Source organism: Achromobacter sp. E1, assembly GCF_037039475.1.
In the GTDB taxonomy this organism is placed as follows: Bacteria; Pseudomonadota; Gammaproteobacteria; order Burkholderiales; family Burkholderiaceae_B; genus Achromobacter; species Achromobacter mucicolens.
Window position 1 is genome coordinate 1142263 of record NZ_CP146253.1, and the last position, 57671, is coordinate 1199933.

The 57671-nt window shown below is 64.1% G+C and carries 48 protein-coding genes and 1 tRNA gene (2 of these 49 only partly in view); 31 read left to right on the top strand and 18 right to left on the bottom strand.

Annotated elements, in window-relative coordinates; translation table 11 throughout:
• From V6V88_RS05235 to V6V88_RS05250, 4 genes are all read left to right on the top strand, one after another.
• Positions 1–1257: the 3' portion of a replication-associated recombination protein A gene (locus tag V6V88_RS05235; protein ID WP_062840409.1), read on the top strand. Its footprint begins 84 nt before the window's first position; 1257 of the gene's 1341 nt are visible here — the last part of the coding sequence; the start codon falls outside the window, past its left edge; its stop codon occupies positions 1255–1257.
• Between the two features lie 45 nt (positions 1258–1302).
• On the top strand, positions 1303–2649 hold the full coding sequence (gene serS, locus V6V88_RS05240; RefSeq protein ID WP_056321392.1) for a serine--tRNA ligase: 1347 nt from the start codon (positions 1303–1305) through the stop codon (positions 2647–2649).
• A 234-nt stretch (positions 2650–2883) separates the two neighbouring features.
• Positions 2884–3132, top strand: coding sequence for a hypothetical protein (locus tag V6V88_RS05245; protein ID WP_081100999.1), 249 nt, complete (start codon positions 2884–2886; stop codon positions 3130–3132).
• Complete coding sequence (locus tag V6V88_RS05250; protein WP_155721871.1) at positions 3119–3277, top strand: hypothetical protein; 159 nt, start codon at positions 3119–3121, stop codon at positions 3275–3277. Before V6V88_RS05245 ends, V6V88_RS05250 begins: the two co-directional genes overlap by 14 nt.
• An 85-nt stretch (positions 3278–3362) precedes the next feature.
• Here V6V88_RS05250 and V6V88_RS05255 read toward each other — a convergent pair whose 3' ends face one another.
• Together V6V88_RS05255 and V6V88_RS05260 are read right to left on the bottom strand one after the other, a co-directional pair.
• Complete coding sequence (locus tag V6V88_RS05255) at positions 3363–3689, bottom strand: virulence factor (RefSeq protein ID WP_056321394.1); 327 nt, start codon at positions 3687–3689, stop codon at positions 3363–3365.
• A 295-nt stretch (positions 3690–3984) separates the two neighbouring features.
• Positions 3985–4497: an ASCH domain-containing protein gene (locus V6V88_RS05260; RefSeq protein ID WP_062840410.1), complete on the bottom strand. Its 513-nt coding sequence runs from the start codon at positions 4495–4497 to the stop codon at positions 3985–3987.
• Positions 4498–4693: 196 nt separating this feature from the next.
• Here V6V88_RS05260 and V6V88_RS05265 point away from each other — a divergent pair, with 196 nt between their 5' ends.
• Together V6V88_RS05265 and V6V88_RS05270 are read left to right on the top strand one after the other, a co-directional pair.
• On the top strand, positions 4694–4891 hold the full coding sequence (locus V6V88_RS05265) for a hypothetical protein (RefSeq protein WP_056568607.1): 198 nt from the start codon (positions 4694–4696) through the stop codon (positions 4889–4891).
• Position 4892: 1 nt separating this feature from the next.
• Positions 4893–6083 carry an amidohydrolase family protein gene (locus tag V6V88_RS05270; RefSeq protein ID WP_062840411.1) on the top strand — a complete coding sequence of 397 codons (1191 nt, stop codon included), beginning with the start codon at positions 4893–4895 and terminating at the stop codon, positions 6081–6083.
• On the opposite strand, the gene V6V88_RS05275 is transcribed toward V6V88_RS05270, so the two are convergent.
• Entirely contained in the window at positions 6080–6982 is a 903-nt protein-coding gene (locus V6V88_RS05275) for a LysR family transcriptional regulator (protein WP_062840412.1), read from the bottom strand. The two genes, V6V88_RS05270 and V6V88_RS05275, sit on opposite strands and share 4 nt — an antisense overlap.
• 160 nt (positions 6983–7142) lie before the next feature.
• On the opposite strand from V6V88_RS05275, the gene V6V88_RS05280 reads away from it, so the two are divergent.
• Positions 7143–8270: a mandelate racemase/muconate lactonizing enzyme family protein gene (locus V6V88_RS05280; RefSeq protein ID WP_062840413.1), complete on the top strand. Its 1128-nt coding sequence runs from the start codon at positions 7143–7145 to the stop codon at positions 8268–8270.
• Positions 8271–8453: 183 nt separating this feature from the next.
• Complete coding sequence (locus V6V88_RS05285; protein WP_223574436.1) at positions 8454–9434, top strand: tripartite tricarboxylate transporter substrate binding protein; 981 nt, start codon at positions 8454–8456, stop codon at positions 9432–9434.
• Between the two features lie 166 nt (positions 9435–9600).
• On the opposite strand, the gene V6V88_RS05290 is transcribed toward V6V88_RS05285, so the two are convergent.
• Positions 9601–10455 carry an IclR family transcriptional regulator gene (locus V6V88_RS05290; RefSeq protein WP_338618214.1) on the bottom strand — a complete coding sequence of 285 codons (855 nt, stop codon included), beginning with the start codon at positions 10453–10455 and terminating at the stop codon, positions 9601–9603.
• A 161-nt stretch (positions 10456–10616) separates the two neighbouring features.
• Between V6V88_RS05290 and V6V88_RS05295 the strand changes: the two genes are divergently transcribed.
• The 4 genes from V6V88_RS05295 to V6V88_RS05310 all read left to right on the top strand — a co-directional run bounded on the left by V6V88_RS05295 (position 10617) and on the right by V6V88_RS05310 (position 16256).
• A complete protein-coding gene (locus V6V88_RS05295) occupies positions 10617–12269 on the top strand; it encodes an MFS transporter (protein WP_338618216.1) in 1653 nt (550 codons plus the stop codon).
• Positions 12270–12299: 30 nt separating this feature from the next.
• A complete protein-coding gene (locus V6V88_RS05300; RefSeq protein ID WP_280002222.1) occupies positions 12300–13262 on the top strand; it encodes a carbon-nitrogen hydrolase family protein in 963 nt (320 codons plus the stop codon).
• A 3-nt stretch (positions 13263–13265) separates the two neighbouring features.
• A complete protein-coding gene (locus V6V88_RS05305) occupies positions 13266–13883 on the top strand; it encodes a flavin reductase family protein (RefSeq protein WP_062840418.1) in 618 nt (205 codons plus the stop codon).
• A 756-nt stretch (positions 13884–14639) separates the two neighbouring features.
• Positions 14640–16256 (top strand): methyl-accepting chemotaxis protein, encoded by a 1617-nt coding sequence (locus tag V6V88_RS05310; protein ID WP_338618218.1) that lies wholly within the window; start codon positions 14640–14642, stop codon positions 16254–16256.
• Positions 16257–16315: 59 nt separating this feature from the next.
• Here the strand turns inward: V6V88_RS05310 and V6V88_RS05315 are convergent.
• A tRNA-Ser gene (locus V6V88_RS05315) sits at positions 16316–16406 on the bottom strand.
• A gap of 234 nt (positions 16407–16640) precedes the next feature.
• Here V6V88_RS05315 and V6V88_RS05320 point away from each other — a divergent pair.
• The 3 genes from V6V88_RS05320 (at position 16641) to yaaA (ending at position 19552) form a co-directional block, all read left to right on the top strand.
• Positions 16641–17858, top strand: a complete 1218-nt coding sequence (locus tag V6V88_RS05320; RefSeq protein WP_056321422.1) for a cation:proton antiporter — start codon at positions 16641–16643, stop codon at positions 17856–17858.
• A 121-nt stretch (positions 17859–17979) separates the two neighbouring features.
• On the top strand, positions 17980–18762 hold the full coding sequence (locus tag V6V88_RS05325; protein ID WP_279210359.1) for a 3-hydroxybutyrate dehydrogenase: 783 nt from the start codon (positions 17980–17982) through the stop codon (positions 18760–18762).
• Positions 18763–18778: 16 nt separating this feature from the next.
• Positions 18779–19552, top strand: a complete 774-nt coding sequence (yaaA, locus tag V6V88_RS05330; RefSeq protein WP_338618221.1) for a peroxide stress protein YaaA — start codon at positions 18779–18781, stop codon at positions 19550–19552.
• A 187-nt stretch (positions 19553–19739) separates the two neighbouring features.
• On the opposite strand, the gene V6V88_RS05335 is transcribed toward yaaA, so the two are convergent.
• Positions 19740–21965, bottom strand: coding sequence for an FUSC family membrane protein (locus tag V6V88_RS05335; protein ID WP_223574442.1), 2226 nt, complete (start codon positions 21963–21965; stop codon positions 19740–19742).
• 471 nt (positions 21966–22436) lie between these two features.
• Between V6V88_RS05335 and V6V88_RS05340 the strand changes: the two genes are divergently transcribed.
• From V6V88_RS05340 to pssA, 4 genes are all read left to right on the top strand, one after another.
• Positions 22437–24152 carry an acetolactate synthase 3 catalytic subunit gene (locus tag V6V88_RS05340; protein WP_056321431.1) on the top strand — a complete coding sequence of 572 codons (1716 nt, stop codon included), beginning with the start codon at positions 22437–22439 and terminating at the stop codon, positions 24150–24152.
• A 12-nt stretch (positions 24153–24164) separates the two neighbouring features.
• Positions 24165–24656, top strand: a complete 492-nt coding sequence (gene ilvN / locus V6V88_RS05345; protein WP_006223608.1) for an acetolactate synthase small subunit — start codon at positions 24165–24167, stop codon at positions 24654–24656.
• A 73-nt stretch (positions 24657–24729) separates the two neighbouring features.
• Positions 24730–25746, top strand: a complete 1017-nt coding sequence (gene ilvC / locus V6V88_RS05350; protein ID WP_056321433.1) for a ketol-acid reductoisomerase — start codon at positions 24730–24732, stop codon at positions 25744–25746.
• A gap of 199 nt (positions 25747–25945) precedes the next feature.
• A complete protein-coding gene (gene pssA, locus V6V88_RS05355) occupies positions 25946–26719 on the top strand; it encodes a CDP-diacylglycerol--serine O-phosphatidyltransferase (protein ID WP_062840424.1) in 774 nt (257 codons plus the stop codon).
• A gap of 96 nt (positions 26720–26815) precedes the next feature.
• On the opposite strand, the gene V6V88_RS05360 is transcribed toward pssA, so the two are convergent.
• Positions 26816–27334, bottom strand: a complete 519-nt coding sequence (locus V6V88_RS05360) for a hypothetical protein (protein WP_338618227.1) — start codon at positions 27332–27334, stop codon at positions 26816–26818.
• A gap of 315 nt (positions 27335–27649) precedes the next feature.
• On the opposite strand from V6V88_RS05360, the gene rpsO reads away from it, so the two are divergent.
• From rpsO to V6V88_RS05390, 6 genes are all read left to right on the top strand, one after another.
• Entirely contained in the window at positions 27650–27919 is a 270-nt protein-coding gene (rpsO, locus tag V6V88_RS05365; protein ID WP_006223612.1) for a 30S ribosomal protein S15, read from the top strand.
• A 90-nt stretch (positions 27920–28009) separates the two neighbouring features.
• Positions 28010–30172: a polyribonucleotide nucleotidyltransferase gene (pnp, locus tag V6V88_RS05370; protein WP_062840426.1), complete on the top strand. Its 2163-nt coding sequence runs from the start codon at positions 28010–28012 to the stop codon at positions 30170–30172.
• Between the two features lie 192 nt (positions 30173–30364).
• Positions 30365–31090 (top strand): hypothetical protein, encoded by a 726-nt coding sequence (locus tag V6V88_RS05375; protein WP_062840427.1) that lies wholly within the window; start codon positions 30365–30367, stop codon positions 31088–31090.
• Between the two features lie 13 nt (positions 31091–31103).
• The gene (locus V6V88_RS05380; protein WP_062840428.1) at positions 31104–32321 is read left to right on the top strand and encodes a threonine ammonia-lyase; all 1218 of its coding nucleotides are present in this window, start codon (positions 31104–31106) and stop codon (positions 32319–32321) included.
• 555 nt (positions 32322–32876) lie between these two features.
• Positions 32877–33299: a tripartite tricarboxylate transporter TctB family protein gene (locus V6V88_RS05385; protein ID WP_056321452.1), complete on the top strand. Its 423-nt coding sequence runs from the start codon at positions 32877–32879 to the stop codon at positions 33297–33299.
• 10 nt (positions 33300–33309) lie between these two features.
• Entirely contained in the window at positions 33310–34815 is a 1506-nt protein-coding gene (locus V6V88_RS05390; protein WP_056321454.1) for a tripartite tricarboxylate transporter permease, read from the top strand.
• A gap of 59 nt (positions 34816–34874) precedes the next feature.
• On the opposite strand, the gene V6V88_RS05395 is transcribed toward V6V88_RS05390, so the two are convergent.
• The 10 genes from V6V88_RS05395 to tssB form a co-directional block, all read right to left on the bottom strand.
• Entirely contained in the window at positions 34875–35417 is a 543-nt protein-coding gene (locus V6V88_RS05395) for a PIN domain-containing protein (protein WP_056321457.1), read from the bottom strand.
• Positions 35418–35596: 179 nt separating this feature from the next.
• Entirely contained in the window at positions 35597–36424 is an 828-nt protein-coding gene (gene icmH / locus V6V88_RS05400; protein WP_223574446.1) for a type IVB secretion system protein IcmH/DotU, read from the bottom strand.
• Position 36425: 1 nt separating this feature from the next.
• Positions 36426–37763, bottom strand: a complete 1338-nt coding sequence (tssK, locus tag V6V88_RS05405) for a type VI secretion system baseplate subunit TssK (RefSeq protein WP_062840430.1) — start codon at positions 37761–37763, stop codon at positions 36426–36428.
• Complete coding sequence (gene tssJ, locus V6V88_RS05410; protein WP_062840431.1) at positions 37760–38770, bottom strand: type VI secretion system lipoprotein TssJ; 1011 nt, start codon at positions 38768–38770, stop codon at positions 37760–37762. Before tssJ ends, tssK begins: the two co-directional genes overlap by 4 nt.
• Positions 38767–40095 (bottom strand): type VI secretion system-associated FHA domain protein TagH, encoded by a 1329-nt coding sequence (gene tagH, locus V6V88_RS05415; RefSeq protein ID WP_338618232.1) that lies wholly within the window; start codon positions 40093–40095, stop codon positions 38767–38769. The genes tssJ and tagH overlap by 4 nt, the downstream gene beginning before the upstream one ends.
• A 26-nt stretch (positions 40096–40121) precedes the next feature.
• Positions 40122–41141 (bottom strand): type VI secretion system baseplate subunit TssG, encoded by a 1020-nt coding sequence (gene tssG / locus V6V88_RS05420; protein ID WP_338618234.1) that lies wholly within the window; start codon positions 41139–41141, stop codon positions 40122–40124.
• Positions 41105–42871, bottom strand: coding sequence for a type VI secretion system baseplate subunit TssF (gene tssF / locus V6V88_RS05425; protein ID WP_338618235.1), 1767 nt, complete (start codon positions 42869–42871; stop codon positions 41105–41107). Before tssF ends, tssG begins: the two co-directional genes overlap by 37 nt.
• Before the next feature lie 26 nt (positions 42872–42897).
• On the bottom strand, positions 42898–43326 hold the full coding sequence (tssE, locus tag V6V88_RS05430) for a type VI secretion system baseplate subunit TssE (RefSeq protein WP_338618236.1): 429 nt from the start codon (positions 43324–43326) through the stop codon (positions 42898–42900).
• Between the two features lie 6 nt (positions 43327–43332).
• On the bottom strand, positions 43333–44805 hold the full coding sequence (gene tssC, locus V6V88_RS05435; RefSeq protein WP_056321476.1) for a type VI secretion system contractile sheath large subunit: 1473 nt from the start codon (positions 44803–44805) through the stop codon (positions 43333–43335).
• 46 nt (positions 44806–44851) lie between these two features.
• On the bottom strand, positions 44852–45358 hold the full coding sequence (gene tssB / locus V6V88_RS05440; RefSeq protein WP_062840436.1) for a type VI secretion system contractile sheath small subunit: 507 nt from the start codon (positions 45356–45358) through the stop codon (positions 44852–44854).
• A 314-nt stretch (positions 45359–45672) separates the two neighbouring features.
• Between tssB and tssH the strand changes: the two genes are divergently transcribed.
• The 5 genes from tssH to tssM are packed head-to-tail and all read left to right on the top strand — an operon-like array spanning position 45673 to position 55678.
• On the top strand, positions 45673–48249 hold the full coding sequence (tssH, locus tag V6V88_RS05445; RefSeq protein WP_338618239.1) for a type VI secretion system ATPase TssH: 2577 nt from the start codon (positions 45673–45675) through the stop codon (positions 48247–48249).
• Between the two features lie 9 nt (positions 48250–48258).
• On the top strand, positions 48259–49824 hold the full coding sequence (locus V6V88_RS05450) for a sigma 54-interacting transcriptional regulator (protein WP_338618240.1): 1566 nt from the start codon (positions 48259–48261) through the stop codon (positions 49822–49824).
• A complete protein-coding gene (gene vasI, locus V6V88_RS05455; RefSeq protein ID WP_338618241.1) occupies positions 49821–50510 on the top strand; it encodes a type VI secretion system-associated protein VasI in 690 nt (229 codons plus the stop codon). The genes V6V88_RS05450 and vasI overlap by 4 nt, the downstream gene beginning before the upstream one ends.
• Positions 50498–51952 carry a type VI secretion system protein TssA gene (gene tssA, locus V6V88_RS05460; protein WP_338618242.1) on the top strand — a complete coding sequence of 485 codons (1455 nt, stop codon included), beginning with the start codon at positions 50498–50500 and terminating at the stop codon, positions 51950–51952. The genes vasI and tssA overlap by 13 nt, the downstream gene beginning before the upstream one ends.
• A 24-nt stretch (positions 51953–51976) precedes the next feature.
• The gene (gene tssM / locus V6V88_RS05465) at positions 51977–55678 is read left to right on the top strand and encodes a type VI secretion system membrane subunit TssM (protein ID WP_338618243.1); all 3702 of its coding nucleotides are present in this window, start codon (positions 51977–51979) and stop codon (positions 55676–55678) included.
• Positions 55679–55686: 8 nt separating this feature from the next.
• On the opposite strand, the gene V6V88_RS05470 is transcribed toward tssM, so the two are convergent.
• On the bottom strand, positions 55687–56352 hold the full coding sequence (locus V6V88_RS05470; protein ID WP_280002250.1) for an SOS response-associated peptidase family protein: 666 nt from the start codon (positions 56350–56352) through the stop codon (positions 55687–55689).
• Between the two features lie 562 nt (positions 56353–56914).
• Between V6V88_RS05470 and V6V88_RS05475 the strand changes: the two genes are divergently transcribed.
• Positions 56915–57671 carry the 5' portion of a LysR family transcriptional regulator gene (locus V6V88_RS05475; RefSeq protein ID WP_062840442.1) on the top strand. 158 nt of this gene lie beyond the right edge of the window, so the window shows 757 of its 915 coding nt (coding positions 1–757); it begins with the start codon at positions 56915–56917; its stop codon lies off the right edge, out of view.

Consider the following 57671-nt stretch of genomic DNA (forward strand, 5'->3'; position numbering starts at 1 on the left):
GACGTGGTTGGCCAGTCGCATCTGCTGGGACCCGACAAGCCGCTGCGCGTCGCCTTCGACTCTGGCCGCCCGCATTCCATGATCTTCTGGGGGCCGCCCGGCGTGGGCAAGACCACGCTGGCGCGCCTGATGGCCGACGGCTTCGACGCGCAGTTCATCGCCATCTCGGCCGTGCTGGGCGGCGTGAAGGACATCCGCGACGCCGTGACGGTGGCGCAGGTCGCGCAAGGCCAGGGCCGGCGCACCATCCTCTTCGTCGACGAAGTCCACCGCTTCAACAAGGCGCAGCAGGACGCTTTCCTGCCGTATGTCGAAAGCGGGCTGTTCACGTTCATCGGCGCCACCACCGAAAACCCGTCGTTCGAGGTCAACTCGGCCTTGCTGTCGCGGGCGCGCGTGTATGTGCTGCAATCGTTGACGGCAGAAGAACTGCAACAGCTCGTTGACCGTGCGGTCGCGGCGCTCAATGAAGGACAGGAACCGGACGACACCATCCGCATCGAGCCCGACGCACGCGAGCAGTTGGCCGCGTGGGCCGACGGCGACGCGCGCCGCCTGATCAGCGCGGTGGAAGTCGTGGCCGAGTCGGCGCAGTCGGCCGGACGCGACACGGTGGACGCCGCCTGGCTGGAAATCTCGCTGTCGCAGAACCTGCGGCGCTTCGACAAGGGCGGCGACGCCTTCTACGACCAGATCAGCGCGCTGCACAAGTCGGTGCGCGGCTCGAACCCGGACGCGGCGCTGTACTGGTTCTGCCGCATGATCGACGGCGGCGCCGATCCCAAGTACCTGTCGCGCCGCCTGGTGCGCATGGCGGTGGAAGACATCGGCCTGGCCGACCCCCGCGCGACCGACCTGGCCGTGAACGGCGCCGACATCTACGAGCGCCTCGGTTCCCCCGAGGGCGAGCTCGCGCTGGCGCAGGCGGTTGTGTACATGGCGTGCGCCGCCAAGTCCAACGCCGTCTACAACGCCTACAACCAGGCGCGCAAGTTCGCGGCGGAACACGGCAGCGCGCCGGTGCCCATCCACCTGCGCAATGCGCCGACCAAGCTGATGAAACAGCTGGGTCATGGCAAGGCCTACCGCTACGCGCACGACGAGCCGCACGGCTACGCCGCGGGCGAGCAATATTTCCCTGACGGACTCAAGCCTTCCTTCTACCGGCCGACCGATCGTGGCCTGGAGGCTAAAATCCAGCAGAAGCTGGCATTCCTGCGCGAGCTGGACGCACAGGAACGCGCCAAGAACCGGTGACGGGCAATCCCCCGCCGCCTTTTTTGCAACCTCACCGACCTCACCATGCTAGACCCGATACTGCTGCGCAAAGACCTGCAAACCGTCGTAGACCGCCTGAAGACCCGCGGCGTCGCCTTCGACACGGAACGGTTCAACGACCTGGAGTCTCGCCGCAAGGCCGTCCAGACCGAAACCGAGTCCCTGCAAGCCCGCCGCAACGCGCTGGCCAAGCAGATCGGCCAATTGAAGGCCAAGGGCGAGGACGCCAGCGCCGTCATGGCGGAATCGCAGGCCGTGCCCGTGCGCCTGAAGCAGCTCGAGGAAGAGCTGGCCGCCCTGCAGCAGCCGCTCAATGACCTGCTCATGTCGGTGCCGAACCTGCCGCACGCCAGCGTGCCGCTGGGCGAGTCCGCCGACGACAACGTCGAAGTGCGCCGCTGGCTGCCCGGCCAGGCCGGCGCCGACGGCAACCCGCCCGCGCTGGGCTTTGAGCCGCGCGACCACGTCGCGCTGGGCGAACCGCTGGGCCTGGATTTCGACATGGCCGCCAAGCTGTCGGGCGCGCGCTTTTCGTTCATGCGCGGCCCCATCGCCCGCCTGCACCGTGCGCTGGCCCAGTTCATGCTCGACCTGCAGACCGGCACGCACGGCTACACCGAGTGCTACACCCCGTACATCGTCAACGCCTCGACGCTGTACGGCACCGGCCAGCTGCCCAAGTTCAAGGACGACATGTTTGCGGTCTCCAAGGGCGGCGGCGACGACGATCCCAAGGTCGACGACCAGGGCAAGCCGTATGTGCGCGAAGACCAGTACCTGATTTCCACCTCGGAAATCACGCTGACCAGCGTGGCCAGCGGCACGATCCAGGCCGCCGCCGACCTGCCGCTCAAGCTCACCGCCCACACGCCGTGCTTCCGCTCTGAAGCCGGCAGCGGCGGCCGCGACACCCGCGGCATGATCCGCCAGCACCAGTTCGACAAGGTCGAAATGGTGCAGATCACCCAGCCGGACCAGTCGTACGAGGCCCTGGAAGAAATGGTCGGGCACGCAGAGCGCGTGCTGCAATTGCTGAATCTGCCGTACCGCGTCGTGCTGCTGTGCACGGGCGACATGGGTTTCGGGTCGTCCAAGACGTATGACCTGGAAGTCTGGCTGCCGGCACAAAATACCTGGCGCGAGATTTCGTCGGTGTCCAACTGCGAAACCTTCCAGGCCCGCCGCATGCAGGCGCGTTTCCGCAATGCCCAGGGCAAGCCGGAATATGTCCACACCCTGAACGGCTCCGGCCTGGCGGTGGGCCGCGCGCTGGTCGCCGTGCTGGAAAACCACCAGCAGGAAGACGGCAGCGTGTTGATTCCGGAAGCGCTGCAGCCCTACATGGGCGGTATTACGGTACTAAAACCCTGATATTCGCGCGGCGTCCATCGGCCATTTGGCTGATAAAAAGACGGAGCCTGCGGGCTCCGTTTTTTTTTATCATTGCCGACATATTGCTGTCTTTTTGGAACGTTATCGTGCTCACGTGAGTGCTTGATTTTTGATGTGAGCAATTGTGTATTTGGCATAAAAGGGCCGGATAGTTACGGCACAATACACCGGCGTTCTACACGCTTCATTCACTTATATAACAAGGAGTTGTCCATGACTTCAAGAATGATTGGAGATTTTCGTGTGAGATGCTCTGTGGCAAAGGAAGACGAGCAGGGTTATCGGGTGCAAATATGGACTCGCCGAATCGGCGGAACCGCACCCGAAAAATGCTGGACGGTGCCGGGTCAGGCGCCGTTCACTGATTTGCACGAAGCAGAACAGGAAAGCCGTCATCTGTTCCAGGGCATTAATGGTGTGCGTTTTAACGGTGAACCGGAGTTTGCTCATGCGTCCGCATAATGGTTGGTGGCGGGCGTCCAGTGCGCCGCGCCGCTGGATCGATCTGGTCCAGGAATCGCCGCGTTGGGCCGATGACAAGGCCAAACCGGTTGCGCAACAACCGGCCTCGGTGGTTGCAAAGCCTGTGCAGGCGCCCGCCGCCTGACAGGTTGTCACGGGGCACCGGACATTGCCTCGACAAAAGAAAGGCCACTCGCAGGAGTGGCCTTTGCTTTTGGCGCGAGCGATTATCAATCGCGGTCGTGGCCGCGGCCCCGGTAATACCCGTGACCGTGTTTCGGGCCGTGATAGTGGCCGCGATCGTAGTAGCGTCCGCCACGGTAATACACCGGCGCCGGGTATACCACCGGCGGCGGGGGCGCGACGTACACCGGCGCCGGGCGGTAATACACCGGCGGCGGCGGCGCCACGTAGACCGGCTGCGGAGCCACATAGACCGGTGCCGGGTAGACGATTCCAGGAACGCCGATTGAGATGCCGACGTCCACGCGTGCCAAGGCGACACTGGAGATCATCAGCCCCGCGGCGCCAACACCTGCAATAAGCCATTTTTTCATCTTGCACCTGCCCGCTGCGAGACGCAGCAAAGTTGAGTATTCGTTGGCGCTATTTTCGGCGGTTTGCGCCAGCTATACGTAAGCATCCCGGCCGCAATCGCGACAATCCGCAACCGCCCCCGTTTTCATTCGGCGACGGGTGCTGCGCTGCGGCAGCGCGGGTCCGCTCTGGCGAAATGGCGATTGAAGTCGATTGAAATAGGATGGAATTAACTGAAGCCGAGGCGTGATGTTACACCTTGACACCAACTCCAGGCGGCCGGGGCGAGCGGTGTTGCGCCCGCGCGCCAGCGCCTCAGTAATCCGACTTGTCGAAGGGCGCGGTCTGGCGGTATTCGACCACCCACACCCAGGGATTGGCCGCCCACGCATGCGCGCCATAGCGTTCGCACCACATCAGCGCGAACGCCGTTTGCAGGGGCACGCCGGGCAGTAGCGCCGAGCTTTGATAAAGCGCGTGCGTGCCCTCCGCACGCGCATCGGCCTCGGTCAGGTTCTGCAGCCGCTGGATACGTACGCCCACGACCACGGCGCTGGCAAACGGCGCGCCGGCTTCGTCGGCCAGGATGATGGTCTCGCCCGATTTTCCATAGGGGCACCTGACCCAGCTTGAAGTCTTGCGCATCTCGGACGGGTTGTCAGGCGACGGCCCCATGGCCACCCATCTGCCGGAATCGGCGGCGTCCGCGTACCAGACCGTTGTGAACTTGGACGGCTGCGGCTTGAGAATGCGCCGACTTTGCACCTTTGCCCCGTCCAGAATGGCCTGCTTGAGCGGTTCGCTGAACTGAAGTAACTGCCGTTTCATGTGCTAGCTGTATCCCTCGCGATGAACGCTTGCGCGCTTATTGCTGTTATGGCTGGGGCCCGCACGTGCCACCTGCTTGAGACGGACTCAATCTCTGCTTCGGGGAGTATGACGTGTCACGACTTACCTGTCAGGTGGGCGCTGCATATGTGTTGTCTTTTTGAAAATGCCGAGGCGTTGTTTGTATACTCGACGCATGACTACCGACCTCCATAATCTCAAGCCCGGTTACTACTGGTACACCATGGCCAACGACCCGCTGGCCGTCATCCATATCCATGAAGACGGCGGGGCCACGCTGATGGGCACGGACTATCGCATCGGCGCCGAAGGCGTTGCCGACATGGTCCGCCAGGGCGAGCGCTTTTTCTGGATCGAACCGCCCCAAGTCTGACATGGCGGATCTGCTCCTCAAGAACGTCCGCACGCCGCAAGGCGAGGGCGTGGACGTTCTGGTGCGCGGCGGCCGCATCCTGCAAATCGGCCCCGGCCTTGAGGCCGATCCCGCCGTGAACGTCGAAGAGGGCGGCGGCGCCTTGCTGCTGCCCGCCTTCGTCGAAGGCCACACCCATCTGGACAAGACGACCTGGGGTTCGGCTTGGTATGTGAACAAGGTAGGCCCGTCCCTGACCGATCGCATCGACAACGAACGCAACTGGCGCGCCGCCACCGGGCACGACGCCGCCAGCCATTCGCATGCGCTGGCTCTGGCGTTCCTGCGCGCGGGCACGACCCGCATCCGCACCCACGTCGATATCGACACCGACGCCGGACTGAAACACCTGGAAGGCGTGCATGCCACGCGGCAAGCGCTGGCCGGCCGCGTCGAGATCCAGACGGTGGCGTTTCCGCAGTCGGGCCTCCTGGCGCGCGCCGGTACAGCCGACCTGCTGGACCAGGCGCTTGCCGATGGCGCCGACGTGCTCGGCGGACTGGACCCGTCCGCCATCGACCGTGATCCCGTGAAATCCCTGGATGTGCTGTTTGGCCTGGCCGACAAGCACGGCAAGCCGGTGGATATCCATCTGCATGAGCCCGGCGAACTGGGCGCTTTTACGCTGGAGCTGATTCTGGACCGCGTCCAGGCGCTGGACATGAAAGGCAAGGTCGTCATCAGCCACGCCTTTTGCCTGGGCGCGCTCGACGCCCGCCGTCTGGAGGGCTTGCTGCGGCGGTTGGCGCTGCTGGACGTCGCGCTGCTGACCACCGCGCCGGCGTCTCGTCCGGTGCCCTCGCTACGCGCCTGCCGCGAGGCGGCCGTGACGCTTTTTGGCGGCAATGACGGCATCCGGGACACCTGGACGCCTTACGGCAGCCCCGACATGCTGGAGCGCGCCGCGCTGATCGGGCTGCGCAACGATCTGCGCCGCGACGACGAGATCGAGTGGGCATTCGACTGCGTGACCCGCGCCGCCGCCCGCGCCTGCGGATTTGCGGACTACGGCCTGGCGCCCGGCGCGCGTGCCGATCTGGTGCTGGCCGATGCGGGCTGTATCGCCCAAGCCGTGGTGCAGCGTTCGCCGCGGCGCCTGGTGGTGTCCAGCGGCGTGGTCGTGGCGCGCAACGGCGAAGACGCCATTGCCTAGCGCGTGCGCTGGGCGGTCGTGCCGCCCTGGCCCAGCTGCGATTCGGCTAGTTCCACGAAGGCCCGCATCAATTCCGATCGCACGCCTGACCGCAGCCAGATGGCGCCCACCGTTCGAACCGGACAGGGCTCGGGCAGCGGCCAGCGTTTGACGTGCGCCAGCGGCGCGCCCGTGCTGGCCCAGTCTGGCAGCAGCGCCACGCCCAGCCCCTCGGAAACCAGCTTGGCAATCGATTCGATCCCATCCAGTTCAAAACGGACCCGGGGGCGCAGGCTGCGCGCCCGCAGGTAGTCGTCCGCCATTTTGCCGCCCACCACGCTGCGGTCATAGCAGATGTACGGTTCCCGCGCGATGACGGCCAGCGGGTCGTCGACCTTCATCTGCGCAGGCGTGACCAGCACCAGCGGTTCGCGGCGCAGGTCGCGCCACGCGCAGGTCTTGGGGACGGGAAACAGCGGATGCACCAGCAGCGCGCCGTCCAGTTCGCCCGACAGCACCTTGCTGTAGAGCAGCGTGGTCGGCGCCGGCTCGATATAGATCTCGATGCCCGGATGCCGCGCCACCCAGGTGCGCAGCACGGGCGGCATGATGCCGGTCAGGGCGGTGGGCGTGGCGCCCAGCCGCAAGGGTCCTGCAGGCAGATCCGTGTCCGACGCGGCCGAGCGCAGGTCGCGCACGTCGCGCAGGATGGCGCGCGCCCGCTCCAGGATGCGCACGCCGGCAGGCGTGGGTTTGACGGTGCGGCCCGAGCGCGCGATCAATGCGCTGCCCACGTCGGCTTCCAGCGCGCGCAGCCGTTGCTGCACCGTCGCTGGCGTCAGCCCTTGGTGACGGGCGGCCTGGGCGATTGAACCCAGTTCCACCACATGCACATACGTCTGCAAAAAGCGTGAGTCCATAACGGCCTGTCTATCCGGAAGATGATTTTTCCGTATTCTAAAGATGCGTGAAGATAATTGTTGTTTTCTTTGGTCGGGGGAAGAATACGTCCAGGCGATCAGGCAGCGCGCGGCGCGCCGATCGGTCCAGCCGATTTCACTGTCATCAAGGAGCTTGCCCGTGCCCATCATTGAATCCATAGACGTATGCGCCGCGGCGGTGCCTCTGGATAAAGTCACCTCGTTTTCCAACCGCACCGTGTCCACCCGCCACTATGGCCTGGTCAAGGTGCGCTCTACCGATGGCGTCGAAGGCATCGGCTTTTGCTACGTGGGCAGCGCCGGCGGCGCCATTTTCGAGGCCGCCGTCCAGAGCCTGCTGGGACCCGTGTTGCTGGGAAAGGATTCGCATGCGGTCGAAGGCCTGTGGCAGGCGATGTATCAGGAAGCCCTGTTGCAGGGCCGGCAGGGCACGGTGATGCGCGCATTGAGCGCGCTGGACATCGCGTTGTGGGACTTGAATGCCAAGACCGCGGGCCTGCCGCTGCATAAATTCCTGGGCGCGATGGAATTGGAATCGGTGCCGGCGTATGCCAGCGGCGGTTATTACCTGGATGGCAAGACCCCGCAGCATTTGGGCGAGGAGATGGCCAGCTATGTGGCCAAGGGCTTTGGCGCCGTCAAGATGAAGACCGGCCGCCTCTCGCCCCGCGAGGAAGAAGCGCGCCTGAAGGCCGCGCGCGAAGCCGTGGGGCCGGATGTCGAGTTGATGATGGACTGCAATAACGCGTGGCAGGACGTGACGCAGGCCATGCAGTACATCCGCCGTTTCGAGCAATACGAACCGTACTTCATCGAGGAGCCGTTCGGCCCGGACGACATCGACAGCCATGCCAAGCTGGCGCGGCTGACGCATCTGCCGATCGCCACGGCCGAAATCGGCTACGGCCGTTGGTATCACAAGGAACTGCTGGACAAGGGCGCGGCCGGCATCCTGCAGACGGACGCGGCGGTCTGCGGCGGCATCACCGAGTGGAAGCGCATCGCGGCCACGGCGGCCAGCTACGGCGTGGTGGTGTGCCCGCACTGGTTTCACGACGTGCATGCGCCGCTGGTCGCGGCCACGCCCAACGCGCGCTATGTCGAATTCTTCTGGGACGACCAGGTGCTGAACTTCCGCAAGCTGGTCGACCGCCAACTGACCCACAAGCAGGGCCGCGTGATCCTGCATCAGGAGCCGGGGCTGGGATTCGGCTTTGACGAGCGCATGGTCGAACGCTTCGGCAAGTGGACGCGCGTCGGCCGCTAGGCCGTTGGCGAGGCGCCGCGCAAAAGGTCACATGCGGTGCGCATGCGGCAGCGGCGCCGGTTCACGCTGGTGTTGTATCGAAGGTCCGCATCCAGGCCGCGCCAGATGGCCGGATGCCACGGAGGCAGGCAGTGTCCACATAACCAGTTGCCGGCCTTTGGACCGGCGCGCGAGGAGACAACAATGCAACGTAGGCAATTCATGACCGGCGCCGCGGCGCTGGGAGCGGCGCTGGTGCTGCCTGCGGTGGCGCGGTCGCAGGAGATGCCGTCCGGGCCGGTGAAGATCGTGGTCGGGTTCCCCGCGGGCGGCGGCACGGATGTGCTGGCCCGCCTGCTGGGACAAAAGCTGGGCGTGCTGTGGAACATGCCCGTCATCATCGAGAACCGCGCGGGCGCGGCCGGCATCATCGCGGCCGAACAGGTCGCGCGCCAGCCGGGCGACGGCAACACGCTTTTGATGGCGCACGTGAATAGCCACGGCATCGCGCCGGGCCTGCAGCCCAAGCTTGCGTATTCGGTGGACAAGGACTTCACGCCGATCGCTCTGGTCGGCAAGACGCCCACCATCCTGATCGGGGGCGCCGGGCAACCGGCCAAGACGCTGCCCGATCTCGTCGCGCTGTGCCGCGCGCAGCCGGGCAAGATCGTGTTCGGCTCAGCAGGCAGCGGATCGGCCCAGCACCTGGCCCTGGAAATCTTCAAGGCACGCGCCGGCATTGACGTGCTGCACGTGCCCTACAAGGGATCGGCGCCGCTGATGAACGATCTGCTGGGCGGGCATGTGCAATATTGCTTCGAAGGCATGACGACGGCCACGCCGTTGATCCAGTCCGGCAAGGTCATCGCGCTGGCGCAGACGCTGCAAAAGCGCTCCAAGAGCCAGCCCAATGTGCCGACGGTCGCGGAGCAGGGCTACCCGGGCTTCGAGGCGAGCATCTGGTTCGGCATGGTCGGGCCGGGCGGCGTGCCCGCCGCCATGGTCCAGCGCATGAGCCGCGACATCGACCAGGTGCTGGCGATGCCCGACGTGCAGGAAAAGCTGGCGCAGGTGGGCGCGGAAGACGGCGGCGGAGGCGTGCAGCGCTTTGCCGACTTCATGAAGAGCGAGCAGCAGAAGTACGCGAAGACGATCCAGGACGCGAAGATCGTGGCGGAGGGATAAAGCCCGATACGGGCGGTGTCTGACACCCAGGGCGCACATCCGGCATATGAAGATGGTCCCACTCGGGTGTCAGACACCGCGATTCCGATACGGGCGGTGTCTGACACCCAAGGCGCACATCCGGCATATGAAGATGTTCTCACTCGGGTGTCAGACACCGCGTGAGTCAGATGGCTCCCGCCTCCGGATCCACCCAGCCCGCCGTCGCCGAGATCGAGCGGGCTTTTTCGCTGAGCAGGCGTGCGGTGGTCGATTCCAGGTCGTCATCCACGGCGCCCACCGGTCCCATCAGCGTGATGGCCGCCTTCATTTCGCCCAGCATGTCGAAGATGGGCGCCGACAGCGACGTGAAGTGCGGCAGCAGCGCGTGGCGGCAACGGCTGATGTGGTGCTTGCGGACCTCGTCGCGAATGGCCTGCACGTCCGCCATCGTGTAGGCATTGCCGGCGGTGCCGCCGTGGCTTTCCGGCACGGACGAGGCCATCTCCTGTTCCAGTAGCTCGCGGGTCAGCGCATCCGGCAGGTGCGCCAGGAAATTGCGGCCCAGCGCGGATGACAGCAGCGGCATCACCGTGCCGACGCGCAATTCCAGGAGGGGCCGGCTGCGGCTGCCCTCGACGCGGTACACGATCGTCGGCCCCTTGTTGCCCCACACCCCCAGGAACACGGTATGGCCGGTGGCCGCGGCCACCTCCGCCATGATCGGGCGCGCCGTGGTGAACACGTCGAACTGTTCCAGGGCGGCCAGCCCCAGCCGAAGCGCGTACGGACCGAGCCCGTAATGGCCGGTGTCGGCGTGCTGCTGCACCACGCCCACCTTCTGGAAGCTCACCAGGTAGTAGTGGACGTTGGGAACGGTCAGCGCACAGGCGTCCGCGATTTCCTTGAGCGGCATCGGGCGGCCGGTCTTGCGGATGACGTCCAGGATCCGGAACCCCACCTCGATCGACTGGATGCCCCTGCGCGCCGTGGCAGGCGCCTGTTCCGAATTCTTCTCAGCCTTGCCGGCGGGCCTTGCCATTGCTGCCTCCACTGTGTGCGTGGCGGCAGTGTAGCAGCGGCCCTTTTGGCCCCTTGCACCGCCGCGCCGGGTTTCCCCTAGCTTTTGCCGGTGACGTCTTAGCTTTGATAATAGTTAATGCATACAGCAGTATCAATCTAAAACATCAGGGGAAAGCAAGCATGGAAGCGAATGTCGCAATGCCCAGGATCGACGCCGGGCCGACGCTGAGCCGCAAGGAAGAACGCCAGGTCGTGGTGGCCTCCACGCTGGGAACGTTGTTCGAGTGGTACGACTTTTTCATTTACGGGACGTTGGCCGTCTTCATGAGCCAGGTCCTGTTCCCGCAGGACAACCCGACCGTCGCGCTGCTGGCAGCCCTGGGCGCGCTGGCCGTGGGCTTCATCATCCGGCCGCTGGGCGCGGTGATGTTCGGCTACCTGGGCGACAAGCTGGGCCGCAAGTACACCTTCCTGATCACCGTCGTCATGATGGGCGGCGCCACCGTGCTGATTGGCTGCCTGCCCACCTACGAATCGGCGGGCCACCTGTCCTGGATCCTGCTGCTGACGCTGCGGGTGGTGCAGGGCCTGGCCGTGGGCGGAGAGTACGGCGGCGCGGTGATCTACGTTGCGGAACACTGCGAGCCGCGGCGCCGGGGCCTCTTGACCGGCTGGATCCAGATCACCTCGTCGGCGGGGCTGATCCTGTCGCTGGTCGTGATCCTGTGCGTGCAGGCCTCGATGAGCGCCGAGGACTTTCGCCAGTGGGGATGGCGTCTGCCGTTCATCCTGTCGATCGTGATGCTGGCCATCTCGATCTACGTCCGCGCCAAGCTGCACGAATCGCCGGTCTTCACGCGCATGAAGCAGCAGAACCGCCTGTCCAAGAACCCGGTCAAGGAAACGTTCGGCCAATGGCCCAGCCTGCGGCTCGTGCTGCTGGCGCTGATCGGCGTCACGGCGGGGCAAGGCGCCACGTACTTCACCGGCCAGTTCTACGTCATGATCTTCCTGCAGCAGGCCGTGCAGCTTGATCAGACCACCGTCTACACCCTGATCCTGATCGGCTTCATCATCGGCGCCCCGACCTTCGTGCTGTTCGGCTGGCTGTCGGATAAGGTGGGCCGCAAGTGGATCATGATGGCGGGCCTGTTCATCGGCGCGGTGGGCTACCACGCCATGTTCGACGTCCTGCTCAATGCCGGCAATCCGGCGCTGGCGCAGGCGATGCAGACGACGCCCGTCCGCGTGCATGCCGACACCACTGGCGGCGCCTGCGATTTCGGGCTGCAGGCCGCCATGATCGGCAGCCACGCCGACCACAAGAAGGTATGCGTGCAGGCCAAGAAATTCCTGGTCGGCAAGGGCATCAACTTCGAATACGCCGCGCCGATTCCGGGACAGGAGATCGCGATGAGCGTGGGCGGCGCCACCGTCAACGGCTTCGATCGCGCGGCATACGCCAAGGCGCTGGCCGCGGCCGGCTATCCGGAAAAGGCCGATCCGGCGCGGATCGACCGCGCCACCATCATCCTTATCCTGGTGCTCATGACCGCCGTCGTTGCCATGGTCTATGGTCCGGTCGCGTCCTATCTGGTGGAATTGTTCCCCGCGCGCATCCGGTACACGGCGCTGTCCTTTCCGTATCACATCGGCGCCGGCATATTTGGCGGTATCGTGCCCTTTACCGCCACCTACCTGGCGCAGGCCAGCGGCAATATCTTCGGCGGCCTGATGTACCCGGTGACGGTGATGGTGATCGTGGGAGTGATCGGCAGCTTGCTGCTGCCCAACACGCGTGCGAAGGCCATCGACGAAGACCCGGTCCACTAACAACAACGCGACAAGGAAGCGAGCAGAGACATGACCGTGCAAACCACCTTCAAGGCCGCCGTCATCCAGGCGGCGTCCATTCCCACCGACAGCGTGGCCTGCGCGCAGAAGGCGGCCGGGCTCATCCGCCAGGCGGCCGAGCAGGGCGCCCGCGTGCAGGTGTTTCCCGAGGCCTTCCTGGGCGGATATCCCAAGGGCAACTCCTTCGGCGCGCCCATCGGCATGCGCAAACCCGAGGGCCGCGACGCGTTCGCCCAATACCATCGGCAGGCCGTCCGCTTGGACGGCGAAGAGGTCGCGCTGGTGGCGCAGGCCGCGGCCGATACCGACAGCTTCGTGGTCATGGGCTGCATAGAGGCCGACGGCGGCACGCTGTATTGCACCGTGCTGTACTTCAATGGCCAGGCCGGCCTGGCGGGCAAGCACCGCAAACTGATGCCCACCGCGGGCGAGCGGCTGATCTGGGGCTTTGGCGACGGGTCTACCCTACCCGTCATCGACACGCCCTACGGCAAGATCGGCGCGGTGATCTGCTGGGAGAACTACATGCCCATGCTGCGCATGTACATGTACAGCCAGGGCGTGGCGCTGTACTGCGCGCCCACCGCGGACGACCGCGACACCTGGGTGCCCAGCATGCGCCACATTGCGCTGGAAGGCCGCTGCTACGTGCTGACGGCGTGCCAGCACCTGCGCCGCAGCGCGTACCCCGAAGACTTCGAATGCGCCCTGGGCGATGCGCCGGACACGGTGCTGATGCGCGGCGGAAGCGCCATCATCGGCCCGCTGGGCGAGGTGCTGGCCGGCCCGGATTTCTCGGAAGAGACCATCCTGTACGCCGACATCGAGCCCAACCAGATCTTGCGCGGCAAATACGACTTCGACGTGTCCGGACACTACGCCCGCCCCGACGTCTTCCAGCTGCAGGTGGACACCCGCGAGAAGCGCGCGGTGTCGGCGACCGGCCCCGCCGCGCCGCAGCAGGAGGCTTGATCGATGGAGTTCGATTTCAGCGCCTTGCCGGCGCAGACGGTCTACAACATCCTCACCTCGACCGTCACGCCGCGCCCGATCGCCTGGGTCACCACCGTGTCGGGCAAAGGCGTGGTCAACGCGGCGCCCTTCAGTTTCTTCAACGTGATGGGGCATCAGCCGCCGACGGTCGCGATCGGCCTGATGCGCCATCCCGATGGCGATTTCAAGGACACGGGCGCCAACATCATCGAGAACGGCGAGTTCGTGGTGAACCTGGTGCCGGAGTCGCTGGTCCGCGAAATGAACCAGACCTGCGCCGATTACCCGGCCGACGTGGACGAGATGGCCGCGGCCGGCCTGACGGCGCTCGCGTCCACGCATGTCCGGCCGCCCCGCATCCAGGGCAGCCCGGTGGCGCTGGAATGCGTCAGCCAGGCAACGGTCGTGACCGGCCCGCGCCAGATCGTCGTCATCGGCCGTGTCCTGGGCGCGCACGTCGAGGACGCCTATGTGCGCGACGCCGAGCGCGGCCACGTGGACACGCCGGCGCTTGGGCTGATTGCCCGCATGCACGGCGGCGGCTGGTACGCCCGCAGCACGGACACCTTCCAGCTTGCGCGGCCGGCGACGCCGGATTGATCTGACAACGGCCTTCGGGCCGTTTTTTGCGCGAAAGTAAGACATCCAACCGGACGCCAACAGCACACCGAGTCACAACACCCCGCCAGCGCGCAGCGCACACCGCGACGACGCCCCACTGGCCCAATGCCGATTGCCGCCGCCCGCGCGGCAGCAATTCGGCGGCCCCGCAGATCTCCTGCCCTATCCACAGGTCTTGTAGCGCGCAGACCAAAGACCCTCTCAGCACGGCGTCGCGGTCACCGTGGGTGCGAGCGCCGTCGATGCGCTCGAGGGAATCTGAAGGGAGCCGAAGGCGGACGAAGATGACGAAGGGGGAGTCCGGAGCGAAGGCTCCGGACCGCAATCGTGGGCGATCGTGCCCACGGTGGCCGCGGCGGCGGGCGACCTACGAAGCCTGCGGCAAAACCCGCCTGGTCCCCACCCGTGCGTTTGCGGCCGGAAAGCGGCTTTTTTACAACGCCGCTGGCGCGTTTGACGCAATGCGTCGAGGTTGCGTCAATAACGCCTTCATTTCCCCTGATGACCCCCAAATCCGGACTGCTAGCATCCGTTCGACCGTCGCGAGAACCCTCGACAACTCGACCTCTCCGCCGGCAATTTTCAGACACAACGGACACCATTATTGGGGGCGGATAACCAGGGGCTTGCGAGCATCTGGCCTGTTTTGGAGGCGGCGCAATTCCGCCGCCGAGGCATTCGCCCGAGCCCGCATTCACACTTGCCCTGGAAGCCGCCGGAGGCAGTATGAAAAACATGAAGCTTGGAACCCGCCTGGCGGGTGGTTTCGCCATCTTGCTGGCCATGATCATGGTCATGTGCGTCGTCGGGCTGGTCAGCCTGGCCAACATCAACGATTCGGTCGACACGCTGACGCAACGTTCACTGACCAAGGAGCGCCTGATCAACGACTGGGCGCGCAACATCCAGACCGGGGTCACCCGGACCACCGCGATCGCCAAGAGCGCCGACGCCAGCCTGGCGGGCTTTTTCACCGAGGAAGCGGCGGCCTCTACCCGCAACTCGTCGGCCTTGCAGCAGAAGATCGAGCCGCTGATCGAGACCGACGAGGAAAAGGCGCTGTGGCAGGGAATCGGCAAGGCGCGGGCGGACTATCTGCGCACCCGCGACGGCATCTTCAAGGCCAAGCAGGAAGGCAACGTCGAGGCCGCCAACAGGATATTCACGCAGGAGTTCCTGCCCGCGACGCGTCAGTTCATCGACAACATCAATCGCCTGTCCGCGCTGCAACGCGCCGACATCGATGCGCGGGCCGCGGAGATCGAAGCGTCCTACGGCAACGCGAATCTGTGGATGATCGTGATCGGCTCCATCGCGGTGGTGTGCGGTCTCTTGATGTCCGTGCTGCTCACGCGCAGCATCACCCGTCCGCTGTCCGACGCCGTGCGCGTGGCGCGCACCGTCGCAGCCAACGACCTCACCAGCACGATCGTCGTGCGGTCCCGTGACGAGATCGGCCAGTTGATGATGGCGCTGGAATCCATGAACGCCAACCTGGCCGCCACGGTCGCCCGCATCCGGACCGGTGTCGACAGCATCGCGTCCGCGTCCGGCGAAATCGCGGCAGGCAATACCGATCTGTCTTCCCGCACCGAACAGCAGGCCGCTTCGCTGGAAGAAACGGCCGCGTCGATGGAACAGCTGTCCTCCACGGTCAAGCAGAACGCAGATAGCGCCAAGCAGGCCAACCAGCTTGCCGCGGCGGCCTCGGAAACCGCATCGCGCGGCGGCGCCACCGTGTCCGAAGTCGTCAGCACCATGAACGCGATCTCCGCCAGCTCGGTGAAGATTTCGGACATCGTGTCGGTGATCGACGGCATTGCATTCCAGACCAACATCCTGGCCCTGAACGCCGCGGTGGAAGCCGCGCGGGCTGGCGAGCAAGGCAAGGGCTTCGCGGTCGTGGCCGCCGAGGTGCGGACGCTGGCGCAGCGCAGCGCCCAGGCCGCCAAGGAGATCAAGGTGCTGATCGAAGACACCGTGCAGAAGATCGGCCAGGGCTCGGGCAGCGCCGAACGCGCCGGGGCGACCATGCAGGAGATCGTCAGTTCCGTGCAACGCGTGACCGACATCATGGGCGAAATCGCCGCGGCCTCGGCCGAACAGGCCGACGGCATCGAGCAGGTCAACCGCGCCGTGGCGCAGATGGACGAGGTGACCCAGCAGAACGCCGCGCTGGTCGAAGAGGCCGCCGCGGCGGCGGGATCGATGCAGGATCAGTCGGCGGATTTGACGCGGGCGGTGAGCGCGTTCAGGTTGCCGGGCGGCGCAGAGCGCGTGTTGGCGGTTGAGGCAGTGTCGTCCGTCCACGCTGGCGAAACGCCGGCGCCGCGGCGGCTGGTTACTTATTGACAACACAACGCACAAAGAAAAAAGCCCCTGATTTCTCAGGGGCTTCATTCTTTAATACTTGGCGGAGAGGGTGGGATTCGAACCCACGGTACGGGGATACCGTACGCCTGATTTCGAGTCAGGTACATTCGACCACTCTGCCACCTCTCCGTGGCTGGGTTCCGCAGCGGTGAAGTTTCGGTTTAACAAGACTTCACTAAAGATCCCTGGTCGGAAGGATCTTCGTTGTCGGAGCAGCGAAGCCCGCAATTCTACAGGATTTTTTTCTTTTGTGTAAAGGGGCGGATAAAAGGAAGGGTAAAAGGACCACAACGGGTTTCATCCGGCTTTCAGTCGGGGCAATCTTTGGTCAGAATTCTTCCCATTCCGCCCTCCGCCCATCCCATGGACCTCATCCTCATCCTGCTGCTCGCCGCGGTGCTGTGCGTGCCCGTCACACAAATGCTGGGTCTGGGCGCCATTCCCGGCTATCTGATCGCAGGCATCCTGGTCGGCCCATCGTGCTTCAAGCTGGTCACCAATGTGGACACGATGATCGGCGTCTCGCAGTGGGGCGTCGTGATGATGCTGTTCATCATCGGGCTGGAGCTGTCGCCCAAGCGCCTGTGGGCGATGCGCAACGAAGTCTTCGTCCTGGGTTCGCTGCAGATGCTGGTGTGCGGCCTGCTGCTGGGCGTGGTGTTCGGCGCGGCCCTGCGGCATCTGGCCGGCATGGAATGGCAGGCAGCTGTGCTGTGCGGCCTGTCGCTGGCGCTGTCGTCCACGGCGGTGGCGCTGCGGCTGCTCGACGAGCGCCAGTTGACCCGCGCGCCGCTGGGGCGCTCGGCGCTGGGGGTGCTGCTGTTTCAGGACATGGCCGCGATTCCGATGCTGGTGGCTGCTGGCCTCTTGGGTTCGGATGGCACGTCGGCCCCGTCCTTCAAGGAAGCCCTGATCGCCGTGGCGGTGGTGGCGCTGGCCTACCGGCTGCGCCTTCTGGGGTGGGCGGCCAAGGCGGAATTGAACGAACTGTTTACCGCCGCGGCGCTGCTGATGGTGGTGGGCGCCGCCCAGTTGTTCGACTATGCGGGTCTGTCGGCCGGCCTGGGCGGATTCCTGGTGGGCGTGCTGATGGCCGAATCGCGCTACCGGCACGAACTCGAAAAGGCGATCGACCCGTTCAAGGGATTGCTGCTGGGCCTGTTCTTCGTGGCCATCGGCATGTCCATCAACTTGAAGGTGGTGGCCCATCACTGGATGTTCATCTGCGCCGGCGTGCTGGCGCTGCTGGCGGTCAAGGCCGTCATTCTTTATGGCTTTGCCCGCTTTCTGGGGTTGCCCCGTTACCACCGCCTGCTGTTTGCGCTGGTGCTGGCCCAGGGCGGCGAGTTCAGCTTCGCCATCTTCAACGAAGCGTGGGACAACCATCTGGTCAACCTGGAGCAGCGCGACGTGTTGTCGGTGATCGTCGCCGTGTCGATGGGCGTGGTGCCGGTGCTGATCAAGGTGCTTGAGCGCGTGCCCGAAAAGTATGGCGGCATGGCCGGCCTGCCGGTGGCGGACGCCGCGCCGCCCGCCGACGCCGCGTCATCGTCCCCGTCGGACAAGCCGCCCGCCGCTTGACCCTGCGGCGGGTGAGGGCATGGCATGATGGGCGCCTTGCCGGGCAGCTACACTTGTAGCCCTGTTCGTTTGCCCCCTTTTCGTTTTCCTCACTTATGCGCCCGCTCACAGGAGAAAGCTCATGCTCAAAGGAAAAGTAGCGCTTGTCACCGGTTCCACCAGCGGCATCGGCCTGGGTATCGCCACGGCCTTCGCCCAGCAGGGTGCGGACATCGTGCTGAACGGTTTCGGCGACGCGGCCGACATTGAAAAGCTGCGTTCGGAACTGGCCAAAAAGCATGGCGTGAAGGTCATCTACGACGGCGCGGACCTGTCCAAGGGAGCGGCCGTGCGCGAGCTGGTCGAGAACACCGTTCGCCAGTTGGGCCGCATCGACATCCTGGTCAATAACGCCGGCATCCAGCACACGGCGCTGATCGAAGATTTCCCGGCCGAAAAGTGGGACGCCATCCTGGCGCTGAATCTGTCCGCCGTCTTCCACGGCACCGCCGCCGCCCTGCCGCACATGAAGAAGCAAGGCTCGGGCCGCATCATCAATATCGCGTCGGCGCACGGTCTGGTGGCCTCGGCCAGCAAGTCGGCCTATGTCGCGGCCAAGCACGGCGTGGTGGGATTCACCAAGGTCACGGCGCTGGAAACGGCCGGGCAGGGCATCACCGCCAACGCCATCTGCCCGGGCTGGGTGCGCACCCCGCTCGTCGAAAAGCAGATCACCGCGCTGGCCGAAAAGAATGGCGTGGACCAGGAAGCCGCTGCTCGAGAACTGCTCAGCGAAAAGCAGCCGTCCCTGCAATTCGTGACGCCGGAACAACTGGGCGGCACCGCCGTGTTCCTGGCCTCGGATGCCGCCGCGCAAATCACCGGCACGACCGTCTCCGTCGATGGCGGCTGGACGGCGCGCTAAATCAAGGAAATCCTGAATGCTGTTGTTGCTTTCCCCCGCCAAGAAGCTGGACTACGACTCGCCGCTGCACATCGAGACGCACACCCAGCCGATGTTCGTGGATCAGGCCGCGGGCCTGATCAAGGTCCTGAAGACCAAGACCGCCGAGGACATCTCGGCACTCATGAGCCTGAGCCCGGCCCTGTCCGAGCTGAACGTCCTGCGCTACGCGCACTGGAAGCGCAGCTTCACGCAGGCCAACTCGCGTCAGGCCGTGCTGGCCTTCAATGGCGACGTCTACGAAGGCCTGGACGCCGCCACTCTGTCGGCCAAGCAGCTCGACTGGGCTCAGGAGCACGTCGCCATCCTGAGCGGTCTGTACGGCGTGCTGCGCCCGCTCGACCTGATGCAGCCCTACCGGCTGGAAATGGGCACGCGGCTGGAGACCCCCAAGGGCAAGAACCTGTATGAATACTGGGGCAGCACCATCGCGGACTACCTGAACGAGCGCCAGGCCGGCCAGAAGTCGCCGGTCATCATCAACCTGGCCTCCGAGGAGTATTTCAAGTCGGTGGACCAGAAGGTGCTGAAGGCGCGGGTGGTGCAATGCGTGTTCCAGGACTGGAAGAACGGCGCCTGGAAGATCATCAGCTTCCATGCCAAACGCGCACGCGGGCTGATGGCGCGCTACGCCATCCAGCACAAAGTCGCCAAGCCGGAAGGGCTGCAGGGTTTTGATCTGGAAGGCTACGCGTACGACGCATCGGCCTCGTCGGCGGACAAGCTGGTGTTCCGCCGCAGGCTGGATTGACGGGGTTGTCGGGCGGGGGAAGGTGTCAGACACCCCGGAAGCGGTGCGGTCGCTTGAAGGCTGTCTCGTTGGGGTGTCAGACATCTGGTTGGAGCTGCTCGGGCTTCGCCTTTACACAAAAAAATGCCGGCCTGGCATCTGCGCCAGGCCGGCATTTTTTTCGCCCGCGGAACCGGCGAATGCCGGCTTACGAGGCCGCCGCCGGCACTGGCGGCGCATGCAGCGGGTCGGCCAGCGCCAGCAGTTCCTGGCGGATCATGTGGGTGGCCTTGAGCATCTGCTTCACGGGATAGACCAGCGCGGCCTGATCGCCGGCGGTGTCGAACTGCGTGGGCAGGTCCAGCGGCACGCGCGGGCTGTTTTCGTCCAGCAGGACGGTCATGCCGTCCAGGGCCTGCTTGATGGGCTCGGGCGTGGCGGGCAGCGCCGCCAGGATGGGAATGGCGGCGGTGATCTGCGAGGCCAGCACGTGGTTCTGGATCAGCAGGTTGTTCAGTTCCGGCACGTCCACCTGATGCGACTTGGGTTCGCTCATCATCCGGTAGAACGCCTCGGCGAAATTGCTGAAGGCGATGTGCACGTTCTTGCGCGCCAATCGCCAGGCCAGGTCGGCGTCGGTGACGGCCGGCGTCTCGGCGGCGGCTTCGCCCACCGGCGCGCCGTGCGCCTGCATGGCTTCGACGTAGCGCAGGCCGGCCAGCAGATACTCGCGGTTGGCGCGGGTCGCGGCCGAGGCCAGCGGCTTCAGGTAACGCGCCTCCCACCACGGCAGGATGTAGCTGCAGACCAGCGCCAGCGCGCAGCCCAGCAGCGTGTCGATGGCGCGTTCGCCGATCACCGACATGGACACGGTGCCTGGCGACACGAAGTGAAACACCAGCACCACGAACAGGGTGTTGAAGATCGCGCTGGCCATGTAATTCAGCTGCACCAGGCTGTTGCCCATGATGCATGCGCCCAGCAGCACGGCGAACAGGATGCTGGGCTCGTCGGTCACGTTAAAGAGCAGCAGCGCGGCGATGCAGCCGATCAGGGTGCCCATCAGACGCCAGCCATTGCGCTGGCGCGTCAGCGCAAAGCCCGGCTTCATGATGATCACGATGGTCAGCATGATCCAGTAGTTGTGCGCCGAGAACTCGGGCGACAGCCAGCGGCTGGCCAGCGTCATCGCGATGGCCGCGGCGGCCGTCACGCGCAGCGCGTAGCGGAAATGCGGGGAATCCAGCCGCAGGTTGCTGGTCAACAGGCCAAACCGGAATTCCTGGCGCGAAATGAACCGCGTCAGCGACTTGTTGATGCGCAGCACATCGGTCGGCTTGGCGTCGGGCGAGGCCGCGGTGTGATCGGCCAGCCGGTCCACGATGCGCGCCGAATTGCGCAGGCGCCGCAGCACCTGGACGATGAGCGCCAGCATCTCCGGATCGCGCTCGCCCAGCCCCTGCTGCTTCAACTGTTCGATCTCGTATTCGATGGCGCGCAGTTCGGCCTTGGCGCTGCTGCGGTACTGCACCTTGCGCCCGCGCGAGACGTCCAGCGCGATGCGGTTCAGCTCCAGCGACATCTTCACCAGCGCATCGCGCATGAAGATCAGGCAGTCGTTGCCGGCCAGCGTGCGGCGCAGCGCGGCGTAGTCGGTGTGCGTGGCAACCAGCGTGTCCAGCAGCTGCAGCATGTCCACGAACATGTTCCAGATCATCACGCGCTGGCGGTCGCCCAGTCCCTTGCCGCGGGGCAGGGCGCGCAACACCATGTCGCGCGCGGCCTGGTGCTTCTCGGTCATGACCGATTGGCGCTGGATCAGGTTGCGGTAGGCCTCGTCCAGATCCGAGGCCTCGTCGTAGAAGTTGGCGCGCGCGGCCACGTAGTCGGCGGTGGCAAACAGCGCCACCGACATGGCCTGCTGCTCTTCGCGCAGCCAGAACAGCCGCGAAAACCCCAAGCTGAACACCACATAGAACAGCGCGCCGCCCAGCGTGGCGGCGGCATGGGACAGGACTTCATGCGGCGCCAGCGGCGAATGCATGGTCAGCGTCATCAGCAGGAGGCCCGCAAAGCCGATCAGGCCGCCGCGCTTGCCGAACACGGTGAACATGGAATAGACGAAGCACTGCGCGATGACCACCAGCCAGATCAGTACCGGATGCGTGGACGCCAGCCCCGTGATGATGACCGTGATCGTGCCCAGCGCCGCGCCGCCCAGCATTTCGTTGGTGCGGTGCCGCTGCGGACCGCCCGGCTGGTCGATGATGGCCAGGCACTGGGCGCCGAAGGTCGCCACCAGGCCGGTCGTGTAGTTGCCGAAGATGCCGCCCAGCACCAGCACGGGCAACAGCATGCCAACCCCCTGGCGCACCCCTCCGAAGAAGTAGTGGCTATAGAGAAAGCGGCGGATGCTGGCAATGCGTAAATCCATGGGCGGCGGCTCGGTTCTGGACGACGCAACAAGTATAGAGAGGCCATCGCGGGTTTTGGGGCCGGATAGTTACCGAACCCTCCTTGCAACGGTCGGCAAAAGCCGATTTGCCACCTTTGACGCAACGCGGTAAATTGCCACACTTGCTTCGGTCTGCCTATCCGAAACCGGAGCGTTGATGCGAACGGCCAGGGTCACATCCCAGCCGTCCTGCAGCAAGTCACACCTGCCGTTGGCCGCGCCACAAGCGTGTGTTGCCAAGGCTTCCATTTCGACCTCCAGCGTCCCCAAGGGGCGTTTGCACTGCGTTCTGTCGAGCGTGTGCCGGGTCGGCAAGGTGTCCGGGTGGCGTGGCTCCGTGAGCCGCTAAGCGCCGGATCATGTTGTCGTAACCGGTATGGGTTCAGTTGCCGCCGTATCCGGGCGCGCAGCAGTCAGGGTTGCAGGGCCGGTACTGAAAGGAACTACAACATGGAAATGAATGGCGCCGACATCGTCGTGCGCTGCCTGGCCGATGAAGGCGTGGAACACGTTTTCGGCTACCCTGGCGGCGCGGTGCTCTATATCTACGACGCAATCTTCAAGCAAGACAAATTCCAGCATATCCTGGTTCGTCACGAGCAAGCTGCCGTGCACGCGGCCGATGCCTATTCGCGCTCGTCGCAAAAGGTCGGCGTCTGCATCGTGACCAGCGGTCCGGGCGTGACCAATGCCGTTACCGGCATTGCCACCGCCTACATGGACTCCATCCCGATGGTCATCATCAGCGGGCAGGTGCCCACTGCGGCCATTGGCGAAGACGCCTTCCAGGAATGCGACACTGTCGGCATCACGCGTCCCTGCGTCAAGCACAACTTCCTGGTGCGTGACGTCAAGGACCTGGCCGAAACCATGCGCCGCGCGTTCTATATTGCGCGCACGGGCCGTCCGGGCCCGGTGCTGGTGGATATCCCCAAGGACATCACCGTCGCGCAGTGCAAGTACGTGCCGCCCAAGGGCGAGATCTCGATGCGTTCCTACGCGCCCGTCAACAAGGGCCACCAGGGACAGATCAAGAAGGCCGTGCAGATGCTGCTGGCCGCCGAACGCCCCATGATCTACACGGGCGGCGGCGTCATCCTCTCGAACGCCGCGCCCGAGCTCAACAAGCTCGTGACGCAGCTGGGCGCGCCCTGCACCAGCACCCTCATGGGTCTGGGCGGCTTCCCGGCCAGCAGCGGCCAGTTCGTGGGCATGCCCGGCATGCACGGCACGTACGAGGCCAACATGGCCATGCAGCACTGCGACGTGCTGCTTGCCATCGGCGCCCGCTTCGATGACCGCGTGATCGGCAATCCCAAGCACTTCGCGCAGAACGCCCGCAAGATCATCCATATCGACATCGATCCCTCGTCGATCTCCAAGCGCGTGCGCGTGGATGTCCCGATCGTGGGCAACGTCAAGGACGTCCTGGCCGACCTCAGCGCGCAGTTCGAGATCGCCGCCGCCGAGCACAAGCCGGCCTCGCTCGCCAAGTGGTGGGACCAGGTCGAGACGTGGCGCGGCAAGGAATGCCTGAAGTTCGCCAACTCGACCGAAGTCATCAAGCCGCAGTACGTGGTGGAAAAGCTCTGGGAAGTGACGGGCGGCGACGCTTTCGTCACCTCGGACGTCGGCCAGCACCAGATGTGGGCCGCGCAGTACTACAAGTTCGACAAGCCGCGCCGCTGGATCAACTCCGGCGGCCTGGGCACCATGGGTGTGGGCCTGCCGTACGCCATGGGCGTGCAGATGGCCAATCCGGGCAAGGACGTTGCCGTCATCACCGGCGAAGCCTCGATCCAGATGAACATCCAGGAACTGTCGACCTGCCACCAGTACCGCCTGACGCCCAAGATCGTCTGCCTGAACAACCGTTTCCTGGGCATGGTGCGCCAGTGGCAGCAGATCGACTACGGCTCGCGCTATTCCGAGTCGTACATGGATTCGCTGCCCGATTTCGTCAAGGTCGCCGAGGCCTATGGCCACGTGGGCCTGCGCATCGAGCGTCCGGCCGACGTCGAACCGGCGCTGCGCGAGGCGTTTGGCAAGCACAAGGAGCGCCTGGTCTTCCTGGACTTCATCACCGACCGCACCGAAAACGTGTGGCCGATGGTCAAGGCCGGCCGCGGGCTGACCGAAATGCTGCTCGGCTCTGAAGACCTGTAAGGAGGCCCCGCAATGAAGCACGTGATTTCCGTCCTCCTCGAAAACGAACCCGGCGCGCTGTCGCGCGTGGTGGGCCTGTTTTCCGCGCGGGGCTACAACATCGAAACCCTGACCGTGGCGCCCACCGAGGATTCCACGCTGTCGCGCATGACCATCGTCACGACCGGCTCGGACGAGGTCATCGAACAGATCACCAAGCATTTGAACCGCCTGGTCGATGTCGTGAAGGTGGTGGACCTGACCGAAGGCGCCCACATCGAGCGCGAGCTGATGCTCGTGAAGGTGCGCGCCGTCGGCAAGGAACGCGAGGAAATGAAGCGCATGGCGGACATCTTCCGCGGCCGCATCATCGACGTCACCGACAAGTCCTACACCATCGAATTGACCGGGGTGCAGGAAAAAGTACAGGCCTTCCTCGAGGCCCTGGACCGCAGTGCCATCCTTGAAACCGTGCGCACCGGCGTGTCCGGCATCGGACGCGGTGAACGGATTTTGAAGATTTGACCGGCCTTCCAGGCCTGCCTCACCCTACATCTGAATCAAACGAATATCCAAATACTGGAATCTGGAGCACAACATGAAAGTTTTCTACGACAAAGACTGCGATCTGTCCCTCATCAAAGGTAAGACCGTCGCCATCATCGGTTACGGCTCGCAAGGCCACGCGCACGCGCTGAACCTGCATGAGTCGGGCGTGAAGGTCATCGTCGGCCTGCGCAAGGGCGGCGCCTCGTGGAACAAGGCCGCCAACGCCGGCCTGGAAGTCAAGGAAGTCGCCGAAGCCGTCAAGTCGGCCGACATCGTCATGATGCTGCTGCCCGACGAGAACATCGCTTCGGTCTACAACAACGAAGTCCACGCCAACATCAAGGCGGGCGCCGCCCTGGCGTTTGCCCACGGTTTCAACGTGCACTACGGCCAGGTCGTGCCGCGCGAAGACATCGACGTCATCATGATCGCCCCGAAGGCCCCCGGCCACACGGTGCGCAACACGTACAAGCAAGGTGGCGGCGTGCCCCACCTGGTGGCCGTGTACCAGGACAAGTCGGGCGCCGCGCGTGACGTCGCCCTGTCGTACGCCAGCGCCAACGGCGGCGGCCGTGCCGGCATCATCGAAACCAACTTCCGCGAAGAAACCGAAACCGACCTGTTCGGCGAACAGGCCGTGCTGTGCGGCGGTACCGTCGAACTGATCAAGGCCGGTTTCGACACGCTGGTGGAAGCCGGCTACGCGCCCGAAATGGCCTACTTCGAGTGCCTGCACGAGCTCAAGCTGATCGTCGACCTGATCTACGAAGGCGGCATCGCCAACATGAACTACTCGATTTCGAACAACGCCGAATTCGGCGAATACGAAACGGGTCCGAAGATCGTCACGGACGAAACCCGCAAGGCCATGCGCCAGTGCCTGACGGACATCCAGACCGGCGAATACGCCAAGAAGTTCATCCTGGAAAACGCCGCCGGCGCCCCGACGCTGACCTCGCGCCGCCGCATCAACGCGGAATCGCAGATCGAGCAAGTGGGCGGCAAGCTGCGCGCCATGATGCCCTGGATCGCCGCCAACAAGCTGGTGGACAAGTCCAAGAACTGATCCCCGGGCAGGCGGGGCTTTCAGGCCCGCCGGTCAGGATCGAAGCGGCATGCCTCGCAAGGGCATGCCGCTTTTTTTGGCCTTTTCCTGCTTATTTACGGCCCCTGGCGCCAATTGGGCCGGGCACGATCCTTGCTGTAGCCCGCAAGCAGGGCCAGATAGGTTAACCTTTCAAAGTCCGTCGTAAGTTATTGAGACCATGCCCAATTTTTCCATGCGCGATTCCGAGAACCGCCACCGGAGCATTTACCTGCTTCCCAACGCGTTCACCACCGCCGCTTTGTTTGCCGGGTTCTATGCCGTTGTGCAGGCCATGAACGACCGCTTCGAAGTCGCCGCCATCGCCATTTTTGTCGCCATGGTGCTGGACGGCATGGACGGCCGGGTGGCCCGCCTGACCAACACCCAGTCCGCATTCGGCGAGCAATACGACTCGCTGTCCGACATGACGTCGTTCGGCGTGGCGCCGGCGCTGGTCATGTACGAATGGATCCTGAACGACCTTGGCCGCTGGGGCTGGCTGGCGGCCTTCGTGTATGTGTCGGGGGCGGCGCTGCGTCTGGCGCGCTTCAACACCAACATCGCCGTGGTCGACAAACGCTACTTCCAGGGCCTGCCCAGCCCGGCCGCGGCCGCGCTGGTGGCCGGTTTCGTGTGGCTGGCCGTGGACAACAAGCTGCCCATCCATGACAGCCTGATGGCCTGGGTGGCGTTCACGCTCACCATGTACGCCGGCATCACCATGGTTTCGAATGCGCCGTTCTTCAGCGGCAAGAGCTTCGCCCTGGGCCGCAGCGTGCCGTTCTGGGGCATCCTGCTAGTCGTCGCGGTGTTCGTGTTCGTGTCCAGCGATCCTCCGGTGGTGCTGTTCGGCCTGTTCGTGCTGTACGGCCTGTCGGGCTGGGTCACGTGGGTCTGGCGCTGGAACAAGGTGCGCCGCCTGCAGCAGGAGCGCCGGGGCCATTCCTCCTGAGGGCACCCAAAAAGAAACCCGCCGATTCAAAACCGGCGGGTTTTTTCATTCTGGCGGGCCTTCAGGTCCGGGGCGCAGGCAACCCGGGCGGGCCATCTACCACCAGTTGAACCGGTCGTCGTCGTACATGGGGTCCGGCCCGGGATGAAAGTGCGTCACCTTGCTGCCGTCGCGGCTCATGTAGACGTACATCAGCGAATTCCACACGCTGTTTTCCCTGTAGCGGTACGACCAGACGACTTCGCGCTTTTCGCCCAGCCCGACCTGGTCGATGCGCGCGGGCGGTCCGAATTCGCAGCGCACGCGATCCGGCCCCCAATCCCCCGTCGCCAGCACCTTGAAATGCGCGTCGGTCAGTAGCGGCATCACCCGGTCGACCCGTTCATCGGGACCGACGTTGGCGCCCCACGCATACTGGCCCATCGGCTGCTGCGTCCAGATGACGCGCCGGCCGCCGTTGGCCTGGGGACATTCGAAGTTGGGCGCGCCAAATTGCGCCTGGACTTGCGACAGCGGGGTGCCGGGCGGCACCTCGGTCATGTTGGCGCAGGCGGCCAGACCGGCCAGCGCGATCGATGCGGCGGCCAAGCGGACCATTCGGTATGGGCTGATCATGTCCTTCTCCTGTGGGGTGGGCGTTGCCGCCTCGACCGGCCATTGGCCGGGTCCAGTCTCCTTGCTGGGGTAATTCTAGCGAATCAGCTATAATCGCCGAGCTTTATCAAATGTATTGATTCTGCAAGATCCTTTGCGCCAGCCGCTGGTGGCTTGTCGCAGTGCCCGCAACACGGCGTCACGCCTTATTTGCCGGTCCTGCCCGATCCCGCCAATGGCAGCAGTGAGAAAGCGAATTCAAGCCTGGCTCGCGCAAATTTTTTCCAAACCACGTCAGGGCGCCTCGGCCCTGTCGCATGTCCGAAGAGGTCATCAATGTCTGTAGCTGACATCAAGAAATCCGATATCGTTGCGCAATTCCAACGCGCTCAGGGCGATACCGGCTCCCCCGAAGTTCAGGTGGCTCTGCTCACCGCCCGTATCAACGAGCTGACCGGTCACTTCAAAGAACACATGAAGGATCATCACTCGCGCCGCGGTCTGCTGCGTATGGTCAGCCGTCGCCGCAAGCTGCTCGACTATCTCAAGGGCCGCAATCCCGATTCGTACCGCGCACTGATCGAAAAACTCGGTCTGCGCAAGTGATCGACGGGGCTGGCTCCCCATGACGCAACCGTGGTCGGTGCGACGCATGTCGCAGCGGCCACGGTTTTTCATTTGTAAGGAATAATCGTCATGTTCAACAAAGTGACTAAATCGTTCCAGTACGGCCAGCATACGGTCGTCCTGGAAACTGGCGAGATCGCTCGCCAGGCCTCCGGCGCCGTTGTGGTGTCGATCGAGGACACCGTCGTCCTGGCCACCGTCGTGGCTGCCAAGAAGGCCAAGCCGGGTCAGACGTTCTTCCCGCTGACCGTCGACTACATCGAAAAGACCTACGCCGCCGGCCGTATCCCGGGCGGGTTCTTCAAGCGCGAAGGCAAGCCCTCCGAAAAGGAAACGCTGACGTCGCGCCTGATCGACCGTCCGCTGCGTCCGCTGTTCCCCGAAGACTTCTACAACGAAGTCCAGGTGGTTCTGCACACGCTGTCGGTCAATCCTGAAATCGATCCCGACATCGCCGCCATGATCGGCGCCTCGGCCGCGCTGGCCATCTCGGGCATCCCGTTCAATGGCCCGATCGGCGCCGCGCGCGTGGGTTACATCGATGGTCAATACACCATCAACCCGACCGCATCGGAACTGAAGTCCTCCAAGCTGAATCTGGTTGTCGCCGGTACGGAAAACGCCGTGCTGATGGTCGAATCGGAAGCCGACCAGCTGTCCGAAGAAATCATGTTGGGCGGCGTGGTCTATGGCCACCAGCAAATGCAGACCGTCATCAACGCCATTCACGACCTCGTGAAGGACGCCGGCAAGCCCGATTGGGATTGGCAGGCTCCCGCCAAGGACGAGGCCCTGATCGCCGCGGTCACCGCCGCCGCCCAGGAAGGCCTGAACGCCGCCTACCAGATCCGCGAAAAGCAGGCCCGCACGGCCAAGCTGCGTGAAGTGTCGGCCGAGGTGTCGGCCAAGCTGGCCGCCGCCGCCGCCGAAAAGGGCGAATCGGCCCCCGACGCCGTCACGGTCGACAACATCATGTTCTCGCTGGAATCGGCCATCGTCCGCGGCCAGATCCTGAACGGCGAACCGCGTATCGACGGCCGCGACACCCGCACCGTGCGTCCGATCAGCGTGCGTCTGGGCGTGCTGCCCCGCGCGCACGGCAGCGCGCTGTTCACCCGTGGCGAAACCCAGGCGCTGGTCGTGGCCACGCTGGGCACCAAGCAAGACGAACAGATCATCGACGCGCTCATGGGCGAGTACCGTGACCGCTTCATGATGCACTACAACATGCCTCCGTTCGCCACCGGCGAAACCGGCCGCATCGGTGTGCCCAAGCGCCGCGAAATCGGCCACGGCCGTCTGGCCAAGCGTTCGCTGGTTCCGGTGCTGCCGGCCCCCGAAGACTTCCAGTACACGATCCGCCTCGTGTCGGAAATCACCGAATCCAACGGCTCCTCGTCGATGGCTTCGGTCTGCGGCGGCTCGCTCGCCATGATGGACGCCGGCGTGCCCATCAAGGATCACGTGGCCGGCGTGGCCATGGGCCTGATCCTGGACGGCGGCAAGTTCGCCGTGCTGACGGACATCCTGGGCGACGAAGATCACCTGGGCGACATGGACTTCAAGGTTGCGGGCACCGAAAACGGCGTCACCGCACTGCAGATGGACATCAAGATCCAGGGCATCACCAAGGAAATCATGCAGGTTGCGCTGGACCAGGCCCGTGAAGGCCGTCTGCACATCCTCGGCAAGATGAAGGAAGCCCTGGACGGTTCGCGCGGCGAGCTGTCGGCTTTCGCGCCGCGCATGCTGACCATCAAGATCAACCCCGAGAAGATCCGCGACGTGATCGGCAAGGGCGGCGCCACCATCCGCGCGCTGACCGAAGAAACCGGCACGCAGATCGACATCTCCGACGACGGCACGATCGTGATCGCCAGCGTCGACGAAGCGCAGGCCAAGGAAGCCCAGCGCCGCATCGTCGAGCTGACCGCCGACGTCGAAGTGGGCCAGATCTACGAAGGCTCGGTCCTGCGTCTGCTGGACTTCGGCGCCATCGTGCAAGTGCTGCCGGGCCGCGACGGCCTGCTGCACATCTCCGAAATCGCCAACTACCGCATCGCGAACATCAACGATGTGCTGAAGGTCGGCCAGCAAGTCCGCGTCAAGGTCATCGAGGCCGACGACAAGGGCCGTCTGCGCCTGTCCATCAAGGCGATCGGCGGCATCGAGCAGCAGCAAGCCGCCGCCGCTCCCGAAGCCGCTCCCCAATCGGAACCGCAAGCTGAATAAGCCTGCAGCCTCCTGATTGAAAGACGGCGCCGCAGGCGCCGTTTTTTTTGCCTGCGCCCTGGCAGCCATGCGGGGCGCGGCCCGCGGCTCCCCTGTTCGCCCGCCTTCCTGTAAAGTCTTGCGCGAGAGACGCGCCGCCCCGATGCGGCGCGCTTCACGCTTGATCTAAGGGGGCAGACGGATGAGCAAGGCATGACGGCGTGGCCGATAACCGCAGTCACCACAGCGCTGCTGGCTGCGCTGTTGACGGGCTGCATGACTCCCCCCGGGCCGGGTCAGCGCGGCCCCAAGGGCGAGGACATGACGGCGGACCAGTTCGCGCAGACGGACTTCAACCGCACCGTCACGCTGGAGGTGCGAGACAACCTGACCAGCCTGTACTCGCTGCTCGACAAGCTGTATCGCCGCAATCCCCGAGAATGGCGCAAGAACGGCGTGCCGGACCTGGCTACGGCGGTCAACCGCGTCAAGCATTCCATCGAAGTGCGCGTGCCTCCTGGCGACCTGGCCGGCTTGCGCGACATCCAGATCCTCGCGGTTGCGCTGGATCCGAACTATCCGGGTGACCGGGTCGGCGCCTTCATCTACGGCCTGGCCGACACCATCATCGCCGCGCACAACGGCAAGACGCGCCTGTACGCCACCGACGCCCTGGATGGCCAGCGGGTCTACAATGCCGCTCGGAACGTCGAGGCCGCGGCCTGGCTGCTGGCCACGCGCCGCAACAACCAGGGTGAACTGCTGCTGCTGGCCAATGAGATTTCCCCGAACGCCACGAATCTCAGCTTCGAGCGCGAGTTCGGCGCCATCATCGGCCGGCTGGACCTGATCGCCAACCTGCTCGGCGAAAACTCCCGGCGCATCGGCATCAACTACGCCCAGGGCCTGTTGCTCTTCAACTTCCTGCCTGTGCGTTAACAGGATTTCCATCGTGATCGATATCGCATCCATCCAGGCCGCCCGCGAGAACCTGCGCGGGCAGGTGCTCAAGACCCCGTTCACCCTGTCCCGCACGCTGTCCGACATCTTCGGCGCCGAGATCTGGCTGAAGTTCGAGAATCTGCAGTTCACCGCGTCCTTCAAGGAGCGCGGCGCGCTGAACCGCATGCTCACGCTGTCGGACGCCGAACGCGCCAAGGGCGTGATCGCGGTCTCGGCGGGCAATCACGCTCAGGGCGTGGCCTACCATGCGCAGCGCATGGGGGTGCCGGCGGTGATCGTGATGCCGCGGTTCACCCCGACCGTGAAGGTCGCCAATACCCGGCGCTTCGGCGCCGAAGTCGTCCTGGCGGGCGACACCTTCGATGACGCCAAGGCGCGCGGCTACGAACTGGCCCAGGAGCGCGGCCTCATCATGATCCACCCCTACGACGACGAAGCCGTCATGGCCGGGCAGGGCACCGTCGCGCTGGAAATGCTGGAAGACCAGCCCCAGCTTGATACCCTGGTCATCGCCATCGGCGGCGGCGGGCTGATTTCAGGGATTTCCACGGCCGCCAAGGCCGTGAACCCCGCCATCGAGATCGTGGGCGTGCAGACCGAGCGCTTTCCGGCCATGTACGCCGCCGTCCAGGGCGCCACCATGCCGCCGGGGCAGTACACCATTGCCGAGGGCATCGCCGTCAAATCTCCCGGCGATCTGACGCTGCCCGTCGTGCGCCGGCTGGTCGACCGGATCGAGCTGGTCAGCGAGGCGGACATCGAGCATGCCATCGTCGTGCTGCTGGAAATTGAAAAGACCGTCGTCGAAGGTGCCGGCGCCGCTGGCCTGGCCGCCTTGCTGCGCGCGCAGGAAGAGGGCAGCGACCGCTACAAGGGCAAACGCATCGGGCTGGTGCTCACCGGGGGCAATATCGATCCGCTGATGCTGGGCGAATTGATCGAGCGCGGCATGGTCCGCGCCGGACGTCTGGCGCGCATCCGCGTCGACCTGCGCGACCTGCCGGGCGCGCTGGCCCACGCCACCAAGCTCATAGCCGACGCGCAAGCCAACATCACGGAAGTGCATCACCAGCGCGCGTTCACATCGCTGCCGGTGCGCAATGTCGAGGTGGATTTTGTCCTCCAGACGCGGGGTCCCGAGCATATCCAGGAAGTGATCGACATCCTGAACGCGGCGGGTTTCGCCGCCAGCAACCACGACCACTGATCCGCCGCGCGGTGTCGACACGCCGCCTTTTATTTCAAGTTCCTGTCAGAAAACTGTCGCTCCCGCCGAGCTTTTGGCGGGAGCGATTTTTTATGGCCGAAGCCCATGGTGGTGCGCTTCCGAAGCGTTGATTGGTTGCGAGTCACGCACGACGGAATGCCCCGTTTGCGTGCCGACGCACCAAAAAAATGCATCGATATGTTTCTTGGTGCAGGCGATTGAGATTTTCAATGGAACTTTTTGGTTTTAGCCTAACTTCCACGATATGCGGTCTTTTTGATCGATGTTCCAGGATCGGCTGGCCATCACAAGCTCGCTGTTGACCGCGTTGTGTCCACTCCATGTTCGCGGGATATCCCCCGGGAATTCATGGTTGATACCCATAGGGAATGTGTCGTCGCACGATTTACCATCCCGCGTTCATGTCGTTGCCGCCCGTTGAAGCGGCTGCGTCGAAAGAGAAACGTTCGCATTTGAAGCTGTCTTTTGCTGGCTGCGACGAATTAGGGAGAAAGCAGATTGATAAGAAACAGACAGGATTTCTGGTCTGGCGTGATGTTCATCGTGGTGGGAGGAGGCTTCGCCTTGCAGGCGACCACGTATTCCATGGGAACCGCGGCGCGCATGGGCCCCGGCTACTTTCCGTTCTGGCTCGGCATCGTGCTGGCGCTGATGGGCGCGACGGTGCTGATGAGCGCCTTGTCCCCCCGCGCCGAAACCACGACCATCGGCCGCTATGACTTTCGCATCCTCTTTCTCGTCGTCGGGTCCGTGTTCCTGTACGGCTTTTCCCTGCGCTATCTCGGGCTGTATCTCTCGGTATTCCTGCTCGTCCTGATCAGCAGCGTTGCCAGCCACGAATTCAACTGGAAGGTCGCCGTCGCCAACGGCCTGTTCCTCGTGGCGTTCTCCTACCTCGCGTTCATTCGCGGGCTGGGTCTCATCTTTCCGCTGTGGCCCAGCGTGCTGACCAACTGAGGTACCGGACATGGAACTGCTTCAAAACCTGATGTTGGGCTTTTCGGTGGCATTCACCCCCGAAAACCTGACCTACGCATTCATCGGCTGCCTGCTGGGCACGCTGGTGGGGGTGCTGCCGGGACTCGGACCCGTGCCGACCATCGCCATGCTGCTGCCCATCACCTACGTGCTGCCGCCCACCGCGGGCCTCATCATGCTGGCCGGCATCTACTACGGCACGCAGTATGGCGGCTCGACCACGGCCATTCTGGTGAACTTGCCCGGCGAGACCTCGGCGGTGGTGACCGTGCTGGATGGGCACCAGATGGCCCGCAACGGGCGGGCCGGGGCCGCGCTATCGCTGGCAGCCATCGGCTCGTTCTTCGCGGGCAGCGTCGCCACCGTGCTGATCGCCGCCTTTGCGCCGCCGCTGGCCGAAGTGGCCTTTGCGTTCGGGCCGGCCGAGTACTTCTCGCTGATGGCCCTGGGCCTGATCGGTGCCGTGGTGCTGGCGTCGGGCTCGCTGCCCAAGGCCATCTGCATGATCCTGCTCGGGTTGCTGCTCGGCATGGTCGGCACCGACGTGAACTCGGGTGTTGCGCGTTACGACTTCAGCATTCCCGAACTGCAGGACGGCATCGACTTCGCCATCGTGGCCATGGGCGTGTTCGGCCTGTCGGAAATCATGAGCAACCTGGAACTGAAGGAAAACCGGGTCGAGATCACCGACAAGGTGGGTTCGCTGTATCCCAACCGCCAGGAATTCCGCGAGGCCGCGCCCGCCATCGTGCGCGGCACGGCGCTGGGCTCGGCCCTGGGCATCCTGCCGGGCGGCGGTTCGGTGCTGTCGGCTTTCGCGTCCTACACGCTGGAAAAGAAGCTCTCGAAAGAGCCGGAGCGCTTCGGCAAGGGCCACCCGGCCGGTCTGGCGGGACCCGAATCCGCCAACAACGCCGGCGCGCAGACCTCGTTCATCCCGCTGCTGACCCTGGGCATCCCGGGCAACGCCGTGATGGCGCTGATGGTCGGCGCGATGACCATCCACAACATTCAGCCCGGTCCTCAGGTCATGTCCAGCCACCCCGAGCTGTTCTGGGGACTGATCGCCTCGATGTGGATCGGCAACCTGATGCTCGTGGTGCTGAACCTGCCGCTGATCGGCATCTGGGTCAAGCTGCTGCGCGTGCCGTATCGCATGCTGTTCCCCGCGATCCTGGTCTTCTGCACGATCGGGGTGTATTCACTGAACTACAACGCCTTCGACATCTTCATGTTCGCCATCTTCGGCATCATCGGCTACGTGTGGAGCAAGCTGGGGTGTGAAGGCGCGCCGCTGCTGCTTGGCCTGGTGCTGGGGCCCATGATGGAAGAAAACTTCCGCCGGGCGCTGCTCCTGTCGCGTGGCGAGTTCTCCACCTTTGTCACGCGCCCGCTGTCGGCCACGCTGCTCGCGCTTGCCGCGATCCTGCTGGTGCTGGTGGCATTGCCCGCGCTGCGCAAGAAGCGCGAAGAAGCCTTCGTCGAGGTCGACTGACTTTTTTGGATCCGGTTGGCTCCGGGTCTGGTTCGGCGCAAGCCGGCCAGACCCTTTTTTTATTGCCGGGCCACCAGGTTCTTCAGGCCGTACAGGCGTTCCCGATGCAGGGTTGCCGTCAACGGCTCCGGGTCGCGGCCCAGCGCGACATAGTCCGCCGGAATCTGCGCGATCGCATCCTGCATGTTTTCGGACCCCGCGTGCCACCACTGCACCAGCATCCGGTCCGGGTTGTAGACGTCCAGGCCCTGGCGGCGCAGCTCGGAACGGTTGAAGTCCTTCAGATTCCACGTCAGCACCTGGACGGTCGGCGTCTGCGGCAGCCCGCAGCGCGCGCGCCGCGCCAGTCCGGCCGCGATCACATGGAAATCCTTGGGGTCGCTATAGCGCAACGACGCCTCATAGACCTGCGTGTCGGATTCCAGGGCCGCCGGAAACCGCGCGTTCATGTCCGCCCAGAAATCGGCCATCACCTCGGGCGGAATGTCCCAGATCCGGCAGGCGTTGCGGCGCCATTCCTCGCCAATGCGCTCGGTCCACACGGGCTGAAACACACCGGCCTCGGCCAGCCGCAGCAACAGCCGGCGCAGGATGCCAGACATAAGGACGCAGGCGTCCAGGACGATAAACGGGGGAGAAGGAGGGGGCAGGCTCAAGATCGGTACGGCCGCAGGTCCGGAAAACGCGCACACGCTGCGCGCCGCAGACGCCCGGGCGGGCGGAAAAATGGAAGGCGAGGCAGAAGGATAGTGTTTTTTCCGGCGTTCTGCCCGACCACGCATTACTTCTTCAGGATTTCGTCCAACGCTTGCAGCACCAGATCGCTAGTCCCGTGCAGGCTGACGGCGAATGCGCCGTAAATGACCGTCAATACCACCACCGCGCTCACCCACGGCGTCCACCAGGGCCAAAGCCGGCCAACGCGATAGCGGCTAGAAACGATATTCTCTTGCGCATCGGTAAGCACTTCGGGCGTCTCGCCACGCATTGCACGGAGCTCGCGATGCAATTTGGAAATAATCCCCTGAAGCGCTTCGTTCTGATTATGTTGCATGCCGTATTTGCCTTTGAAGCCGAGGCACAGGCACAGGTATTTGAACTCCAGGACATCGCGGTATTTGGTGCGGTCCATCATCATGCGCGACAGAACCGTGAAGAACTTTTCACCGCCCCAGGTTTCGTTGTGATTCACGCTGAGCAGTGACCGTTCGGCCCACCGTGAATGCGCGCCCCAGGGCGTGCCCATGACCGCTTCGTCGATGAAACTGCACAACGCATACCGATAGGCCAGTTGCGTGGCGCTGTCGTAATCGTGCTGGCGGATTTCCTCATCCAGCGCTGCGATCTGGTCGCGTACGGCGCCATAAAGTTGCTCCACGCCTTCATAAGTCGCCAGTTTGCGAAGGCGGATGACCAGCGCGAATAATGGTAGTGCGCCGTCGACCAAGGGGTTATAGCCATGCCCCCGCAGTTGGAAATTCAGATCGGGGTCGCGATCGATATTTTCAATGGTGTCGAATGCGATCAGACCTTTCTGCTCGATCGCCGCGACGGGGCTTGTTCGAAAAAAACCATCCGGCTCGGCATTTATATTCTGGATTGTGCTCATGTCATTGGCTCCTGATCGCCCAGAACTGCAATTCCATTTCCGGATAATCCCCGGCAATGTGGAAACCAAACCCCGCCGTCTCTCGCATCATCTGCCAGCTTGGGTGGCTTCGATCAAACTGAAAGTAGGTAAATCCCGCATGAAAGGGCAGGTGGCGCGGCGCGACGGGCAAAGGCAATAACGGAATGCCCGGGAGCTGCAGGCTGACCAGTTCGCCCAGCCTCTCCATCGACGTTACCTTGGCCTGCTGCACGAATTGCTGCCGCAACGTGTCCAGCGGCATGCGCGCGCGCACCGCCAGGATGAAGTCAGCTTCCGAGTACAGCCGCCGGTCGTGCACGGCGCAGGTCAGCACGCCGTATTGCTGACGTTCGATGGGCAGCGAAACCGCTCGGGGTTGAAGCACCGTGCTCAGCGCACGCCGCAACGTGTCTTCCAGCACCCGGAACGACGCGCGGGGATCGTCGTGCTGATAGGCAGGGTACTCCTGAGGAATTCGGCCTTCGTCGGTGAAGGTGACCAGTTCGCCGCAAGCCTGGCTGAAAGCGACGTACAACTGCTCTGGATGGACGCGACGCAATCGGGAAAGGTGCAGGAACAGCGGATGCAGGCGATTGAGGACCAGCAGCAGGTTGAAATCAGTCACATCGGCGACGCCGGCCTGGCCGGGAGAGCCGATGCGTTCGGCGATGTTCTTGGCGCGCTCGCGCATGAGACCGGCGATCTCCCCGAGATAGCGCTTGAGCGGAGGAATCGCATTCAGCGAGATTCCCGTGGGGTAGAACGACTCGTCCAGCAGCAGGCTGCCATCCGGACGGCGGTCGAGCAGGCGGCATAAGGCAATGCCTGTAAACGCGCTGCGGTCGTCGCGTTCCAGCGCAAGTTGCAGATTCAAGGCTGCCAGGTTCATCGGCACGTAATCGCCCTCCTGGCTGTGCGTGTCACGCACCTCTTCGCTGCGCGTCACGTAACGGGCATTGGCGTAGGTCTCGGGCCATTGCACCTCCAGCACGCCATCGGAACGCAGCGGCAACGTCAGGTACACGGTCTGGTTTACGACCGAGGCGTCGGTGATGGGCAGCGGCACCGGAGGAGGTTGATCGTTGGGGATGTCGAATACGCTTCCGTCGGGCATGACGCCGCGCGCGCGCACAATCGCAATCTTTCCAAAGCTCAGGTATTCCTGGTTCAACTCCAGTTCACTGAACCCATACAGGTTTTCGCTGACCCCGCTGATGCGCTGATTGGCGTGGTGCTCGGCGGCGCGCGCCTGCTGTTGAAAATGCTGAGGCTTGACGAAAAGCCCCTCGCTCCAGATAACGGGATTGCGTGATGTCATGGATTGGAACTCGATTGCAAGGGACGATGGCTTTCGTCGGTGATGGCGACGCGCGTGCCGCTCAGCGTCAGCAGCAGGGCATACCGGCGTCCCTTTGGCTCCAGACGGAACGCCTGCTTCCACACAGCGCCGTTCTGCGCGTGGAAGTCGGCCACGATGGCGACATATCGCGTGTCCGGGCGGATGCGGGCGAAGTCGATGTATTTGAACTGCCCGGGCTGCAGAACGTAGTCGTCCTGCGTCACGAAGGTGGTCCCCAGCGCTTTTTCCAGGTCCTTGGCCAACAGCAGCGGGTCTGCGTTCAACAACAGCGAATCGTCCTTGAGTTGCAATACCTTGAACGCAATGGGCGTGGCCAGGCTGCGCGATGGAGCGGCGGGCGGGAGAGCGGCGAAATCCAGTCCTTGGCTGTACTGCCCAAGACCGCGCGCCGGCACGTGCGCCTGCGGATCGGCAATGTCCTCATCCACGAGCGCGAGGGGAGAGGGGGCGCTTGTCAGGTGCTGGCTGGCCGCCGCGGCTGGGGCGCCGAATCCGCGGTTGGGCAGGTAGTGGGGCGATAAGTCAAGCCTGGGGGGAAGCGGGGATAGAGCCACGACGACACGGGCTTGGGAGACGCGGGATGAGCCGCGATCGACACGGCTCATCGATTGCGGCGACGCCGCTGTGTCCTCGAGTTCGTCGAGCAGCGCCCGCAATTCGCCGATCAAATCGTGCCGGTTGTCCGATCGCAAGCTGATTTCGAATGCATCGCCGCTCGCATCGCCTCCCGGCTGGGCGGTGCCGGACAAATCTGCAGGCTGCGGCACGTGGGCACTCTCAGGATTTGGATTGACGTCGTCGGCGGCGTACAGGCTCAGACCGATCAGGCTGGGCTGATCGTCCGGGGCGCCCACTGGTATCGACGGGTCCATCAGGATCTGCCCTGTCTTGGTCAGGACCTCGCCCACCGTGCCGCACCCGACGAGCATGCTGACTGCAAGCCCGGCCAGGATCGGACGTTTCATTGGGCCTCCGCACGCACGGCGCGTTCGTAAGACTGCGCGAAAACTTCCCAGAAGAGTTTCTCGAAACCGCGCTGGCGTGCCGAGCGGAGTTCTTCGTAGTAATGCGTGTACATTCGCCATGCCCAGTCGTTCGAGCCCGCATGGGCGGAATCTTCATTTCCATAGCGGCAGAAGCGTTTCACCAGCACCTCGGGAGAAAACGCTTGCAGCAGGGCATCCAGCCCCGCTTCGATTCCCTTGATAATGGCGGCCTGATGCCCCTTGAATTGCGTCATCGTCTCTTCGACGGCGGCCTTGGGCGACAGATGCACGACGCTGCGCTCTCGGGAGAACAGGGCGCGCACGGTGTCCGGATAGCCTTGGCCCAGGCGCAGCGGATTGTCCTCGATGGGCTGCAGCGTCAGCGTGTTCATCGCCAATCGCAATACCTGAGGCTCCGTGGTGTCGTACAGCGCAGCAATGCCTCGAATGGCCGCGCCGAGCGCCTGCCCGGCTTCGACCAGCAGTGCACGGCCCGCCTGCGCGTCCATGTCATCGAGCGCCACGTCCATGCCCTGAAGCAGCGCCAACGCCGCCTGCGCAGAATCGACAAAGGAGGGGGCCGCCGGGGCCGTCCTGCCGGGGTCGGTAAGAGTGGGTTCGCGTGACTGCGACATGCTGAAGTCTCCAGAAGTGATCTTGGGCGAGCCGGCGACCGCAACGTAACGGGTGGAGGCCAGGTCCGGCTGGGTGGGCGCAAGCGCTGCGCCCCGCGCATTGCCGGCATCCAGTGGCGAGGGCGGGGCGAACGAAGGTTGTTCCGCGGCGTCCAGGGCGCGCAGCGGGTCAAGGTCGGTGCGGGAATCGCGGGGGGAAGCCAAAGCCTGGAAGGCGGCATCTGCGCGGTGTGTGCCGCGGGCCTGATCGAACGGATAGCGGTCGGCCGGCAAATCGTCCATTGCAGCGCGATGCGCATTGAGGATCTCGCTCACGTCATATTGGGCGAGATGGCGCGAAGCATCCGGCATCGCATGCAGCGCGTCGTCCAGGTGCACCGTAACCCTGTACGGCCCAATGTGCAGGACGTCGGCGTCGCTCAGGCACGCGCCCACCATCACGCCCAAGGGGTCGCGCGCATCGTTGACACGAGTGCATCCTGATCGGTCTATCACGCAGAATGCGTCGTCGCTGTGGCGGATCTCGCAGTGCAACGCAAGCACGCGTCCCGCCTTGTCCGCCAAGGTCCAGCTTGCGCCGTGGCTGCCTATGGTGCCGCCGTTCAGGTCAAATCGATGACGGGGCGTGCTGCCATGCTGCAGCGCCTGGGGATTGGCGACGACGAGCACGATGCCGCGCTCAGAGAGTGAGGGTGTCATAAGCGCGCCTTGATTCTGACGTGGGAGGCGCGGCGCACGACCGTATGCGCCACGAAACTGGTCCAACCCAGATGCGCGCCGGTGGCGCGTCCCAGGTTGAATGGCGGGACCTCTTCCTGCCGCAACCCGAGTTCCAGGTCATAAGCGGCCGGGTCGCGCAGCAGGAAGTCGATCAGTTTGCGCAGGCGTTCGAAATCCTCGCCGCTGGGCAGGAACTCGCGAAAACGTCGTTGATCAAGGTCGGGAATGACGATGGTGAACTTGCTATAGCGTGTACGTACACGATCGCCGATCACAAAGGAATCGCCCAACGTTCCGTTGCGCCTTCCCAGCGCTAGCCGTTGGCCAGGGTTGATGTGCATGTATCGCGGCTCGAACTCCCGCAGGCGCACCGTCTTGAGGTCGAAACAGTGCGCAATGATGCCCGCGACCACCTGCGCTGAACGGCTACGCCCCGCAATCGCGCCCGCATAACTCAGCAGGCGGCTCCAGGCGATGGGGGTCACGCCGCGCAGCTCGGAGTCGCCCAATCCCACCATGGCGAAAACGTAGCGCGAGAACCGATCCTGCGCCTCCCTTTGGAAACGCACGTAATAGCGATATTTGCGCCAGGCCTGATGCAGCAGCGTCAGCAGCCGGTGATGGAAGAAGTCCAGAAATGCCGGACGAATGCCAATGCCTTGGCCGTATTCGTAAGCGAGCCGATCCAGATAAAAGCCGGGCAGGGGGGAATCCGGTCCCTGCAGGCCGAAAAAAGTGGCTTGCACGCGGTAGTCGCTGCTGGCGGACTCGGGCATGCGTTCGGCCAACTCGACGTCGGACGCCGGAAACCCCAGTCCTGCGGAGCTGCCAAGGCGCACACGCTGGCGCTCCGGCGCCGCGCTGTCCGGGGCTTCCAGGTTGTCGCCGTGCAAGCCGTGCAACTGCTCGAGCAGGCGGAAGAAATCAAAGTTCTTCGCGTCAGCCAGCAGATGGTCGGCTAGATCAGCGGTTGTTTGCCGGTCTGCAGGGGCCATTCGTAGCGTTCGTTGTTGCCGGTGTTGGTGGCTTCCAGCAGGTGAAAGGAATTGATGCTCGCGTACAAGGCGAGGAAGTGACTGAGCACCGTGCCGAACAGGTACAGGTCGCCTTCGCACAGGAAGGCCTGCGGATCCAGCCGGATGCTTGTCTTGAGGCCGCGGATGGGAAGGCCCTTCATCAGCAGGTCCGTCGGTGTGGTGACCGCGCCTTCGATGCCGTCCAGCCGCTTTCGCGTGGCGCGGGCGCGCTGAATGTCATGCAGCGCCGCGAAGTCGTAGCCGCGAAGTACCGCCTTCAGCGGCTCTGTCGACAGCAAAGACAGGTAATTGAGCGACAGGTTGGAAATCAGCGTCCATTGCAGTTCGCCGTCCAGGACCGGCCGATATGACGGCGTGGGCCTTGTGACGTTGCCATAGCGTGCGAACGTTGGCGTGGTTTGCGTTTGCAGGCAGATGTCACCAGCCGCGAGGGATAGGGGCAGGTCCTTGTTGGTGCAGGTCAGCGCAAGCGAAACGGTTTCATCCTCATCGATGTAATGGGTCTCATCGCTTCGGATGAACGAAACCCGATGCCGCACGCCGTCGCTGGCCAATTCCTTCTCGATCCGCGTTCGGTAGTAGAGGGCCGACCGGCCCTGCGCATGTTCGATCTCGTGCTGCAGTGATTCGAACGGATGGAAGGTGCGCAGGAATTCTCCGCGCTGGCCATCCGCCTTGCGGTGCCAACCGCTCACCTTGTCGATGCTGAAGATTTCGTAAGCGTCCTGGCGTTGTCCCCCCGGTAGAATCCGTTGCTCTGCCTGACGGCCATTCAGATTGATGGGCTCTGCATCGTGCTCGAACAGATTCACTGCGGGCGTGCAGTACAGCATCAGGTCGTTGTTGCGCAGCCGGATGTCGGCGGGCATGGGGCGCGAGAAATGGAACTCCACGCGGACGTTGCCGTGGCTGTCCGCCGGCCAGAGCGAACGTAAGGCCGTCAGGCTGAAGAACTGAAAGCGGCGGGGGAAGATGAAGTATTCCTGGAGGATCCGATAGCCGTCGAACACGTTCTTGGGATAGGGAAGCAACGCTTCTTCGGGAGAGAATCCGGGAAAGCTCACTTGGCGCGGCGACAGCTGGCGCGTTTGTCCCCCGCATTCCACCCGTATCTCGCTCAAGTACCGGGATAGCCACAAGTACAGCGTCAGTGCCGTGGTGTCGTCACCGCTCAGATGAAAGTCGAGCTGATCGCAGTCGAAGCTGTCCAGCGAATTTCCCGCCATCGGTGCAAGGTCCACGCGCATGATGGACTTCTCGCGCGAGTGCGCATCGCTGACTTCCTGGATACGTAGCGGATAGATCGTGACGTCCGCGCAGGTTCGAAACTCGCAACGGATTCCTTCGACGGGGTGAGACAGGATCTGCGTACCCTTTGGTATCACCTGCCGCGTCGTGATGGCGCGATCGACCGGGTCGAACCGCATGATGGTCACGCTGGGCAGGGGGCGCAGGTAATTCGGCCACAAGAGTTGCAGGAGCGAATGGGTCAGCTCGGGAAGGTCGTCTTCGATCTTGAGCCGCAGCTTGGCCGTCAGGAACGCAAAACCTTCCAGCAGCCGCTCCACATCGGGGTCGGCCGCTTCGTCGCCCAGAAACTGCGATAGCTGCGGATTGTCGCGCGCAAACTCGCGGCCGAGCCTGCGCAGGTAATCCATTTCTTCGCGGAATTTTCCCCGCAACGGCATGTTCGATGCGCCTCCTTGGGCGATGGCTATACGATTCGCGCGAGTCGATCCGGGCGGTGGATGATGAGGTCGATCTCGACCTGTTCGGCGGCGTTGGCAAGGGGAACCAGGCAGTCCAGCCGGAAAGTCAGGTCAAGCGGACGCGAGGCATCGGGGCGGGCGCGAACCGCCAGCACGCGGACCCGAGGTTCGAACTGGGCCACCGACTGGCGGATGTCCTGGCTGACGCGCAGCAGCAGGTCGGCGCTGCCGATGGCGGCGTCATTGAAGTCGCGCAGACCCAGGCCGGGCGTGCTCAGCGAACACCCCTGACGGCTGTTGAGGATCAGCTCGAGATGACGCTTGATCGCCAGGATGCGCGCCGCTGCGGCATCCTGGCGTGACCGGACGCGCCGCGGCGGCGCGTCCGGAGTCAGCCGCTCGAACAGGCTCGCCTGCCCGGTTGTTCTGGGCATGCCGCGTTATTCCTTGTCCAGGCGGCCGACGAGCGACAACTCGAAGTTGGCGCCCATGTACTTGAAATGCGGGCGCACGGCCAGCGAAACCTGGTACCAGCCCGGGTTGCCGGCAACGTCCTGCACCTGGACTTTGGCCGCGCGCAGCGGACGGCGGCTGCGCACATCGGAAGACGGGCTTTCCTGGTCCGCGATGTACTGCTTGAGCCAGCCATTGAGCTCACGTTCCAGATCTTGCCGCTCCTTCCAGCTGCCGATCTGCTCGCGCTGAAGGACCTTGATGTAGTGCGCCAGGCGGTTGATGATGAACATGTAGGGCAGCTGCGTGCCCAGCTTGTAGTTGGTCTGTGCGTCCTGGCCTTCGGGCGTCTTTTGGAAGCGTTTTGGCTTTTGCACCGAGTTGGCGGAGAAGAAGGCGGCGTTGTCGCTGTCCTTGCGCATCGTCAGGGGGATGAAACCCTCTTCGGCCAACTCGAATTCCTTGCGGTCGGACACCAGCACTTCAGTGGGAATCTTGGCTTGCAGCTGTCCCAGGGATTCGTACAGGTGCACCGGCAGGTCGTCGACCGCGCCGCCGGATTGCGGTCCGATGATGTTCGGGCACCAGCGATACTTGGCAAAGCTCTCGGTGATGCGGCTGGCGAGCAGGTAGGACGTGTTGCCCCACAGATAGTTGTCATGGTCGCCTGCGATCGTCTCGCGGTACACGAAGCTGCGGGTGGGGTTTTCAAGGGGATCGTAGGGCTGGCGCAGCAAGAAGCGCGGCATGGTCAGTCCAAGATAGCGGGCGTCTTCGGATTCGCGCAGGCCGCGCCATTTCGCAAAGCGCGGACCTTCGAAAATGTCCTTCACTTCCTTCAGATTGGGCAGATCCTGGAAACTCTTGAGGTTCAGGAACTCGGCGCCGGCCGCGGCGAGGAACGGCGCGTGGGCCATTGCGCCAACCGAGGCGACATAGCTAAGCAGCTTGATGTCGGGCGCCGAGGGGCCAAACGTGTAGTTGCCCACAATGCTGGCAATCGGCTCGCCGCCGAACTGCCCATATTCGGCGGTATAGACGTGCTTATACAAACCACTGCGCGTGATGTCGCCGCAGCCTTCAAAATCGTCGAGCAATTCGTCCTTGGTGACGTGCAGGATTTCGATCTTGATGTTTTCCCGAAAATCCGTCCTGTCCACCAGCAGTTTGAGTCCACGCCAGGCGGATTCGAGTTCCTGCAGCGGCTTGTGATGCAGAATTGCATCCATTTGATGACCGATTTTTCGATCGATTTCGGCAATCATCTGGTCGACGAGCTGTTTATTTACCTGCTGCTCGCGTTCATCGCTTTTTAGAATTTCGCCGATGAATGCCGCGACCCCCCGTTCAGCGACGGCATAACCCTCGTGCGTGGGTTCGATTCGGGTCTGCGCCATGATCTGCTCGAGCAGTCCCTGGCTTTGTTTCGTTTCCGGTGCAACGCTGGCTTGAGCCTTCATGCGCTTGTCCTTGTAAACCTGTGGGCAGTAGGTGATGGGTGGGGGATCAGGATGCGGACGTGTCCAGCACGAGGTCCAGTTCCTTGGCCAATGCGCTGCGCGCCTTGTCGTCGGCCAGCAGCGATTGCAATTGCTTGCGGAACGCGGGCACGTTGCCCAGTGGCCCCTTGAGCGCCACGAGCGCCTCTCTGAGCTCCAGCAGCTTGTTCAGTTCTGGCACCTGCCGGGCGATGGCATCCGGCGCGAAATCCTGGATGCCCTTGAATTGCAGGCCCACGCTCAGGGTGTCGTCCTCTTGGCCATCGCCGAGTCGAGTGGGCACCTGCATGGCCAGTTGCAGTCCGGCGCCCGCCATTACCTCGTCGAAGTTGTCCTTGTCGACGCGGACCAGCGGGCGGTCTTCCAGCGCGGCTTCTTCCCCGTGTCCCTTGAAATCGCCCGTGACGAGCAGCTTGAGGGGCAATTCCATTTCTGTCTGCTGATCACCCGTCGCGGGCACGTATTTGATGTTGATACGTTCTTGTGGGGCGACGGAAGCCGATTTTGTAGCCATGAAAGTTCCTGGTTATTAACGCGGAAGCAACGGATTTGGAAGGCCCTGATTAAGCTGGGCGATGACGTTTGGTGTTTTGTAATTAATCAGTTTGGTTTTTGAAATACTGATTTCTGTGATCCTAAGGGGGTTATCGAGTTCGCAGAATAATAAGAATTCGAAAAATAAATGCTTGTTTAATTTGTTGTTCATCGCATATTCTTGCCGCGTATTTTTGTGGGTTTCAGATAATCTCCGTTATTAATTGCTGCATTTGCGGAGCGTGTTTGGGCCTTGAAGATAAATAACGACATCGTGTCGGCCGAGTGCGATCCATGATCAGAATTGATTTGCCCGCAGTTATTCAGCGCTTGAACCCTGCCTGCCGTCAGGCTCTGGAAGAAGCCGCCAGCTTGTGCATCAGCCAGCGAGGCGCCGAGGTCACTGTTGCACTGGTGATGTCCAAGCTCCTGGACCAGCCGCTGGGCGACGTCAGGTTGTTATTGCGGCACGTCGCGCTGGACGTGGATGGGGCGCGGGCCGTCATGTCCGGGCGCGCGTCGTATCAGGCCGAGAGCACGGAGCAATACCCAACCTTTTCTCCGCTGCTGATCGAGTTGCTTCAGGAAGCCTGGCTGCTCGGATCGTTGGAGTTGGGGCAGACGGAGATTCGGGGAGGCAGCCTGCTCCTTGCGGCCCTGCTCAATGCGCCGCGGTATCTACCCCTGGCGGCGGTCTCGTATTTCGAGAGCGTCAACCGCGAAGCGCTGCGCAAGAATTTCGGCGTAGTGCTGGCGGATTCGTCGGAAACACCCGCCCAGGTCGGAGCGGCGGCATCGCTGCCCGCCCCACACAGTGACGACAGCGCGCTGGGCCGGTTCGGCCATGACCTCACTGCTCAGGCGCGCGAGGGACGCATAGATCCGGTGCTTTGCCGCGACGCGGAGATCGATCTGGTGATCGACATTCTGTCGCGCCGCCGGAAAAACAATCCCATCGTGGTGGGAGACGCCGGGGTCGGCAAAAGTGCCGTCGTCGAGGGGCTGGCGCTACGCATCGCCGAGGGGCGCGTGCCCGAAGCGCTGCATCAGGTTGCGATCTGGGTGTTGGACTTGGGCGCGCTGCAGGCCGGTGCGTCCGTCAAGGGTGAATTCGAAAAGCGGCTGAAGGCGGTCATTGACGAAGTCAGGTCGTCGGCGCGGCCGGTCATTCTGTTCATCGACGAAGCGCACACGCTGATCGGCGCCGGTAATGCAGCAGGAAGTGGTGATGCAGCCAATCTCCTCAAGCCCGCGCTGGCGCGCGGCGAACTGCGCACCATCGCCGCCACGACGTGGTCGGAATACAAGAAGTATTTCGAAAGGGACCCGGCCCTTGCGCGCCGCTTCCAGCTGGTCAAGGTAAACGAACCCAGCGCCGAAAGCGCCGTTCATATCCTGCGCGGCCTGCGCCAGACCTATGAGGAGGCGCACGGCGTCTATATCGGCGATGACGCCCTGCAGGCGGCAGTCGCATTGTCGGCGCGCTATCTGTCGGGACGTCAATTGCCGGACAAGGCAATCGACGTCCTGGACACGGCCTGCGCTCGCGTGGCCACCGCGTTGGCCGAGCCACCTCGCAAACTGGCAAATCTGATGCAGGAGCAGACTCAGATCGAGGCGGAGTCAGCCTTGCTGCGGCGCGACGCGCGGGCAGGGAAAAAAGCCAATCCTGCACGATTGGCTGCCTTGGAGGAAATGTCAGCCGACGTGCAGCGGCGGGCCGGACACGTTCAGGCGTCCTGGGCAAGCCAAAGGCAACTGGTCGACGACATTCTGGCCTTGAGAAGCGGCCATGGCGAAAGCGCGTCCGTCCAAGAGGATGCGGACCTCGCCTCGGCGGTCGCCGAGCTGGCCGAATTGCAGCGCGGCGGCGCGCTGCTGCATGCGGATGTTGGACGGGAGCAGATCGCGCAAGTCATTGCGGACTGGACCGGAATTCCGGTGACCACTCTGGACAGCAGCCAGACGGAACGTCTGGCGCAACTGCCGATGTTGCTTCGCGAGCGCGTCAAGGGCCAGGAAGCGGCGATAGACCGCGTGCACAGGCACTTGCTCACCGCGATGGCGGATCTGCGACGGCCCGGCACCCCACTGGGCGCGTTTCTGCTTGCCGGTCCCAGCGGTGTCGGCAAGACCGAGACGGCGCTCGTGCTGGCCGAGGTGCTGTTCGGCGGCAAGCAATTCCTCACCGTCATCAATATGTCCGAATTTCAGGAAAAGCACACCGTGTCCCGCCTGCTGGGCGCACCGCCGGGCTATGTCGGCTACGGTGAAGGCGGTGTGCTGACCGAAGCCATCCGCCGGCAACCGTACGCCGTGGTGCTGTTGGACGAGGTGGAGAAGGCCCATCCCGAAGTGCTGAACATTTTCTACCAGGCTTTCGACAAGGGCGAACTAGCCGATGGGGAAGGGAGACAGATCGACTGCAGGAACGTGCTGTTCATCCTGACGTCGAATCTAGGCTTCGACGAGCAGGGCGGTGAGCTGGCGGATTTGACTGACGAAGCGCTGCGCCAGCGGCTGTTGGCGTTTTTCAAGCCCGCGCTGCTTGCCCGCATGCAGGTCGTTCCCTACCGCTACCTGGACGAAGCCGTGCTGGGAGAGATTGTCGATGCACGGTTGGCGCGGCTTCAAGCCCAATTCCGCACGCGCTATGACGCCGTGCTGGACATCGATACAGAGGCACGGGCTGAGTTGCGCAGGCGCTGCAACCGCCACGCGAACGGCGCCCGATTGCTGGACGCGAGCATTGACGGCGAACTGCTCCCGCCGTTGTCCCTGGCGGTTTTGCAGCGCCTGGCCACCGGCGCGCCGTTTGGCAACGCGAGATTGCAGTGGCAATCCAGCGCTTTCACGGCCAGTCTGGACTGAGGCGCGGCGATGAACGCGCACGACGTGGCCGAGATCGCCAGGAGTCTGGCCATGGCCCCCAATCCGCAGGCGCTGGCGGTTGTTTTCCTGTCCGCTCTCACCCGATTCGCAAGTTTGCGCGCCGCCTGTGTGTACATGCGCGATGCGGCGGGAGATCAGTTGCTGCCACTCGCCAGCGTCCCCCCGGAAACAGAACCGTTTCCGGCGATAGACCTTGAGGCGCTGGACGATCCGGTCGTCTATAGCCTGACGGCAGGCCAGCCATGTTTTGTGGAGCGCCTGTCGGCGCTGGTCGCGGTGGGCGCCGGATTTGAACGCCTGACGCAGTGCTTGGGACCGCAAAGCGCGCTGCTTGCGCTGCCGCAGCGCGACAGTCGCCAGCATGTCGCCTCCGTGCTGGTAATGGCTGGCGATGCGCGCCGCCTGCAGACCTGGCGTGCCGATCCGCTGTGGCAATTGTTGCTGCAGACCCATGAGCTTCTGGCGGCGCGCCTGTGTGCGCAGATGAGCGCGTCCGAAAACGCGCGCTACCAGAACAGCTTGCGCCAGCCGCAGGAGGAGCGCCGCGGCGTTCGCACGGCGCGCTTGCTGGCGGCGGAATTCATCGGCGTCAGCCCTGCGGCCAGGCAGGTTCGCGAGGACATCCTGCGCTTTGCCGACTCCACGCTCGCCGTGCTGTTGACGGGTGAAACAGGAACGGGCAAGGACCACGCCGCCTGGTTGATCCATCAGGCGTCACCGCGCGGAGGAAAGTTCGTGCCGGTGAATTGCGCCGCGATTCCCAAGGACCTGATCGAGGCCGAGCTGTTCGGCAATGTGCGCGGGGCCTTCACCGGCGCGACGCACGCGCGCGCAGGGTTGGTGGCGCAGGCCGATGGCGGGACGCTGTTCCTGGATGAGATTGGCGACATGCCGCTTGCCCTGCAGGCCGCCTTGCTACGGTTGCTCAACGAAAAGAAGTATCGGCCGCTTGGAGGCGATCGGGAGCACGCCTCGGACTTTCGGCTTATCTGCGCGACGCATCAGCCCCTGGCGCAGTTGATCCAGGCGGGACGATTCCGCGAAGACCTTTATTTTCGGATTCGCCAGCAGACGCTTCACCTGCCCGCGCTGCGCGACCGGCCAGGCGACATTGCCGCGCTCGCGTCGCACGTGATCCTCAGGCACAACCGCGAGCAACGCACCCATGTTCAGGGGCTGGAGGCACGCGCGCTGGCTTTCCTGGAGGGCCATCCCTTTCCCGGCAACGTGCGAGAACTGCGCAGCATGTTGCTGGTGGCCGCCGAGCGGGCCGGCGCCGGCGCGGCGATCGGCCTGCAGCACCTGCATCAACCGGAGGCTGGCGGCAACGCCCTCGAATGCGCCGATCAGGTGCATCGCCATCTGCATGGACTGCTTCACACCGACAACTTGCCGCATGCGGTTCACACCTTCGAACGCCTGCTCGTCACCGCACGCCTGCAATCACTGCAAGGTTCGCGCAGCCGGGCGGCGCAGAGCCTGGGCATTCCCAAGCGCACGCTGGCACGCCGATGCCAGGCCTGGAACCTGGACCGCGAGGACTCTTCCCGATGAAATTTCCGACCACCTTTTGCCTTCTGATGCTGGCGGCTGCGACTTGCCATGCGGAGACGCCGCCCATTCCTTCCACGAGCGATTGCACGGCGATCGTGTCAGGGCTGCAGCGGCTCGCGTGCTTTGATCGCATCGCCGGCACGCCGCCAGAGCCAATGCCGGCAGTGGATTCGCCCTCCATAATCGTTCCCGCAGCGACATCCGCCGTGCCGCGCCCGTCCGCCCTGGTTGACCTGATCCGCCAGAACGAGGCGCAGCGAAGCAAGGGCGACAACACATTTCTTGTTTCTCGCCAGGAAGATGCCACGCCCGGGCAGACGCAGATCTTCATCTCGGCGCCTGCACTTGACGGCGCGGCCGACTCCGTCTATCTCGCCCTCAGTTGCATCGCCAATATCTCGCGGCTTCAACTGCTCTTGCCAGCACCTGCGGATCGCAACCAGATCCGCATCCGGCTGTTTATCGACGAACGGCCATTGTCGGCGTCTCGGACGTGGCAGGTAATCGAGCCGGGCAACGTGGTCGACGCCGGGCGGGGACTCGTGGCCATCGACCTGCTGCGCCAGTTTGTCACGGGTGGCCGGCTGCGCGTCGAGAGCGATTACGCCGTCGTTCACGGACTGATGTTTGACGCGGCTGGGTTGACCGGGCTGATCGCGCAGCAACGGGAGGCATGTCATTGGTGATCGACTACCCTGCGCTGGACCTGGAAGCGTTGCTTGCGCCGCTGGATGCCGCCAGTCCTGCTGGCTGCTTCGATGAGGAAGATGAGACGTTCCAAGGCATCGACCATGAGATGGTCAAGCTGGGCGGCCTGCACGAGCCGCGGCTGGACTGGTCCTATGTCGACGAGGCGTCGCGCCAGTATCTGGCGTCGCAGTGCAAGCACTTTCGCGTGGCAGGGCATCTGATCGCGGCCCGATTGCGGGCCGGTTCCTGGCGAACTTGGGCTGAGGCCGCCCACGTACTGGCCGGCATGGTCGAGCGCTATTGGGAGGCAGGCTTTCCCAAGCCCGGCCCGACCGGATTTCTGGTCAAGCGCCGGTTCGTCGCGTTGCAGGTCGAGCGGCTGGGCGCGGCGTTGGGGGGCTTGCGAGCGCAGGACGACGCCCGGCAACACCAGGAGTTTGCCTCCAAGGCGCTTGATGCGCTGCAGGCGCAGGCGGCTGCGGCAAAGCTGGACGTTGCCATGCTGACGCGGTTGGAAGCGCAATTCGCCCGACGCGTGGAGCAGCTGCGGTATCCGGAGCCGGCCGCCGCCGTGCCCGCCTTGGGGCAGCAAGGCGGCCAGGCCATCAGCGAGGCCTTCTTCAACGTGCCCGGCGAGGCGTTGAAGCTGGGAGACGAACGCGCGAGCCGGCGCTCTTTGTTGAGCGTGGCCGACTTCATCAATCAGCAAGATGCTTACGATCCGGCCGGCTATCAGCTTCGCCGCTTTGCGTTGTGGGCGCATCTGCACGCGGCGCCGCCCGTGCGAAAGGAGATGCGCACGGAACTGATGGCGGTGCCCAACGACATTGCACACGGGTATGGCGAGGCACTGACCGCCAACACGGTCACGCCGGCGCTGCTCCAGCGTGTCGAGAAAAGCGTGGTGGCGTCGCCGTATTGGATCCGCGGGAGCTTTCTGGCCGCCAGCATCGCGCGGCGGTTGGAAATGAAGGAAGTGGCGTCGGCAATCCGTTCGTCGACCGAGCGATTCGTGCGCCGCATTCCGGTTTTGGTCGACTTGCAGTTCAACGATGGCCGCCCTTTTGTTGACGCCGAGACGCTGGGTTGGCTGAGCGGCGCAGATGCGGAAATCGCCGCGCAGCCTGCCACGCTGGAGTTCCGCGTCTTGCGCGAGGAATTGTCGGCACAGCTTGCAAGCGATGGCGTGGAAGCCGTTTTGAGGCGCCTGCAGGAATTACAGGGCGAGGACGCCACGCCGAGGCAGCGGGGGCACGCCCGCGTCATCGCGGCGGAGATGCTTGCCGTGCGCGGGCTGTCATGGCTGGCGCAAGACCTGTATGCGGGCGTCGGACGGCTCATGCAGGACACGCCTGCCAGTCAGTGGGAGCCGGAGCTGTTCGGCCCATTGAGCCAATACGTGCCGGCCCGATCGGGCGCGGAAGGACCACAACGTTAAAGCTGGGTTTTAGAAGGAAACGCGATGTCGAGGATCTGGGCGTATTTCAAGCGATTTGGCGGGCCGGTGCTGCGCCAGTTCAAGAGTGCGATGCCGATGCTGGTGCTGTTGGGCGTGCTGTTCGTGTTGATCGGAATCTGGTGGCTTGGCCCCTCACTAAGCTGGAACGGCCGCCGTCCGCTGGACGAGGCGCCGGCCAGACTGCTGGCCATGCTCGCGGTCCTGATGTTGCCGCTGATCGTTTGGCTGGCCGCGTTGCGCCGACGCAACCGTCGGCTGGAGACCGAACGCGAGCAGGCGGGGCAACGACAGGAGGACCCGGCATTGCGGTTCGTCCAGGCGCAGGAGCGTGCGCTCGACGCGAGTCTTGCTGCCTTGCGGGCCAATCTGGACGGCCGCAATGCCCTGTACGCGCTGCCCTGGTATCTGGTTCTGGGACAACAGAACTCGGGCAAGACCAGTTTCATCAACCGGTCGGGTCAGCGATTTTCGCTGACGGGGGAGATCAAGTCGGGCAGCGTGCGCGCGCCGGCAGATCCGGACCTGGCCTATGGCATCGATTGGTGGATGGGCGGCGAGGCAGTGTTGATCGACCCGCCTGGGGAGCTGATCAGCCAGATCGAAACGGCAGACGAGGAGGCCCCTGCAAACGGGGAATTGGGCCAGGACGCCCGCGCCGACGGTGCCGCCAAGCCTGCCAAGCACTGGCCCGCCGGCCTGCACGGGCGCCTGTGGGAAGGCCTTATCGACTGGCTTGGCCGCAACCGCAGCCGGCGGCCGCTCAATGGCGTGGTGCTGATGGTCGATCTGGTGACATTGCTGAACCAGAAAGCGAGCGATCGCAAGGCGCTGGCGATCCTTTTGCGAACGCGCCTGAGCGAACTGAGCCGGCACCTGGGTACGCGCCCGCCGCTGTATGTGGTGCTGAGCAAGTTCGATCTGTTGGCTGGATTCGAGCCGTTTTTCTCACGCCTGCCGCGCGCGGTGCGCGAAGAGATCTTCGGGTTCACGTTCACGCTTGATTCCGTGAAGCAGTACGACGCATGGCTCGAGGAACTGGCCAGCCGCTATGACGGCTTCATCGCCCGGTTGAACGAACGCGTGTTCGACGCGCTGGCGGATGCCAACGCATTGGAAACCCGGGAAGCGCTGTTTTCACTTGTCGGCCAACTGGCCGGCATGCGCCCCGTGCTGCTGGGCTTTCTGGCAGAGGTGCTGGGCAGCGATCGCTACACGACGCCGGCGCTGCCGCGTGGTGTGTACTTTTCTTCCGTCTATCAGCAAGGATTGCTCTGCAACGCCTTCATCAATGCTGCGTCGCAATCATATGGACTGGCAGAACCGCTGGCGGACACCCAACCGGCCGGCCACTCCGTGGTCTATTTTGCGCAGCGGGTCTTCCAGCGCATCATCTATCCCGAAGCAGGTCTGGCTGGCGACAACCTGAAGGTGCTGGCCGCCAAGCGTCGCGTTTTGCGGTTGGGATTCGCCGTGGCGGCGCTGGGCAGCCTTGTGTTGATCGGTGGCTGGTATCGCTACTACGACATCAATCGCGATCTTGCGACGCGGGTGCTGGAGCGCAGCCGGGACTTCAGTGCTTTCCAGATTGATGGCAGCGCTGATCCGACGGGCCGAAACTTGCTGGCGCCGCTGGACCAGATCCGTAGCGCGGTTTCGGTGTTTGGCGACTATCGCGAAGCATGGCCGGTGGTGTCGGACCTGGGGCTGTACCAAGGCCGCAAGATCGGCCCTAAGGTGGATGAAGCGTACCTGCAGCTGCTGTCGCGGCGGTTTCTGCCCGAACTGGCCGGGGGGGTAATGCAAGCCGTCAATGCGGCGCCGGCCGGCAGCGACGAGCAGTTGGCGGCGCTGCGCGTTTACCGGATGATCGAGGATATCGACAATCGCCGCGCGCCCGTCGTGCAGGATTGGATGAGCACACGATGGCAGGCGGCGTTTCCGGGCGACGGGGATGTGCAGAACGGGCTGATGCGCCATCTGGCCTATGCCATGAAGTACGCCCGCACCGATCTGCCGGCGCATCGCGACCGCGTGGCGCAGATCCAGGCCCGGCTGCGGCAGGTCCCCATGCCTCAGCGCGTATACATGAGCATGCGTGAGCAGGCCGGCAAGGCCTTGCAATCGCCGCTGGACCTGCGCAATGAGGTCGGTCCCGCTTTCGACATCGTTTACCGGACCGCGGACGCCGGCAACGCCGCCGGTCCGGATGCGCGAATCGCCGCCCTGCTTACCGCGCGCGGTTACCAGAGGTACTTTGAGCCGCGCAGCGAGGACTTCACGGACCTGGCGCTCATTGATCAATGGACGTTGGGCGAGCGCGCGCGCATCGAGTATTCCGAAGCCGACAAACAGGCGCTCGCCATCCGGGTTCGCGCGATCTACAACCGCGACTACATCGACACGTGGCAGCGCAGCTTGAATCGTCTGGAGGTAGCCGACTTTGATGACATTGCCCAGGCGGTGAGTGTCCTGGGCAGCGTCATCAGCCCTGCAGCCCCCTTGCGGCGGCTGGTGGAGACGGTACGCGACAACACCAGCCTGCATCCTTTGGATGCGCGCATGCCGCAGGACAAGCCGGATGGCGACGCGGCATCTCCCGCCCGCGTGGCCAAGGACCAGCAGATTGCCGCTATCGCGCGTCCCTTCCGTCCATTGACCGATGTGCTGCGCGCAACGGAACTTAAACCTTCGTATCTGGACGAGAGCATCGCTGCCGTGGCCCGGGTCCATGACGTTGTGAAGAGCGTGCAGGACAGCCCGGACCCGGGCAAGGCGGCCCTCAGCGTGGTGCTGGCGCGATTCACGCTGAAGGGCGAGGACCCCATCGGCAATCTTCAACGCATTGCCGCGGGTATGCCGGAGCCGCTCAATCGGCAGGTGAAAAAGCTGGCGGATGAATCGTCGCAGGTTCTCGTGATCGAGGCGCTCAAGGAGCTGGAACGGCGCTGGAATACCGAGGTCTATCGCTTTTACGACGAACGTTTGGCCAACCGCTATCCGTTCAATCCGGCGGGCCGGACCGACGCGTCGCTCGAGGATTTCACCGCCATGTTTGGGCCGCAAGGACGGCTGGCCCAATTCAAGGAGCAATACCTGAAGCTGTTTCTGGAAGACAACCTCGAGGCGTTGCATTCCGAGCGGCACGGAGGCTATCTGGTGCGCATGGACGTTCTTGAACAGCTTGAAGCCGCAGACCGGATCCAGGATGCGTTTTTCAATAGCCGGGGGGCGTTGAGCGTTCAGTTCAGCGTGGAGCCCTTGGGACTGGCGGCAACGCGGCGAAGCAGCGTTCTGAGCGTGGAGGGCCAGTTGATCTCCTACAGCCATGGGGCGGCCAACAGCGTGGTGCTGATCTGGCCCAACAGCTTGGGCGCCAACACGGAAAGCCGCGTCACATTGGTGCGCAGCAACGGCACCAGCAGCACGCTTGCGTATCGGGGGCCTTGGTCGTTGTTCCGTCTGTTGAGCCAGGCGCGGCTGGACAGCGCCAACGCGACCAGCGTGGATCTGAGCTTCAGCGCCAGCGATGGTGCGATGCGTTACCGGGTGTCTGCCGAAAAGTCCCGCAATCCATTCACACACGCGCTCTTCGAGGGATTCGCGCTGCCTCGGACCCTGTTGGCGGACCTGCCGCGCAAGGGGAAGGCCGTTGCCGTCGTGAATGCCCAGGAGGCCAACGGAAGGTCCGCATCGCTCAAGCGCTGAGTTGGCGCTCAACCCAGCGGCGTGGCCGTCAGCTGTTCCGCCGGAAACGGCACCAGCATTTCGCGGCTTCGCCCCGCTGCGGCGGTCAGCCAGTCGCCGTATGCGCCTTCAGGCAGGATCACCACCATGCGCTTTTCCGTGCCGGGCTGGTGGTAGCGGCTGAACAGGGGATCGAGGTCGGCGTTGATGGTGAGCATGGTGTAGGTCTCGTGCCATTGCCCCGCCGCATCGCGATACCGGTCCCACAGTCCTGCGATGCCCATGGGCTTGCCGTCGGCGCGGGTGAAGCGGGTGGCCACGGCCTTGCCGGAGGTCCAGTCGGGTTCGAAGATCGCGTCGGCGGGGATGATGCAGCGTTGCGCGCGGCGCCAGGCGTTGCCGAAGGTGTAGGACGCGGCGGCCGTCTCGGCGCGGGCGTTGAAGGTGGACAGCTTGCTGGCGCGGTCCAGGCCGCCCGTGCGGGTCATGGCGCTGATCAAGCCCCAGCGGCCGGTGACCGCCTCGCGTTCCGGGACGGCATCGTCGCCCGCGTCGTGCTCGGGCGGGCGGCGCACGAACAGCCCTTCGTAACGAGGCCACATGTCGTACTTGCCGATGGCGGCGGGTTTGCGGCGCACGCCGAACTTCTGCAACAGCAGTTCGGCGTCTTTCAGCGTCTGATAGTGCGAACACATGGACGGCTCCCGGTGTAACGGGCGGCGCGCTGGGAGCGCGTCTCGAAGTCCAAGCTTGCCGCGCCGGTGCGCGGTTTGTCCAGTGCGGGGGTGATGCGAGGGGTGGTGCCCGAGACCGGAATCGAACCGGTACGGCCGCGAGGCCGAGGGATTTTCTTACCACTTCGGCTTTCGCCGCCAGCACAGGCTTGCTGTTCGTGGTCTGGAGCACGCCTTCACCATAGCCTTGCCGGCCTTAGGTGCCCGCCGTCTGCTCTCTACACCTTCCCCGGTTGGCCACCAGGGCTTGGCTCGGCATTAGCGCGGACGGGGTCCAGGGCCTTCACCGAGTTTGACGGGCTACACCTTTGGAGTTTCCTCCAAAGGGCTCAAATTTGTTCAAGTCCCTTGTGTCTACCAATTTCACCACTCGGGCGATGCGCGGTCCGCGTGGGGCCGGCAGCGGGCGAGACTATACCATCTAGACCGCATGGCCGCGCGCGCGGCGGCGAATTGTTGCCGCGGCCGCGCGCGGGTAAACCCCGATCCCTGCGGGCCCGGACTCCGGACGACACTTTGCGCCATGAAACCCAGTCCGCCCGCCCCGCCATCCCGCGACATCGACCCCGTTTCCCTGCGCCTGTTCCTGGCCGCCTTGGAAGAGGGCAGCCTGGCGCGCGCCGCCGCCCGTGAAAACATCGTGCCGTCCGCAGTCAGCAAGCGCATGTCGGAGATGGAGGACGCGTTTGGCGTGCCGCTGCTCGAGCGCGGCGTAAAGGGCGTGCAGCCGACGCCGGCGGGCGATGCGCTGGCCGCGCACGTGCGCCGCGTGCTGGAAGACATGGACCGCATGCACCGCGACATGGCGGGATTCGCGACCGGGGTGCGCGGGCATATCCGGCTGGCGGTCAGTTTCGCGGCCCTGTCTGGCGACCTGCCGGCGCAGATCCAGTCTTTTCGCCGCGCGAACCCGCAGATCGACATCTCGTTGGAAGAGGACACCACGCAGACGGCCTTTCGTGCCGTGCTGGAAGGGCAGGCGGACGTGGCGGCGGGATCGGACTTCGGCCACGACGGTCTGCAGGTATTTCCCTTTGGCCATTGCGAACTGGCGGCGGTGGTGCCCGGCCGGCACCTGCTGGCCGACCGCGAGACGCTGGGGTATGCGCAATTGCTGCCGTTCGAGCAGATCGAGCTGAATCGGGACAACGGCATCAGCAGCGTGTTCGACCAGGCCGCGCGCGACGCGGGCATGACGCGCCGCATCAGCGCGCGGGTCAGTTCGCACGAGACCATCTGCCTGCTGGTGGCGCGCGGCATGGGCGTGGCCGTGGTGCCCC

What these genes read in the sequence shown, in the direction of transcription:
- serS (WP_056321392.1), top strand. Translation starts at nt 1,303, where the DNA reads ATGCTAGACCCGATACTGCTGCGCAAAGACCTGCAAACCGTCGTAGAC.
- V6V88_RS05245 (WP_081100999.1), top strand. Translation starts at nt 2,884, where the DNA reads ATGACTTCAAGAATGATTGGAGATTTTCGTGTGAGATGCTCTGTGGCA.
- V6V88_RS05250 (WP_155721871.1), top strand. Translation starts at nt 3,119, where the DNA reads ATGCGTCCGCATAATGGTTGGTGGCGGGCGTCCAGTGCGCCGCGCCGC.
- V6V88_RS05255 (WP_056321394.1), bottom strand. Translation starts at nt 3,689, where the DNA reads ATGAAAAAATGGCTTATTGCAGGTGTTGGCGCCGCGGGGCTGATGATC.
- V6V88_RS05260 (WP_062840410.1), bottom strand. Translation starts at nt 4,497, where the DNA reads ATGAAACGGCAGTTACTTCAGTTCAGCGAACCGCTCAAGCAGGCCATT.
- V6V88_RS05265 (WP_056568607.1), top strand. Translation starts at nt 4,694, where the DNA reads ATGACTACCGACCTCCATAATCTCAAGCCCGGTTACTACTGGTACACC.
- V6V88_RS05270 (WP_062840411.1), top strand. Translation starts at nt 4,893, where the DNA reads ATGGCGGATCTGCTCCTCAAGAACGTCCGCACGCCGCAAGGCGAGGGC.
- V6V88_RS05275 (WP_062840412.1), bottom strand. Translation starts at nt 6,982, where the DNA reads ATGGACTCACGCTTTTTGCAGACGTATGTGCATGTGGTGGAACTGGGT.
- V6V88_RS05285 (WP_223574436.1), top strand. Translation starts at nt 8,454, where the DNA reads ATGCAACGTAGGCAATTCATGACCGGCGCCGCGGCGCTGGGAGCGGCG.
- V6V88_RS05290 (WP_338618214.1), bottom strand. Translation starts at nt 10,455, where the DNA reads ATGGCAAGGCCCGCCGGCAAGGCTGAGAAGAATTCGGAACAGGCGCCT.
- V6V88_RS05295 (WP_338618216.1), top strand. Translation starts at nt 10,617, where the DNA reads ATGGAAGCGAATGTCGCAATGCCCAGGATCGACGCCGGGCCGACGCTG.
- V6V88_RS05300 (WP_280002222.1), top strand. Translation starts at nt 12,300, where the DNA reads ATGACCGTGCAAACCACCTTCAAGGCCGCCGTCATCCAGGCGGCGTCC.
- V6V88_RS05305 (WP_062840418.1), top strand. Translation starts at nt 13,266, where the DNA reads ATGGAGTTCGATTTCAGCGCCTTGCCGGCGCAGACGGTCTACAACATC.
- V6V88_RS05310 (WP_338618218.1), top strand. Translation starts at nt 14,640, where the DNA reads ATGAAGCTTGGAACCCGCCTGGCGGGTGGTTTCGCCATCTTGCTGGCC.
- V6V88_RS05320 (WP_056321422.1), top strand. Translation starts at nt 16,641, where the DNA reads ATGGACCTCATCCTCATCCTGCTGCTCGCCGCGGTGCTGTGCGTGCCC.
- V6V88_RS05325 (WP_279210359.1), top strand. Translation starts at nt 17,980, where the DNA reads ATGCTCAAAGGAAAAGTAGCGCTTGTCACCGGTTCCACCAGCGGCATC.
- yaaA (WP_338618221.1), top strand. Translation starts at nt 18,779, where the DNA reads ATGCTGTTGTTGCTTTCCCCCGCCAAGAAGCTGGACTACGACTCGCCG.
- V6V88_RS05335 (WP_223574442.1), bottom strand. Translation starts at nt 21,965, where the DNA reads ATGGATTTACGCATTGCCAGCATCCGCCGCTTTCTCTATAGCCACTAC.
- V6V88_RS05340 (WP_056321431.1), top strand. Translation starts at nt 22,437, where the DNA reads ATGGAAATGAATGGCGCCGACATCGTCGTGCGCTGCCTGGCCGATGAA.
- ilvN (WP_006223608.1), top strand. Translation starts at nt 24,165, where the DNA reads ATGAAGCACGTGATTTCCGTCCTCCTCGAAAACGAACCCGGCGCGCTG.
- ilvC (WP_056321433.1), top strand. Translation starts at nt 24,730, where the DNA reads ATGAAAGTTTTCTACGACAAAGACTGCGATCTGTCCCTCATCAAAGGT.
- pssA (WP_062840424.1), top strand. Translation starts at nt 25,946, where the DNA reads ATGCCCAATTTTTCCATGCGCGATTCCGAGAACCGCCACCGGAGCATT.
- V6V88_RS05360 (WP_338618227.1), bottom strand. Translation starts at nt 27,334, where the DNA reads ATGATCAGCCCATACCGAATGGTCCGCTTGGCCGCCGCATCGATCGCG.
- rpsO (WP_006223612.1), top strand. Translation starts at nt 27,650, where the DNA reads ATGTCTGTAGCTGACATCAAGAAATCCGATATCGTTGCGCAATTCCAA.
- pnp (WP_062840426.1), top strand. Translation starts at nt 28,010, where the DNA reads ATGTTCAACAAAGTGACTAAATCGTTCCAGTACGGCCAGCATACGGTC.
- V6V88_RS05375 (WP_062840427.1), top strand. Translation starts at nt 30,365, where the DNA reads ATGACGGCGTGGCCGATAACCGCAGTCACCACAGCGCTGCTGGCTGCG.
- V6V88_RS05385 (WP_056321452.1), top strand. Translation starts at nt 32,877, where the DNA reads ATGTTCATCGTGGTGGGAGGAGGCTTCGCCTTGCAGGCGACCACGTAT.
- V6V88_RS05390 (WP_056321454.1), top strand. Translation starts at nt 33,310, where the DNA reads ATGGAACTGCTTCAAAACCTGATGTTGGGCTTTTCGGTGGCATTCACC.
- V6V88_RS05395 (WP_056321457.1), bottom strand. Translation starts at nt 35,417, where the DNA reads ATGTCTGGCATCCTGCGCCGGCTGTTGCTGCGGCTGGCCGAGGCCGGT.
- icmH (WP_223574446.1), bottom strand. Translation starts at nt 36,424, where the DNA reads ATGAGCACAATCCAGAATATAAATGCCGAGCCGGATGGTTTTTTTCGA.
- tssK (WP_062840430.1), bottom strand. Translation starts at nt 37,763, where the DNA reads ATGACATCACGCAATCCCGTTATCTGGAGCGAGGGGCTTTTCGTCAAG.
- tssJ (WP_062840431.1), bottom strand. Translation starts at nt 38,770, where the DNA reads ATGAAACGTCCGATCCTGGCCGGGCTTGCAGTCAGCATGCTCGTCGGG.
- tssG (WP_338618234.1), bottom strand. Translation starts at nt 41,141, where the DNA reads ATGGCCCCTGCAGACCGGCAAACAACCGCTGATCTAGCCGACCATCTG.
- tssF (WP_338618235.1), bottom strand. Translation starts at nt 42,871, where the DNA reads ATGCCGTTGCGGGGAAAATTCCGCGAAGAAATGGATTACCTGCGCAGG.
- tssE (WP_338618236.1), bottom strand. Translation starts at nt 43,326, where the DNA reads ATGCCCAGAACAACCGGGCAGGCGAGCCTGTTCGAGCGGCTGACTCCG.
- tssC (WP_056321476.1), bottom strand. Translation starts at nt 44,805, where the DNA reads ATGAAGGCTCAAGCCAGCGTTGCACCGGAAACGAAACAAAGCCAGGGA.
- tssB (WP_062840436.1), bottom strand. Translation starts at nt 45,358, where the DNA reads ATGGCTACAAAATCGGCTTCCGTCGCCCCACAAGAACGTATCAACATC.
- tssH (WP_338618239.1), top strand. Translation starts at nt 45,673, where the DNA reads ATGATCAGAATTGATTTGCCCGCAGTTATTCAGCGCTTGAACCCTGCC.
- V6V88_RS05450 (WP_338618240.1), top strand. Translation starts at nt 48,259, where the DNA reads ATGAACGCGCACGACGTGGCCGAGATCGCCAGGAGTCTGGCCATGGCC.
- vasI (WP_338618241.1), top strand. Translation starts at nt 49,821, where the DNA reads ATGAAATTTCCGACCACCTTTTGCCTTCTGATGCTGGCGGCTGCGACT.
- tssA (WP_338618242.1), top strand. Translation starts at nt 50,498, where the DNA reads ATGTCATTGGTGATCGACTACCCTGCGCTGGACCTGGAAGCGTTGCTT.
- tssM (WP_338618243.1), top strand. Translation starts at nt 51,977, where the DNA reads ATGTCGAGGATCTGGGCGTATTTCAAGCGATTTGGCGGGCCGGTGCTG.
- V6V88_RS05470 (WP_280002250.1), bottom strand. Translation starts at nt 56,352, where the DNA reads ATGTGTTCGCACTATCAGACGCTGAAAGACGCCGAACTGCTGTTGCAG.